At 72.2% G+C, this 55,752-nt stretch carries 52 protein-coding genes and 8 tRNA genes; 17 read left to right on the forward strand and 43 right to left on the reverse strand.

Annotation, left to right across the window (positions count from 1 at the left end):
- Positions 1–141 precede the first annotated feature (141 nt).
- The 6 genes from K7G60_RS04540 to K7G60_RS04565 all read right to left on the reverse strand — a co-directional run bounded on the left by K7G60_RS04540 (position 142) and on the right by K7G60_RS04565 (position 6,760).
- Positions 142–984, reverse strand: coding sequence for a shikimate dehydrogenase (locus tag K7G60_RS04540; protein ID WP_225799480.1), 843 nt, complete (start codon positions 982–984; stop codon positions 142–144).
- Complete coding sequence (gene mltG / locus K7G60_RS04545; RefSeq protein ID WP_225799481.1) at positions 965–2,725, reverse strand: endolytic transglycosylase MltG; 1,761 nt, start codon at positions 2,723–2,725, stop codon at positions 965–967. Before mltG ends, K7G60_RS04540 begins: the two co-directional genes overlap by 20 nt.
- A gap of 101 nt (positions 2,726–2,826) precedes the next feature.
- Positions 2,827–3,291, reverse strand: a complete 465-nt coding sequence (gene ruvX, locus K7G60_RS04550; protein ID WP_030693079.1) for a Holliday junction resolvase RuvX — start codon at positions 3,289–3,291, stop codon at positions 2,827–2,829.
- 2 nt (positions 3,292–3,293) lie between these two features.
- Positions 3,294–5,963: an alanine--tRNA ligase gene (gene alaS / locus K7G60_RS04555; RefSeq protein ID WP_225799482.1), complete on the reverse strand. Its 2,670-nt coding sequence runs from the start codon at positions 5,961–5,963 to the stop codon at positions 3,294–3,296.
- Complete coding sequence (locus K7G60_RS04560; protein ID WP_225799483.1) at positions 5,963–6,316, reverse strand: DUF6167 family protein; 354 nt, start codon at positions 6,314–6,316, stop codon at positions 5,963–5,965. Before K7G60_RS04560 ends, alaS begins: the two co-directional genes overlap by 1 nt.
- A gap of 6 nt (positions 6,317–6,322) precedes the next feature.
- Positions 6,323–6,760, reverse strand: coding sequence for a DUF948 domain-containing protein (locus K7G60_RS04565; RefSeq protein WP_225799484.1), 438 nt, complete (start codon positions 6,758–6,760; stop codon positions 6,323–6,325).
- Between the two features lie 157 nt (positions 6,761–6,917).
- Between K7G60_RS04565 and K7G60_RS04570 the strand changes: the two genes are divergently transcribed.
- Entirely contained in the window at positions 6,918–9,146 is a 2,229-nt protein-coding gene (locus tag K7G60_RS04570) for an AAA family ATPase (RefSeq protein ID WP_225799485.1), read from the forward strand.
- A 34-nt stretch (positions 9,147–9,180) separates the two neighbouring features.
- Here K7G60_RS04570 and rpsD read toward each other — a convergent pair whose 3' ends face one another.
- The 5 genes from rpsD to K7G60_RS04595 all read right to left on the reverse strand — a co-directional run bounded on the left by rpsD (position 9,181) and on the right by K7G60_RS04595 (position 14,283).
- Positions 9,181–9,795 carry a 30S ribosomal protein S4 gene (rpsD, locus tag K7G60_RS04575; RefSeq protein WP_225799486.1) on the reverse strand — a complete coding sequence of 205 codons (615 nt, stop codon included), beginning with the start codon at positions 9,793–9,795 and terminating at the stop codon, positions 9,181–9,183.
- Between the two features lie 348 nt (positions 9,796–10,143).
- On the reverse strand, positions 10,144–11,499 hold the full coding sequence (locus K7G60_RS04580) for a replication-associated recombination protein A (RefSeq protein ID WP_225799487.1): 1,356 nt from the start codon (positions 11,497–11,499) through the stop codon (positions 10,144–10,146).
- A 43-nt stretch (positions 11,500–11,542) separates the two neighbouring features.
- Positions 11,543–12,169, reverse strand: a complete 627-nt coding sequence (locus K7G60_RS04585; RefSeq protein ID WP_225799488.1) for a vitamin K epoxide reductase family protein — start codon at positions 12,167–12,169, stop codon at positions 11,543–11,545.
- A 133-nt stretch (positions 12,170–12,302) separates the two neighbouring features.
- Positions 12,303–13,565, reverse strand: coding sequence for a histidine--tRNA ligase (gene hisS, locus K7G60_RS04590; RefSeq protein WP_225799489.1), 1,263 nt, complete (start codon positions 13,563–13,565; stop codon positions 12,303–12,305).
- Between the two features lie 10 nt (positions 13,566–13,575).
- Positions 13,576–14,283 (reverse strand): MBL fold metallo-hydrolase, encoded by a 708-nt coding sequence (locus K7G60_RS04595; RefSeq protein WP_225799490.1) that lies wholly within the window; start codon positions 14,281–14,283, stop codon positions 13,576–13,578.
- Positions 14,284–14,436: 153 nt separating this feature from the next.
- On the opposite strand from K7G60_RS04595, the gene K7G60_RS04600 reads away from it, so the two are divergent.
- On the forward strand, positions 14,437–15,228 hold the full coding sequence (locus K7G60_RS04600) for a peptidylprolyl isomerase (RefSeq protein ID WP_225799491.1): 792 nt from the start codon (positions 14,437–14,439) through the stop codon (positions 15,226–15,228).
- 199 nt (positions 15,229–15,427) lie between these two features.
- Positions 15,428–16,657 carry a DUF349 domain-containing protein gene (locus K7G60_RS04605; protein WP_225799492.1) on the forward strand — a complete coding sequence of 410 codons (1,230 nt, stop codon included), beginning with the start codon at positions 15,428–15,430 and terminating at the stop codon, positions 16,655–16,657.
- Between the two features lie 74 nt (positions 16,658–16,731).
- On the opposite strand, the gene K7G60_RS04610 is transcribed toward K7G60_RS04605, so the two are convergent.
- The 16 genes from K7G60_RS04610 to pgsA all read right to left on the reverse strand — a co-directional run bounded on the left by K7G60_RS04610 (position 16,732) and on the right by pgsA (position 32,869).
- Positions 16,732–19,194, reverse strand: a complete 2,463-nt coding sequence (locus K7G60_RS04610; protein ID WP_225799493.1) for a bifunctional (p)ppGpp synthetase/guanosine-3',5'-bis(diphosphate) 3'-pyrophosphohydrolase — start codon at positions 19,192–19,194, stop codon at positions 16,732–16,734.
- Positions 19,195–19,453: 259 nt separating this feature from the next.
- Positions 19,454–20,005: an adenine phosphoribosyltransferase gene (locus K7G60_RS04615; RefSeq protein ID WP_225799494.1), complete on the reverse strand. Its 552-nt coding sequence runs from the start codon at positions 20,003–20,005 to the stop codon at positions 19,454–19,456.
- Entirely contained in the window at positions 20,002–21,072 is a 1,071-nt protein-coding gene (secF, locus tag K7G60_RS04620) for a protein translocase subunit SecF (protein WP_225799495.1), read from the reverse strand. Before secF ends, K7G60_RS04615 begins: the two co-directional genes overlap by 4 nt.
- Position 21,073: 1 nt before the next feature.
- Positions 21,074–22,837, reverse strand: a complete 1,764-nt coding sequence (gene secD, locus K7G60_RS04625) for a protein translocase subunit SecD (RefSeq protein WP_225799496.1) — start codon at positions 22,835–22,837, stop codon at positions 21,074–21,076.
- 144 nt (positions 22,838–22,981) lie between these two features.
- Positions 22,982–23,449, reverse strand: coding sequence for a preprotein translocase subunit YajC (yajC, locus tag K7G60_RS04630; RefSeq protein ID WP_225799497.1), 468 nt, complete (start codon positions 23,447–23,449; stop codon positions 22,982–22,984).
- Between the two features lie 165 nt (positions 23,450–23,614).
- The gene (ruvB, locus tag K7G60_RS04635) at positions 23,615–24,706 is read right to left on the reverse strand and encodes a Holliday junction branch migration DNA helicase RuvB (RefSeq protein ID WP_225799498.1); all 1,092 of its coding nucleotides are present in this window, start codon (positions 24,704–24,706) and stop codon (positions 23,615–23,617) included.
- A 27-nt stretch (positions 24,707–24,733) separates the two neighbouring features.
- Complete coding sequence (gene ruvA / locus K7G60_RS04640; protein WP_225799499.1) at positions 24,734–25,366, reverse strand: Holliday junction branch migration protein RuvA; 633 nt, start codon at positions 25,364–25,366, stop codon at positions 24,734–24,736.
- The gene (gene ruvC / locus K7G60_RS04645; RefSeq protein WP_225799500.1) at positions 25,363–25,926 is read right to left on the reverse strand and encodes a crossover junction endodeoxyribonuclease RuvC; all 564 of its coding nucleotides are present in this window, start codon (positions 25,924–25,926) and stop codon (positions 25,363–25,365) included. The genes ruvA and ruvC overlap by 4 nt, the downstream gene beginning before the upstream one ends.
- A gap of 109 nt (positions 25,927–26,035) precedes the next feature.
- The gene (locus tag K7G60_RS04650) at positions 26,036–26,788 is read right to left on the reverse strand and encodes a YebC/PmpR family DNA-binding transcriptional regulator (RefSeq protein WP_225799501.1); all 753 of its coding nucleotides are present in this window, start codon (positions 26,786–26,788) and stop codon (positions 26,036–26,038) included.
- A gap of 63 nt (positions 26,789–26,851) precedes the next feature.
- Positions 26,852–27,439 carry a pyridoxal 5'-phosphate synthase glutaminase subunit PdxT gene (gene pdxT / locus K7G60_RS04655; protein WP_225799502.1) on the reverse strand — a complete coding sequence of 196 codons (588 nt, stop codon included), beginning with the start codon at positions 27,437–27,439 and terminating at the stop codon, positions 26,852–26,854.
- Between the two features lie 6 nt (positions 27,440–27,445).
- Positions 27,446–28,360 carry a pyridoxal 5'-phosphate synthase lyase subunit PdxS gene (gene pdxS, locus K7G60_RS04660; protein WP_225799503.1) on the reverse strand — a complete coding sequence of 305 codons (915 nt, stop codon included), beginning with the start codon at positions 28,358–28,360 and terminating at the stop codon, positions 27,446–27,448.
- Between the two features lie 114 nt (positions 28,361–28,474).
- Positions 28,475–29,017: a hypothetical protein gene (locus K7G60_RS04665; RefSeq protein WP_225799504.1), complete on the reverse strand. Its 543-nt coding sequence runs from the start codon at positions 29,015–29,017 to the stop codon at positions 28,475–28,477.
- A gap of 11 nt (positions 29,018–29,028) precedes the next feature.
- The gene (locus tag K7G60_RS04670; RefSeq protein ID WP_225799505.1) at positions 29,029–29,664 is read right to left on the reverse strand and encodes an MBL fold metallo-hydrolase; all 636 of its coding nucleotides are present in this window, start codon (positions 29,662–29,664) and stop codon (positions 29,029–29,031) included.
- A 480-nt stretch (positions 29,665–30,144) separates the two neighbouring features.
- The gene (locus tag K7G60_RS04675; RefSeq protein ID WP_225799506.1) at positions 30,145–31,299 is read right to left on the reverse strand and encodes a glycosyltransferase family 4 protein; all 1,155 of its coding nucleotides are present in this window, start codon (positions 31,297–31,299) and stop codon (positions 30,145–30,147) included.
- Positions 31,296–32,201 carry a phosphatidylinositol mannoside acyltransferase gene (locus K7G60_RS04680; RefSeq protein ID WP_263985531.1) on the reverse strand — a complete coding sequence of 302 codons (906 nt, stop codon included), beginning with the start codon at positions 32,199–32,201 and terminating at the stop codon, positions 31,296–31,298. Before K7G60_RS04680 ends, K7G60_RS04675 begins: the two co-directional genes overlap by 4 nt.
- 5 nt (positions 32,202–32,206) lie before the next feature.
- Entirely contained in the window at positions 32,207–32,869 is a 663-nt protein-coding gene (pgsA, locus tag K7G60_RS04685; protein ID WP_225799508.1) for a phosphatidylinositol phosphate synthase, read from the reverse strand.
- Between the two features lie 280 nt (positions 32,870–33,149).
- On the opposite strand from pgsA, the gene K7G60_RS04690 reads away from it, so the two are divergent.
- Together K7G60_RS04690 and K7G60_RS04695 are read left to right on the forward strand one after the other, a co-directional pair.
- A complete protein-coding gene (locus K7G60_RS04690; protein ID WP_225799509.1) occupies positions 33,150–35,366 on the forward strand; it encodes an elongation factor G-like protein EF-G2 in 2,217 nt (738 codons plus the stop codon).
- A 176-nt stretch (positions 35,367–35,542) separates the two neighbouring features.
- The gene (locus tag K7G60_RS04695) at positions 35,543–37,198 is read left to right on the forward strand and encodes a hypothetical protein (RefSeq protein ID WP_225799510.1); all 1,656 of its coding nucleotides are present in this window, start codon (positions 35,543–35,545) and stop codon (positions 37,196–37,198) included.
- Positions 37,199–37,225: 27 nt separating this feature from the next.
- Here the strand turns inward: K7G60_RS04695 and K7G60_RS04700 are convergent, their stop codons facing one another.
- Entirely contained in the window at positions 37,226–37,789 is a 564-nt protein-coding gene (locus tag K7G60_RS04700; protein ID WP_225799511.1) for an HIT domain-containing protein, read from the reverse strand.
- Positions 37,790–37,854: 65 nt separating this feature from the next.
- On the opposite strand from K7G60_RS04700, the gene K7G60_RS04705 reads away from it, so the two are divergent.
- A complete protein-coding gene (locus tag K7G60_RS04705) occupies positions 37,855–38,511 on the forward strand; it encodes a potassium channel family protein (protein WP_225799512.1) in 657 nt (218 codons plus the stop codon).
- A gap of 67 nt (positions 38,512–38,578) precedes the next feature.
- Here K7G60_RS04705 and thrS read toward each other — a convergent pair whose 3' ends face one another.
- The 3 genes from thrS to K7G60_RS04720 form a co-directional block, all read right to left on the reverse strand.
- Positions 38,579–40,555, reverse strand: coding sequence for a threonine--tRNA ligase (gene thrS, locus K7G60_RS04710; protein ID WP_225799513.1), 1,977 nt, complete (start codon positions 40,553–40,555; stop codon positions 38,579–38,581).
- Positions 40,556–40,702: 147 nt separating this feature from the next.
- A complete protein-coding gene (locus K7G60_RS04715; protein ID WP_225799514.1) occupies positions 40,703–42,016 on the reverse strand; it encodes a hypothetical protein in 1,314 nt (437 codons plus the stop codon).
- Positions 42,016–42,582 (reverse strand): DUF4365 domain-containing protein, encoded by a 567-nt coding sequence (locus tag K7G60_RS04720; protein ID WP_225799515.1) that lies wholly within the window; start codon positions 42,580–42,582, stop codon positions 42,016–42,018. Before K7G60_RS04720 ends, K7G60_RS04715 begins: the two co-directional genes overlap by 1 nt.
- Positions 42,583–42,703: 121 nt before the next feature.
- Between K7G60_RS04720 and K7G60_RS04725 the strand changes: the two genes are divergently transcribed.
- A complete protein-coding gene (locus K7G60_RS04725; protein ID WP_225799516.1) occupies positions 42,704–43,432 on the forward strand; it encodes a 3'-5' exonuclease in 729 nt (242 codons plus the stop codon).
- A 55-nt stretch (positions 43,433–43,487) separates the two neighbouring features.
- On the opposite strand, the gene K7G60_RS04730 is transcribed toward K7G60_RS04725, so the two are convergent.
- A tRNA-Val gene (locus tag K7G60_RS04730) sits at positions 43,488–43,559 on the reverse strand.
- A gap of 39 nt (positions 43,560–43,598) precedes the next feature.
- Positions 43,599–44,045, reverse strand: a complete 447-nt coding sequence (locus tag K7G60_RS04735; protein ID WP_225799517.1) for an SRPBCC family protein — start codon at positions 44,043–44,045, stop codon at positions 43,599–43,601.
- 83 nt (positions 44,046–44,128) lie between these two features.
- On the opposite strand from K7G60_RS04735, the gene K7G60_RS04740 reads away from it, so the two are divergent.
- Entirely contained in the window at positions 44,129–46,864 is a 2,736-nt protein-coding gene (locus K7G60_RS04740; protein ID WP_225799518.1) for an SCO7613 C-terminal domain-containing membrane protein, read from the forward strand.
- Positions 46,865–46,912: 48 nt separating this feature from the next.
- Here K7G60_RS04740 and K7G60_RS04745 read toward each other — a convergent pair.
- Both K7G60_RS04745 and K7G60_RS04750 read right to left on the reverse strand, forming a co-directional pair.
- Positions 46,913–46,987 (reverse strand) — tRNA-Val (locus tag K7G60_RS04745).
- A gap of 54 nt (positions 46,988–47,041) precedes the next feature.
- Positions 47,042–47,464 (reverse strand): TIGR02611 family protein, encoded by a 423-nt coding sequence (locus K7G60_RS04750; RefSeq protein ID WP_225799519.1) that lies wholly within the window; start codon positions 47,462–47,464, stop codon positions 47,042–47,044.
- 190 nt (positions 47,465–47,654) lie between these two features.
- On the opposite strand from K7G60_RS04750, the gene K7G60_RS04755 reads away from it, so the two are divergent.
- Positions 47,655–48,068: an SsgA family sporulation/cell division regulator gene (locus K7G60_RS04755; protein ID WP_015032345.1), complete on the forward strand. Its 414-nt coding sequence runs from the start codon at positions 47,655–47,657 to the stop codon at positions 48,066–48,068.
- A 191-nt stretch (positions 48,069–48,259) separates the two neighbouring features.
- Positions 48,260–48,817, forward strand: a complete 558-nt coding sequence (locus K7G60_RS04760; protein ID WP_225799520.1) for a CGNR zinc finger domain-containing protein — start codon at positions 48,260–48,262, stop codon at positions 48,815–48,817.
- Positions 48,818–48,834: 17 nt separating this feature from the next.
- On the opposite strand, the gene K7G60_RS04765 is transcribed toward K7G60_RS04760, so the two are convergent.
- On the reverse strand, positions 48,835–48,999 hold the full coding sequence (locus K7G60_RS04765) for a hypothetical protein (RefSeq protein ID WP_225799521.1): 165 nt from the start codon (positions 48,997–48,999) through the stop codon (positions 48,835–48,837).
- A gap of 122 nt (positions 49,000–49,121) precedes the next feature.
- Complete coding sequence (locus K7G60_RS04770; protein ID WP_225799522.1) at positions 49,122–49,535, reverse strand: hypothetical protein; 414 nt, start codon at positions 49,533–49,535, stop codon at positions 49,122–49,124.
- A gap of 149 nt (positions 49,536–49,684) precedes the next feature.
- On the opposite strand from K7G60_RS04770, the gene K7G60_RS04775 reads away from it, so the two are divergent.
- Entirely contained in the window at positions 49,685–50,200 is a 516-nt protein-coding gene (locus tag K7G60_RS04775) for a DsbA family protein (RefSeq protein ID WP_225799523.1), read from the forward strand.
- 6 nt (positions 50,201–50,206) lie between these two features.
- On the opposite strand, the gene K7G60_RS04780 is transcribed toward K7G60_RS04775, so the two are convergent.
- From K7G60_RS04780 to K7G60_RS04790, 3 genes are read right to left on the reverse strand one after another with little or no spacing between them, the layout of a single operon-like run.
- Positions 50,207–51,046 carry a GNAT family N-acetyltransferase gene (locus K7G60_RS04780; protein ID WP_225799627.1) on the reverse strand — a complete coding sequence of 280 codons (840 nt, stop codon included), beginning with the start codon at positions 51,044–51,046 and terminating at the stop codon, positions 50,207–50,209.
- Between the two features lie 42 nt (positions 51,047–51,088).
- The gene (locus K7G60_RS04785) at positions 51,089–51,919 is read right to left on the reverse strand and encodes an aminotransferase class IV (protein ID WP_225799524.1); all 831 of its coding nucleotides are present in this window, start codon (positions 51,917–51,919) and stop codon (positions 51,089–51,091) included.
- Positions 51,916–52,983, reverse strand: a complete 1,068-nt coding sequence (locus K7G60_RS04790; RefSeq protein ID WP_225799525.1) for a chorismate-binding protein — start codon at positions 52,981–52,983, stop codon at positions 51,916–51,918. The genes K7G60_RS04785 and K7G60_RS04790 overlap by 4 nt, the downstream gene beginning before the upstream one ends.
- 256 nt (positions 52,984–53,239) lie before the next feature.
- Here K7G60_RS04790 and K7G60_RS04795 point away from each other — a divergent pair.
- The 6 genes from K7G60_RS04795 to K7G60_RS04820 all read left to right on the forward strand — a co-directional run bounded on the left by K7G60_RS04795 (position 53,240) and on the right by K7G60_RS04820 (position 53,809).
- Positions 53,240–53,312 (forward strand) — tRNA-Gly (locus K7G60_RS04795).
- A gap of 39 nt (positions 53,313–53,351) precedes the next feature.
- Positions 53,352–53,425 (forward strand) — tRNA-Cys (locus tag K7G60_RS04800).
- A 1-nt stretch (position 53,426) separates the two neighbouring features.
- A tRNA-Val gene (locus tag K7G60_RS04805) sits at positions 53,427–53,498 on the forward strand.
- Positions 53,499–53,532: 34 nt separating this feature from the next.
- A tRNA-Val gene (locus tag K7G60_RS04810) sits at positions 53,533–53,607 on the forward strand.
- A gap of 27 nt (positions 53,608–53,634) precedes the next feature.
- A tRNA-Val gene (locus K7G60_RS04815) sits at positions 53,635–53,706 on the forward strand.
- A gap of 28 nt (positions 53,707–53,734) precedes the next feature.
- A tRNA-Val gene (locus K7G60_RS04820) sits at positions 53,735–53,809 on the forward strand.
- A gap of 50 nt (positions 53,810–53,859) precedes the next feature.
- Here the strand turns inward: K7G60_RS04820 and K7G60_RS04825 are convergent.
- The 3 genes from K7G60_RS04825 to K7G60_RS04835 all read right to left on the reverse strand — a co-directional run bounded on the left by K7G60_RS04825 (position 53,860) and on the right by K7G60_RS04835 (position 55,562).
- Entirely contained in the window at positions 53,860–54,141 is a 282-nt protein-coding gene (locus K7G60_RS04825) for a zf-TFIIB domain-containing protein (protein ID WP_225799526.1), read from the reverse strand.
- A 67-nt stretch (positions 54,142–54,208) separates the two neighbouring features.
- Positions 54,209–55,204, reverse strand: coding sequence for an aminoglycoside phosphotransferase family protein (locus tag K7G60_RS04830; RefSeq protein WP_225799527.1), 996 nt, complete (start codon positions 55,202–55,204; stop codon positions 54,209–54,211).
- A gap of 193 nt (positions 55,205–55,397) precedes the next feature.
- Positions 55,398–55,562, reverse strand: coding sequence for a hypothetical protein (locus K7G60_RS04835; protein WP_225799528.1), 165 nt, complete (start codon positions 55,560–55,562; stop codon positions 55,398–55,400).
- Positions 55,563–55,752 lie beyond the last annotated feature (190 nt).

Genomic DNA, 55,752 nt, shown 5'->3' on the forward strand with positions numbered 1-55,752 from the left:
ATGCTCCTCATGCTCGCGCCTGGCACTGCGACGGCACGACCGGGTGCGCGGCCCTGGCCCGCCACCCCGATCCTCCCACGTCCGGGGGGCGAACCCGCCCTCCGGTCCAGCTATCGGACGCGGTGTGATCAGATTCGGGGCCTAGCGAGCCGCCAGCGCCTGCTCCCCCGCCGCGCGCATGGCCGCGAGCGGCGCCTTGGGGACGCCCGTCATCTGTTCGACCTGGAGGACGGCCTGGTGGACCAGGAGGTCGAGACCGCCGACGACCTTGCCGCCGCGCTCGGACCAGGCGGCGGCGAGCGCCGTCGGCCAGGGGTCGTACAGAACGTCGAAGAGCGTGCCGACCTTGTCCGGGAGGGCGGTCGCGAGGGCGTTCGTGGTGCCGGCGGGGGTGGTCGCGATGACCAGCGGCGCCTCGAAGGCCTCCGCCGCCCGCTCCCAGTCGGCGGTGCGGACGTCCACGCCGAGCCGCTCGCCCCAGCCGCGCATCTCCTCGGCGCGCGCCTCGCTCCGTACGTACGCGGTGACGGGCCCCCCGCAGATCCGGGCGAGGGCGGCGAGCGCGGAGGAGGCGGTGGCGCCGGCGCCGAGGACGGCCGCCGACTCCACCTTCTCGACGCCCCGCTCGCTCAGCGCGGCGATCATGCCGGGGATGTCGGTGTTGTCGCCGACCCGGCGCCCGTCCTCCTGGAAGACGACGGTGTTGACGGCCTCCACGGAGGCGGCCGTGTCGCTGACCTCGTCGAGCAGCGGGATGATCGCCCGCTTGAGCGGCATGGTCAGCGAGAGCCCGGCCCAGGTCTCGTCCAGCTCCGCCACGAATCCGGGCAGCGCCGCCTCGTCGACCTCGAAGCGGTCGTACGACCGGTCGTCGAGCCCGAGCGCGGCGTACGCGGCCCGGTGCAGGACCGGGGAGAGGGAGTGGGCGATCGGCGAACCGAGGACGGCCGCGCGGCGGCGCGTCTCACTGGCCCGTGTTGGCATTGAACTTTTCCTTCAACCTGTTGTGCTCGGCCAGGGTCTTCGCGAACTCGGTCTTGTTCATGCCGTCGGTGGCGACGAAGTAGAGCCAGCCGTCGTTCGTCGGATTGAGCATGGCGGCGAGCGCCTCGTTGCCCGGGTTTCCGATCGGTCCCGGCGGCAGACCCTTGTGCTTGTACGTGTTGTACGGGTCCGTGTTGGTGTTCGCCTCTTCCTCGGAGATCTTGATCTCGCTCTGACCCTTCAGGTAGTTGAGGGTCGAGTCGAACTGGAGCAGCTGGACGGTCTCCATGTTGCCCGGCTTCAGGCGGTTGTAGACGACCTCGGCCATCTTGCGGAAGTCGTCGTGGGTCTTGCCCTCCGCCTGGACCAGGCTCGCGACCGTGAGGAGTTCCCAGGGTCCCTCGACTCCGAGCCCCTTCGCCTTCGCGTTCAGGTCCAGCTTGGTGTACTCCTGGTTCGCGCGGGACACCATCTTGCGCAGCGCGTCCTCGGGCTTGCTGCCCTTGGCGACCGGGTAGCTCGCCGGGAAGAGGAATCCTTCCAGCGGGTCCTTGAGGTCATCGTGGTTCTTGGCCCACTCGGGGAGGCCGAGGGAGTCCGCCTTCGCGAGCGCGATCTCCTTGGTGGTGCCGGGCTTGAGGTCGAGGCGCTCGTCCAGCTTCTCGTAGACCCAGGCGTTCCGCTTGCCCTCGGGGATGATCAGGTTGGCCTGGCTGGCCGGGTTCAGCATCAGCGCGACCGCGCTCTCGGCCGACATCTCCTTCTTCAGCGTGTAGACGCCCGCCTGGATCGAGAGGCCCTTGGGGTTCTTCTGCTGCGCCGAGACGAAGGCGTCGACGCTCTTGACGACGCCGGCCTTCTTGAGGATGTTGCCGATCTCGTAGCCGCCCGCGGCCTTCGGGATCTCGACCTGGACGTCGCCGCTGCCGCTTCCCGCGTAGTCGGGCGCCGCACCGAACTCGCCCTGCCAGAACTGGTAGCCGAAGTAGCCGACGCCGCCGACGCCGCCGACCAGGACGAGGGCGACGACCAGGCAGGCCACGCCGTTCTTGCCTTTGCGTTTCTTCGCTTTGCTCCGGCGTTCGCGGTCGCCGTCGCGGGAGCCCCGGCCGCGGCCCGGCTCCTCGTGGTGGTCGTCGTCCTCGTCGTCGCCACCGGTGAAGAAGGGGTGCTTCTCCTCCTCCGGCTCCGGGTGCGCCTCTTCCTCCGGCGCCCAGTCGACGACCGGCTCCGGCGGCTGCTGCCGGCGGCCGGGCGGCTGGGGCGGCGGGTAGGCCTCGGGCGTGTTGTAGAGGTCCGGGTTCTGGCCGCCGTACGGATCGGCCGGGGGCGCGCCGTAGGCCATCGCCGCCTGGCCGGTCTCCCAGTTGCCGTCGTACTGCTGTGCGGGGTTCCCGGGCGTGTCGTAACCGCTGCCCGGGAACCCCGTCTCGTACTGCTGCTGCGCCTGCTGGTACTGCTGCGGGTACTGAGGCTCGGCGTACTGCTGCGGGGCCTGCTGGTACTGCTGCCCCTGCTGCTGGTACTGCTGTCCCTGCTGCTGGTACGGATCGCCCCCGTAGCCCTGGTCGGCGTGACCGCCCTGACCGTACGGGTCCGCGTAGCCCTGGCCGCCGTGGCCGTACTGGCTCGCCTGCTGCGGGTGCGGGTACTGCTGCTGGCCCTCCCACCCCTGGTCCCCGTAGAGCGGGTCCCCAGGGTGCCACGGTTCGGAGCCTGGGCCCCGGCCATACTCAGTCATCGATCCCCAAACAGCCGCGAGGCTTCCGGACGATCCGCCTCTACGTAGTGCGGCAGCTGTTCGAACACCGCCGCATCGCGCGGAACGTTACCGTATCGCGATCAGATGACCACTTCGACGCCCTCACCGGGCGGATTACCTGATACCCGTTCGGACTCAAGAGCGTTCTGAAGGATGATCACAGCGGCGGCCTGGTCGATGACGGACCGCCCCTTCTTCGCCTTCACGCCCGAGGCCCGCAGACCCTGGGTCGCGGTGACGGTGGTCATCCGCTCGTCGACCAGCCGCACCGGCACCGGGGCGATGCCCTTGGCCATCTCCCGGGCGAAGGCGCGGACCTTGGTCGCGGCCGGGCCCTCCCGCCCGCTGAGCGAGCGGGGCAGGCCCACGACGACCTCGATCGGCTCGTACTCCTCGACGATCTGGCGGAGCCGCCGGTGGGCGGCCGGGACGTCACGTCCCGGCACGGTCTCCACCGGCGTCGCGAGGACCCCGTCGGGGTCGCACGAGGCGACCCCGATCCGGGCGTCCCCGACGTCGACCGCGAGACGGCGGCCGCGGCGCATCGTCACGCCGTCTCCACCACGAGGCGCTCGACGGCGGCGATGGCCTCGCCGACGGCCTCCGGGTTCTGGCCGCCGCCCTGGGCGACGTCCGGCTTGCCGCCGCCACCGCCACCGAGGGTCTTGGCGGCCGTGCGGACCAGCTCGCCGGCCTTGAGACCGCGCTCGCGGGCCGCCTCGTTGGTGGCGATGACCGTCAGCGGCTTGCCGCCCACCGTGGTGAACAGGGCCACGACCACCGGGCGGTCGGAGGGGATCCGGCCGCGCACGTCGAGGACGAGCTTGCGGAGGTCGTCGGCGCCGGTGCCGTCCGGGACCTGCCCGGTGACGAGGGCGACGCCGCGGATGTCGCGGGCGGAGTCGACGAGCCCGGCGGCGGCCTGGAGGACCTTCTCCGCACGGAACTTCTCGATCTCCTTCTCGGCGTCCTTCAGCTTGCCGAGCATGGTGGAGATCTTCTCCGGCAGCTCCTCCGGACGGCCCTTGACGAGCTCCTGGAGCTGGGCGACGACCGTGTGCTCCCTGGCGAGGAAGTTGTACGCGTCGACACCGACGAGGGCCTCGATGCGGCGCACGCCGGAGCCGATGGACGACTCGCCGAGCAGCTTCACCAGACCCAGCTGGGCGGTGTTGCCGACGTGCGTGCCGCCGCACAGCTCCTTGGAGAAGTCGCCGATGGTGACGACGCGCACCTGCTCGCCGTACTTCTCGCCGAACTCGGCGATGGCGCCCTGGCGCTTGGCCTCGTTGATCGGCATGACCTCGGCGTGGACGTCCAGCTCGCGCGCGAGGACCTCGTTGATCTTCTGCTCGACGTCGGTGAGGACGGCGCCGGGGACGGCGTTCGGCGAGCCGAAGTCGAAGCGGAAGCGGCCGGGCTGGTTCTCGGAACCGGCCTGGGCGGCCGTCGGGCCGAGCGCGTCGCGCAGGGCCTGGTGCGTCAGGTGCGTGGCGGAGTGGGCGCGGGCGATGGCCCGGCGGCGCTTGACGTCGATGGTGGCGTAGGCGGTGGCGCCCACGGTCACCTCGCCGACCTGCACGGAGCCCTTGTGGACCGAGACGCCCGGGACCGGCTGCTGGACGTCGCGGACCTCGATGACGGCGCCGCTGTGCAGCTTGATGCGGCCCTGGTCGGCGATCTGGCCGCCGCCCTCCGCGTAGAACGGGGTGCGGTCGAGGACGACCTCGACCTCGTCGCCCTCGGAGGCGGCCGGCGAGGGGACGCCGTTCACCAGGAGGCCGACGACCGTGGTCTCGCCCTCGGTGTTGGTGTAGCCCGTGAACTGGGTGGCGCCGTTGCTGTCGGCGATCTCCCGGTACGCGGTCATGTCGGCGTGGCCGGTCTTCTTGGCCTTGGCGTCGGCCTTGGCGCGGTCCCGCTGCTCCTTCATCAGGCGGCGGAAGCCGTCCTCGTCCACGGAGAGGCCCTGCTCGGCGGCCATCTCCAGGGTGAGGTCGATCGGGAAGCCCCAGGTGTCGTGGAGCAGGAAGGCCTTCTCGCCGGCGAGGACCGTGCCGCCGGCGGCCTTGGTCTCGGTGACGGCGGTGTCGAGGATGTTGGTGCCGCCCTTGAGGGCCTTCAGGAAGGCGGCCTCTTCGGCGAGGGCGACGGTCTCGATGCGCTTGCGGTCGGTGACCAGCTCCGGGTACTGCTCGCCCATCGTGTCGATCACGGTGTCGACGAGGTCCTGGACGACCGGGCCGGTGGCGCCGAGCAGGCGCATGTTGCGGACGGCGCGGCGCATGATGCGGCGCAGCACGTAGCCGCGGCCCTCGTTGCCGGGGGTGACGCCGTCGCCGATGAGCATCACGGAGGTGCGCATGTGGTCGGCGACCACACGGAGCGAGACGTCGCTGTCGTGGGCCTTGCCGTACTCGACGCCGGTGAGCTCGGTGGCCTTGTCGATGACGACCTTGAGGGTGTCCGTCTCGTACATGTTCTGGACGCCCTGGAGGATCATCGCCAGGCGCTCCAGGCCGAGGCCCGTGTCGATGTTCTTCGACGGCAGCTCGCCGAGGATCGGGAAGTCCTCCTTGCCGGAGCCCTCACCGCGCTCGTACTGCATGAAGACCAGGTTCCAGATCTCCACGTACCGCTCGTCGTTGACGGCCGGGCCGCCCTCGACGCCGAATTCGGGGCCGCGGTCGTAGTTGATCTCGGAGCACGGGCCGCAGGGGCCGGGGACGCCCATGGACCAGTAGTTGTCCTTCTTGCCGAGGCGCTGGATGCGCTCGGCCGGGACGCCGACGACGTCGCGCCAGATCTGCTCGGCCTCGTCGTCCTCCTGGTAGACGGTGATCCAGAGCTTCTCCGGCTCGAGCCCGTAGCCGCCGTGCTCCACCGGGGTGGTCAGCAGCTCCCAGGCGAGCTTGATGGCGCCTTCCTTGAAGTAGTCGCCGAAGGAGAAGTTGCCGCACATCTGGAAGAACGTGCCGTGTCGGGTGGTCTTGCCGACCTCCTCGATGTCCGGCGTGCGCACGCACTTCTGCACGCTGGAGGCGCGCGTGAAGGGCGGCTTGACCTCGCCCAGGAAGTAGGGCTTGAACGGCACCATGCCGGCGGGGACGAGCAGCAGAGTCGGGTCGTCCGCGATGAGCGACGCCGAAGGGACGACGGTGTGCCCGCGCTCCTCGAAGAAGCTCAGCCAGCGGCGGCGGATTTCAGCCGACTCCATCAGTGGTCCTCATTCCGGTTGTACGAACTCGTAGGCGTCTTGGAAAACGAATGGGTGGCCGGGTGCGCGACCGGGCCGAGCGCGGCCCTCCGGCGCGGCTCCGGGAGTTCCCGGCCCGGCTCGACGGGGGTGGCCAGGCCGAGGGCATCGTCCAGCTCGGCCTCGCGCTGGAGCATGCCCGCCCTCACGTCGAGGGCGAAGCCCTTGAGCCGGTGCCCGGTCTCGACGGCCTTGTTCGCCGCCTGGGCGGCGAGGCTCTCGGGGGTCAGCTGCTTCAGCTTCCGGTTGACCTTGGCGGTGGCCCACACGCCGGCGGCTGCGCCGGCCGTGAACCAGAACGTGCGGCGGAACATCGCGGCTCAGCCCTTCTGCTTCCGGCGTCGCGAGGACGGCACGGTACGGCCGACGATCACAGTACGGCGGTCGCCGGCCCGCGGCGCGTCCTGCGCCTCGCGGCCCCGGCCCAGCGCCTTGCGGACGCCGTAGCCGAAGGCGGCCACCTTGACGAGCGGGCCCCCGAAGGTGGAGGCGACGGTCGTGGACAGCGCGGAGGCGTTGGAGGTGACCTCCTGGACGTCCGATGCGATGGCGTCGACCCGGTCGAGCTGGGTCTGCGCCGAGCGCACGGTCGCGGACGCTTCGGCCAGCAGGGGAACGGCCTGTTCGGTCACGTCCGCCACCAGCCTGGTGGTCGCCCTGAGCGTCTGCGCCAGCCTCACCAGTGCCACGGCGAGGAAGGAGACGAGGATCGCCCAGAACACGGCCACCAGGATCCCGGCAACCTCTCCACCGGTCACTGTGCACCGCTCTCTGCTGTCGTTGGGCCTTGTGAAAGTCGTCCCCCGACCCTATCGCGCCCGGGCTGTCCCGCCGTACCGCATTACCGCCCGTGGGACGGGAGTTACGGGATCTCGATTGTACGGAGCGCGCGCGGGTGAGTACGCTCCGTGTCCCATGCGACGGAGCAATCTCCCGGCGGAGCTGAACCGGTTCGTCGGACGGGCCGCCGAGCAGGCCGCACTGACGGCGCTCCTGGAGACATCTCGCCTGGTCACGATCGTGGGCGTGGGCGGAGTCGGCAAGACGCGGCTGGCGCTGCGGGCTGCCGCGGGGGCGCAGAAACGCTACGGCGAAGGAGTCCGGCTCGCCGAGCTCGCACCCCTGCGCGACCCGGATCTGGTCGCGTACGCCCTGGTGGAGGCCCTCGGGCTGACCGACCACACGCCGAAGGCCCCGCGCGAGGTCCTCGTCGAGCACCTCGCGGAGCGGCGGACTCTGCTGGTGGTGGACGGTTTCGAGCACCTCGTGGAGAGCTGCGCGCCGCTGCTGCGGGACCTCCTCGCCCACGCGCCGGAGCTCACCGTGCTCGCGGCCGGCCGGCGGCCCCTGCGGGTGGCGGGCGAGGCGGTGTTCCCGCTGGCTCCGATGGGCGAGGCGGACGCGGTGGCGCTCCTCGCCGAGCGGGCGGCCGAGGCGGGCGCGCCGGTGACCGCGGATCTCCCCGCGACCCCGGGCGCGCCGGACTTCGCGGGGACCGGGCCGCGGACGGCTCCGGCGACCGGTCCGGAGGCCGTGCGGGAGCTGTGCCGGCGGCTCGACGGGATCCCGCTCGCCCTGGAACTGGCGGCCGGCCGTCTCCCCCTCCTCTCGGCCGAGCAGATGCTGCACCGCCTCGACGACCGTTTCCGGCTGCTGACGGACGGCGGGCGCGGGGTGCTCCCCCGCCATCAGACGCTGCGCACCGCGATCGGCTGGAGCCACGAGCTGTGCACCCCGGAGGAGCGGCTGCTCTGGGCGCGGCTCTCGGTCTTCGCCGGCCCCTTCGACCTGGAGGCGGTGGAGTACGTGTGCGGGAGCCGGGAGCTGCCGCCGGAGCGGGTCCTGGACCACCTCGGGGGCCTGCTCGCGCAGTCGCTGGTGGCGCGCGAGGACACGCCGGCGGGTCCGGCCTACCGGCTCCTGGACACGGTCGCGGCGTACGGGGCGGAGTGGCTGGCGGCGCTCGGCGACACGGAGCGGATGCGGCGGCGGCACCGCGACTGGTACATGGGCCTGGCCACCTGGTGCGAGCTGGAGTGGTTCAGCCCCCGCCAGGCGGAGGTGGCGGCCCGCACGGACGCGGCGCTGCCCAATCTGCGGGCGGCGCTCGACCTGTGCCTCGAACTCCCGGAGGACGCGCACCTCGCCCAGCACCTGGCGGGCACGCTGTGGTTCGCCTGGGTGGGCTGCGGGCGCCTGTCGGAGGGCCGGCACTGGCTGGAGCGGGCGCTCGCCCTCGAGTCGGGGCACGAGGAGGCCCGGCTCAAGGCGCTGTGGGTGCTCGGATACGTGACGGTCCTGCAGGGGGACGGTACGGCGGCGGTGGCGGCGCTCCACGAGTGCGGGGAGCGGGCCCGTTCCTCGCACAACGTGCTGGCGGAGGCGTACGCGACGCACCGGATGGGCTGCCTCGCGCTGCTCTCGGACGACCTGCCGCGGGCCGAGTCGCTGATCGGGCGGGCGCTCGACTCCTACCGGGAGATCGGCGAGCTGAACAGCAACGTGCTCATGGGACAGGTCGAGGTGGCGATGGCGCGGGCCTTCCGGGGCGACCTGGAGGGGGCTGTCGCGATCTGCCGGGAGGTCCGGGAGGTCTGCGAGGAGCGCGGAGAGCTCTGGACCCGGGCCTACGCCCTGTACGTCCTGGCCTTCTCGGCGTGGACCCGGGACGCGTACGGGGAGGCGCGGGAGCTGCTCACCGAGTGCGTCTCGGTCAATCACGCCTTCCGTGACCTGGTCGGTCTCGTCCTGGCGATCGAGCTGCTCGCGCTCGTGACGGTGAGCGAGGGCGATCCGGCGGAGGCCGCGGTCCTCCAGGGGGCGGCGGTGCCGGTGTGGGACACGGTGGGAATCCGCCTCTTCGGCTCGGAGGCGTTCGACGGGCCGAGGGCCTTGTGCGAGCAGCGGGCGGCGGAGGCCCTGGGCGCGGAGGCGTTCGACGCCGCGGTCCGGGCGGGCCGGGGCCTCTCGCTCGACGAGGTCGTGGAGCGCGCGCTCGCCCGGCACCGGGATCCGGCGGACGTCGGCGGCGCGGCGGAGGCGATGGCCCCACGGCCGTTCCGTACGGCCCGGTCGGCGGCGGTCCCGGGAACGCGGAAGCCCGCCGGCTCCCCCACCGGAAAGGGCGGGGAAGCGGCGGGCTGAACACCGCGGAGGTGGTACTGCTCCCGTGCTGAGATCAGCGGGCGTAGTACTCGACGACCAGCTGCTCGTCGCAGATGACCGGGATCTCCTTGCGGTTCGGGTCGCGGTCGAGGCGGAAGGCCAGGGCCTTCAGGTTGACCTGCAGGTAGCGCGGGGTCTCACCCTCGGCGGCGAAGCCACCCTCACGGGCCATCTCGAACAGCGGCTTGGTGCGGCTGCGCTCGCGGACCATGACGACGTCGTCCGGACGGACGCGGAAGGACGGCTTGTCGACCTTCTGGCCGTTGACCTGGATGTGGCCGTGGACGACCATCTGGCGGGCCTGGTAGATGGTGCGGGCGATGCCCGAACGCAGGACCAGGGCGTCGAGGCGACGCTCGAGCTCGACGACCAGCGCCTCGCCCGTCTTGCCCTCGGCCTTCTTGGCACGGTCGTAGGCGCGCGCCATCTGGCGCTCGCTGATGTCGTACTGGGCGCGCAGACGCTGCTTCTCGAGCAGACGGACCTTGTAGTCCGAGTTCTGCTTGCGGCCGCGGCCGTGCTCGCCCGGCGGGTAGGGGCGGGCCTCGAAGTACTTGACGGCCTTCGGGGTCAGCGCGATGCCGAGGGCACGCGACTTCTTGACCTTGGGACGGGACTGGTTCGCCATGAACCAACCTCTCTATCTGTACGAATACGGCTTCACCAGGGTTAGGGGAGGTCGCATCCGCAGCTCGGGAAACCCGTCTGGTCCGTACGGGACGGACGTGGCGGGCAGCCGCTCCCAGGTCTGGGCACATACGTGCAGCACGCGAACGACCCATCGCCGCTCCCGGGAATCCGGGTGGTGATGGGTGGCCCGCGACACCTTCGAAGGTGCGCGACGCTCCTGGAAACCCCGCCCGAGGGCCGGGTCTCCGGCTGACTGTCCCGTTCTGGTGGTGCCGACCGGAGCCGGACACGGGACGCAGCGATCCGCACCAGTGTACCGGCTCCGGAGGACGCGCTCGTACGGCCCTCAGCCGCCCTCGCCCTTCAGGCGCTCGCGCACCCGCTCCACCACGTCCGCGTACCTCGCCTCCGCGCCGTAGCGCGTGGGTTCGTAGTACCGGCGGCCGTGGATGGTGTCCGGGGCGTACTGCTGGGCCGCGATGCCGCCCGGCACGTCGTGCGGGTACACGTACCCCTGGGCGTGGCCGAGCTTGGCCGCGCCCTTGTAGTGGCCGTCGCGCAGGTGCGGCGGGACCGAGCCCGCGAGGCCGTTGCGGACGTCGGCGAGGGCGGCGCCGATCGCGGTCGTCGCCGCGTTCGACTTCGGGGCCAGCGCCAGGGCGATGGTGGCGTGGCTCAGGGTGAGGGCCGCCTCGGGGAAGCCGATCATCGCGACGGCCTGGGCGGCGGCGACGGCGATCGGCAGGGCGTTCGGGTCGGCGAGGCCGATGTCCTCGCTCGCGGAGATCATCAGCCGGCGGGCGATGAAGCGCGGGTCCTCCCCCGCCTCGATCATCCGCGCCAGGTAGTGCAGGGCCGCGTCCACGTCCGAGCCGCGGATCGACTTGATGAGCGCGCTCGCCACGTCGTAGTGCTGGTCGCCGTCCCGGTCGTACTTCACGGCCGCGCGGTCGACGGTCTCCTCCACGGTCTGGAGGGTGATCTCCGGCTCGCCCTTGGCGATCGCCGCGCCCGCCGCCGCCTCCAGGGCGGTCAGGGCGCGCCGGGCGTCGCCGCCGGCGACGCGCAGGAGGTGCGCCTCGGCGTCCTCCGGCAGGGTCACGGCCCCGCCGAGTCCCCGCTCGCCGGTGAGGGCCCGGGCCATCAGGCCCTTGAGGTCCTCGTCGGTCAGCGGCTCCAGGGTGAGGAGCAGGGAGCGGGAGAGGAGCGGGGAGATCACGGAGAAGTACGGGTTCTCCGTGGTGGCGGCGATCAGCGTCACCCAGCGGTTCTCCACGGCCGGCAGGAGCGAGTCCTGCTGGGCCTTGGAGAAGCGGTGGATCTCGTCGAGGAAGAGGACGGTCTCCTTGCCGAAGCCGCCGACCGCGCGCCGGGCGCCGTCGATGACGGCCCGGACCTCCTTGACGCCGGCGGTGATCGCGGACAGCTCCACGAAGCGCTTGTTCGTGGCCTTCGAGACGACGTACGCGAGGGTCGTCTTCCCGATTCCCGGCGGGCCCCAGAGGATCACCGAGGAGGCGCCGGCGGGACCGCCGTCCCCGTCGCCGACGAGCCGGCGCAGCGGCGACCCGGGCTTGAGCAGGTGCTGCTGGCCCACCACCTCGTCGAGGGTGCGGGGGCGCATCCGCACGGCCAGCGGGCTGCTGGCCGGGTCCTTCTCCTGGCGGTCTTCGGCTGCTGCGGTAAAGAGGTCGGGCTCCACAGTGATGAAGCCTAGGTCACCGCACCGACAGTCCGGATTCCCGTCAGCCGGTCCAGAAGTCCCACCAGCGGGTCAGGATCAGCATGCCGATGATCCCGATGTGCAGGACCGGCAGGATCCAGGTGAACTCGTCGAAGAAGGTCCTCAGGCCGCGGGGGGCGGGGATCACGCCGTGGCGCACGTTGTGCGAGGTCACGTACCAGAACATGACGATGGTGGCGACCCAGGCCAGGGAGCACCACAGGCAGAGCGAGCCGATCACGTACAGGGACTGGTACATCAGCCAGGTGCAGAACCCGACGCCGAAGAGCGTTCCGGCGTTGAGGCCGAGCCAGTACCAGCGGCGGTAGCGGGCTCCGGCGAGCAGGCCCACGCCGATCGCGATCACCATCGCGTACGTGACGAGGCCGAGCATCGGGTTCGGGAAGCCGAAGACCGAGGCCTGCTCGCTCTTCATGATGTTGCCGCAGGAGACGATCGGGTTGAGGCTGCACCCCGGAGTGAAGCCGGGGTCTTCCAGGAGCTTGAACTTGTCGATGGTGATGACCCAGGCGGCGAGCAGTCCGGCCGCTCCGGTGATCACGAGGAGCCAGGAGAAGGCCCGGCTCGCCCCGATCGTGCCGCCGCCGTCCCGGCCGGACCCGATCTCGTCCACCGCTGCCTTCGCCATGTCACCTTTTCCCTCGCTCGACCGGCCTTGTGGGCACGGTCATTCTGCAACACGGACCTGCCGTCCGGCCGTTCGCGCGGGATAAGGAAGGGCCCGGACCGCGGTGTGGTCCGGGCCCTTCCCGTACGACGCATCAGGCCAGCTTGGCCCGGACCGCCTCCACGAGACCGTCCACGGCGACGGCCTGCTGCTCGCCGGACTCCATGTCCTTGAGCTGCACGACGCCCTCGGCGAGGTCGCGCTCGCCGGCCACCACGGCGAGGCGGGCGCCCGAGCGGTTGGCGTCCTTCATGGCGCCCTTGAGGCCCTTGCCGCCGAAGGAGAAGTCGGCGGCGACGCCGGCCCTGCGGAGCTCGGTGACCTTGCCGAAGAGGAGCTTGCGGGCCTCCTCGCCGAGGGCGACGGCGAAGACGCTGGTGGCCGCGGGGATGTCGAGCTCGACGCCCTCCGCCTCCAGGGCGAGGACCGTGCGGTCCACGCCGAGCGCCCAGCCCACCGACGGCAGCGCGGGTCCGCCGATCATCTCGGAGAGGCCGTCGTAGCGGCCGCCGCCGCCGACCGCGGACTGCGAGCCGAGGCCGTCGTGCACGAACTCGAAGGTGGTCCGGGTGTAGTAGTCCAGGCCGCGCACCAGCTTCGGGTCGTCCTCGAAGACGACGCCCGCCGCGGTGATCAGGGTGCGCACCTCCTCGTGGTACGCCTTGCACGCGTCGCAGAGGTAGTCGCGCAGGAGCGGCGCGTCGACCAGCTGCTTCTGGACGTCGGCCCGCTTGTCGTCGAGGACGCGCAGCGGGTTGATCTCGGCGCGGCGCAGGGTCTCCTCGTCGAGGTCGAGACCGCGCAGGAAGGTCTGCAGGGCCTCGCGGTAGACGGGGCGGCACTCCTTGTCGCCGAGCGAGTTCAGCAGGATGCGGAAGTCGCGCAGGCCGAGGGCGCGGTACGCCTCGTCGGCCAGGATGATCAGCTCGGCGTCGAGCGCCGGGTCCTCGGCGCCGATCGCCTCGGCGCCGACCTGGGAGAAGTGCCTGTAGCGGCCCTTCTGCGGGCGCTCGTAGCGGTAGTACGAGCCGGAGTACCAGAGCTTCACGGGGAGGTTGCCCTGCTTGTGCAGGTTCGCCTCCAGGGCGGCGCGCAGCACGGAGGCGGTTCCCTCGGGACGCAGGGCGAGCTTGTCGCCGCCCTTGGTCTCGAAGGCGTACATCTCCTTCGTGACGATGTCGGTGGACTCGCCGACACCGCGGGCGAACAGGTTGACATCCTCGAAGCCGGGGGTCTCGACGTAGCCGTAGCCGGACTTCCGCAGCGGGGCGGCGATCGCGTCACGGACCGCCAGGTACTTCGCGGAGAACGGCGGAATCAGGTCGTACGTGCCCTTGGGGGCCTTGAAGGTGCTCACGAAAATCTCGTCACATTCCTCGTCGGGGAGCGTCCGTGCTCCCGAGGCCGGCGGCCACGTCCCGCAGATAGGGGTTCGTGGCGCGCTCCTGGCCGATGGTCGTCTGGGGACCGTGTCCCGACAGGACCACGGTCGAGTTGTCGAGCGGCAGGCACACGCGGGCCAGCGACGCGAGCATCTCGTCCATGTCACCGCCGGGAAGGTCGGTGCGTCCGATGGAGCCGGCGAACAGCAGATCCCCGGAGAAGAACACGGAGGGGATCTCCGTGGTCTCGGGCATCCGGAAGGTCACCGACCCCTTGGTATGGCCGGGCGCGTGGGCGACGGAGAACTCCAGACCGGCGAGCTTCAGCTGAGCACCGTCGGTGAGCTCGCGCACGTCGTCGGGCTCTCCCACGGTCAGCTCGCCCATGAGGGGCATCCCGATGGAGCGGCCGAGGGCCTTCTCCGGGTCGCTCATCATGTAGCGGTCGGACGGGTGGATCCACGCGGGGACGTCATGGGCGCCGCACACCGGGACGACGGAGGCGACGTGGTCGATGTGTCCATGGGTGAGGACGACGGCGACGGGCTTGAGCCGATGCTTCTTCAGCGTCTCCTCGACCCCCTGCGCGGCCTGGTGGCCGGGGTCGATGATCACGCACTCCTCGCCTGCGGCGGGGGCGACCAGGTAGCAGTTGGTCCCCCAGGCCCCGGCGGGGAACCCGGCAATCAGCACGTTCGTCCTTAGGGTCGTCCGGCACGAGGCGCGGAAATCACGGAATGCGGCAGATCAGAGCCTACCGGCGGTGCCGCTTCCACAGCCAACCCGTATACGGTACGGGCACATCCGGCCAGGACAGGAACAGACGAGCGACAAGGAGCGGACCCGGTGGTCACCAGCGATCAGCGGCGGCGGCAGCTTGCCAGGGAGAAGTACGCGCGGCAGCAGCAGCGGCGGGAGGAGAACCGGCGCAAGGCGAAGCGCCGCAACACCGTCATCGCGGCCGCCCTCGCGGTGGTGCTGGCCGCGGGCGGCGCCGTGTACGCCTCCGTGGCACTGACGGACGGCTCCTCGAAGGGCTCGGACAACACGGCGAGCGACGCGCCCACCCCGGCGCCCTCGGAGAGCGGGTCGAAGAGCTCGGAGCCGGAGCTGACCGTCGACCGGAAGGCCACGTACGCCATGGCCCTCAAGACGAACGAGGGCGACGTCACGATCACCATGGACGCGGCGAAGACCCCGCACACGGTGAACTCCTTCAAGCACCTCGCCGACAAGAAGTACTTCGACGGGACCAAGTGCCACCGCCTCACGACCGAGGGCATCTACGTGCTCCAGTGCGGCGACCCCAAGGGCGACGGCACCGGCGGCCCCGGCTACACGATCCCCGACGAGAACCTGGGCGCCCTCGGCAAGGCGGGCGCGGACGGCACGGTGACCTTCCCGGCCGGCACCGTCGCCATGGCCAACACCGGACAGCCGGGCTCCGGCGGCTCGCAGTTCTTCCTCGTCTACAAGGACACCAAGCTGCCGCCGACCTACACCCCCTTCGGGAAGATCGACGCGGCCGGCCTCAAGGCGGTCCAGGACGTGGCGAAGGCGGGCGTCGAGGGCGGCGCGACGGACGGCGCTCCGAAGAAGCCCGTCACCATCGAGAAGGCGACCGTCGCGAAGAAGTGAGCCCGCTCGTCCGCACGCGGGCGCGACCGTCGAATCTCGGTCGCGCTGAGTGCGGACAGCCGGGCCGCCGTTCGCCTAGATTGGCGTTGTGCAGCGTGGGCCGTCGGCCGCGCTGTGGAAGGCGGGCGAGGCCCGCCGGGAAACTGTGGACGATGCCCGGGGGTACGACCCCGTGACGGCATCATGGTGAGGAGGCGCTGTGAGCAGCGACCCGTGGGGCCGCGTCGACGAGACGGGCACCGTGTACGTGCGGACGGCCGAGGGCGAGAAGGTCGTCGGATCGTGGCAGGCCGGCACCCCTGAGGAGGCCCTGGCCTACTTCGAGCGCAAGTACGAGGGCTTGGTTGTCGAGATCGGCCTCCTCGAGAAGCGGGTGAAGACCACCGACCTCTCGGCGAAGGACGCCACCGCGGCGATCGAGCACATCCGCCAGCAGGTCGACGAGCACCACGCCGTCGGCGACCTGGCCGCGCTCTCGGCCCGTCTCGACAAGCTGGTCGAGACGGTCGACTCGCGCCGCGAGGAGCGCAAGGCCCAGAAGGCCAAGCAGACCGACGAGGCGCGTGCGGCCAAGGAGAAGCTCGTCGCCGAGGCCGAGGAGCTGGCCCAGAGCGAGCAGTGGCGCTCCGCGGGAGAGCGGCTGCGGGCGCTCGTGGACACCTGGAAGGGCCTTCCCCGGCTCGACCGCAAGTCCGACGACGAGCTGTGGCACCGCTTCTCGCACGCCCGCTCGGCGTTCTCGAAGCGCCGCAAGGCCCACTTCGCGTCGCTGGACGCCCAGCGCGAGGACGCCCGCAAGGCGAAGGAGCGTCTGGTCGCCGAGGCGGAGTCGCTGTCGAACTCCACGGACTGGGGCAACACGGCGGCCCGCTACCGCGAGCTGATGGCGGAGTGGAAGGCGGCCGGCCGCGCCCAGCGCGAGCACGAGGACGACCTGTGGAACCGCTTCCGCGGCGCCCAGGACGTCTTCTTCGCGGCGCGCGGCGAGGTCTTCGCCGAGCGGGACGCGGAGCAGACCGAGAACCTCAAGCTGAAGGAGGAGCTCGCGACCGAGGCCGAGAAGCTGGTGCCGGTGACGGACCTGAAGGCGGCGCGCGCGGCCTTCCGTTCCCTCAACGAGCGCTGGGAGGCCATCGGCCACGTCCCGCGTGACGCCCGTCCCAAGGTCGAGGGCCGGATGCACACGGTGGAGCGGGCGATCCAGGAGGCCGAGGAGGCCGAGTGGCGCCGGACGAACCCGGAGGCGCGCGCGCGTGCCGCGGGTCTGACCGGTCAGCTCCAGGACGCGGTCGAGAAGCTGCGCAAGCAGATCGACGCGGCCCGTGCCGCCGGCAACGACGCCAAGGCCGACAAGCTGGCTCGTGAGCTGGAGGGCCGTCAGGCCCTGCTCGACCAGGCGCTGAAGGGCCTGGAGGAGTTCGGCGGCTGATGCCCTGACCCCTGCTGTACGAGGAAGGCCCCCGGCTGCGTGCCGGGGGCCTTCCTCGTACGTGCCGTGTGCCGCTACGGACGCCGGGCGCTGGTCACGCGGTAGACGTCGTAGACGCCCTCGACGCCCCGCACGGCCTTCAGGACGTGGCCCAGGTGCTTGGGGTCGCCCATCTCGAAGGTGAAGCGGGAGGTGGCCACCCGGTCGCGGGAGGTCTGGACGGCCGCCGAGAGGATGTTGACGTGCTGGTCCGAGAGGACGCGGGTGACGTCCGAGAGGAGCCGGGAGCGGTCCAGCGCCTCGACCTGGATGGCGACGAGGAAGACCGAGGACTGCGTCGGGGCCCATTCGACCTCCAGGATCCGCTCCGGCTCCCGGGAGAGCGAATCCACGTTGACGCAGTCGCTGCGGTGAACCGATACGCCGCTGCCCCGGGTGACGAAACCGATGATCGGGTCGCCGGGCACGGGCGTGCAGCAGCGGGCCAGCTTCACCCAGACGTCCTCGACGCCCTTGACGACGACACCGGGGTCGGCGTTGGAGCGGCGCTTGGAGCGGCCGCGGGTGGGCGGCGCGGCCTCTTCGATGTCCTCGGTGGCGGCCTCCTCGCCGCCGAGCGCCTGGACCAGCTTCTGCACGATGGACTGGGCGGTGACGTGGCCCTCGCCGATCGCCGCGTACAGCGAGGAGATGTCGCTGTAGCGCAGCTCGTGGGCGAGGGTGACGAGGGAGTCGCCGGTCAGGATCCGCTGGATCGGCAGGTTCTGCTTGCGCATCGCCCGCGCGATGGCGTCCTTGCCCTGCTCGATCGCCTCGTCGCGGCGCTCCTTGGAGAACCAGGCGCGGATCTTGTTCCGGGCGCGCGGGGACTTGACGAAGCCCAGCCAGTCGCGGGAGGGTCCGGCGCCGGCGGCCTTGGAGGTGAAGACCTCGACCAGGTCGCCGTTGTCGAGGGTCGATTCGAGCGGGACGAGCCGCCCGTTGACCCGCGCCCCTATGGTGCGGTGGCCGACCTCGGTGTGGACCGCGTACGAGAAGTCGACGGGGGTCGCGCCGGCGGGCAGCGCGATGACGTCGCCCTTCGGCGTGAAGACGAAGACCTCGTTGCGGGAGAGGTCGAAGCGCAGGGACTCCAGGAACTCGCTCGGGTCCTCGGTCTCCTTCTGCCAGTCGAGGAGCTGGCGCAGCCACGCCATGTCGTTGAGGTGGTCGTCCTTGCCGGCCTTCTTCGGCACGTCGGCGCGGACCTTGGAGGCGCCGGCGACGGCCTCCTGCTTGTACTTCCAGTGCGCGGCGATGCCGTACTCGGCGCGGCGGTGCATGTCGAAGGTCCGGATCTGGAGCTCGACGGGCTTGCCGTTGGGTCCGATGACCGTCGTGTGCAGCGACTGGTACATGTTGAACTTCGGCATCGCGATGTAGTCCTTGAACCGGCCGGGGACCGGGTTCCATCGCGCGTGGACGGTGCCGAGGGCCGCGTAGCAGTCGCGGACGGTGTCCACGAGGACGCGGATGCCGACCAGGTCGTAGATCTCCGCGAAGTCACGGCCGCGGACGATCATCTTCTGGTAGACGCTGTAGTAGTGCTTGGGGCGGCCGGTGACGGTGGCCTTGATCCGGGCGGCCCGCAGGTCGGCCTGGACCTCGTCGGTCACTATGGCGAGGTACTCGTCCCGCTTGGGGGCGCGCTCGGCGACGAGGCGGACGATCTCGTCGTACATCTTGGGGTAGAGGATCGCGAAGGCGAGGTCCTCCAGCTCCCACTTGATGGTGTTCATGCCCAGGCGGTGGGCCAGGGGCGCGTAGATCTCGAGGGTCTCGCGGGCCTTCTTCTCCTGCTTCTCCCGCTTGAGGTAGCGCATGGTGCGCATGTTGTGCAGGCGGTCGGCGAGCTTGATGACCAGGACGCGCGGGTCCTTGGCCATGGCGACGACCATCTTGCGGACGGTCTCGGCCTGGGCGGCCTCGCCGAACCTGACCTTGTCGAGCTTGGTGACGCCGTCGACGAGGAGCGTGACCTGGTCACCGAAGTCGCGGCGCAGGTCCTCCAGGCCGTACTCGGTGTCCTCGACGGTGTCGTGGAGCAGCCCGGCCATCAGGGTCGCCGGGTCCATGCCGAGCTCGGCGAGGATGGTGGTGACGGCGAGCGGGTGCGTGATGTACGGGTCGCCGCTCTTACGCTTCTGGCCGCGGTGCCAGCGCTCGGCGACCTGGTAAGCCCGCTCGATCTGCCGGAGCGTCGCCGTCTCGATCTTGGGGTCGTTGGAGCGGACGATCCGCAGCAGCGGTTCGAGGACCGGGTTGTACGGGGAGGAGCGCTGGACGCCGAGCCGGGCGAGGCGGGCGCGGACCCGGTTGGACGAGCCGCCGGAGCGGGCGGGCGCGGGCCTCTCGGGGGCGGGGGGCACGGGGGCGGGCGCGGCAGGCGCGGGCCTGGTCTCCGCCGGCTTGTTCTGGGGCGTGCCGGTCCCCGGCGCGGCCTTCTCGGCCTTCGGGTCGGGCTGCGCGGCGGAGAGTGACTGGGCCTCGTCTGGCAAGAAGCGCTCCTCAGGGGGTCCCCCCGGACGGGGTCTGGGGGAGGTTCCGGGTCCCCCGGTCAGGCCCGGAAAGACCATGGTATCGAGCCAGGACTGCCCGTGCTCACGCGCCCGGGTTTCGGACCGCTCCCGAACGGGCAGTGCCGCGGGCGCCGGGGGGCTCCGGAGGACACGGAGGCGATCCGGGCGTCACCCCGGAGAACGCGGAGGGGCGCTCCGGGGATTCCCCGGAGCGCCCCGATCGGGGTGGACCCCGATGTCAGACCGTGATCAGCGCCGTGAGCGGCGCGCCGTTCAGGGCCGGCTCCAGCCGGGCGCGGCCCGGGAGGAAGCCGAGTTCCATGAGGACGGCGACGCCCGCGACCTCGGCGCCCGCGCGGCGGATCAGCTCGATGGAGGCCTCGGCCGTGCCACCGGTGGCGAGGACGTCGTCGATGACCATGACGCGGTCGCCCGCGACCAGGTCCTCGGCGTGCACCTCGATCTCGGCGGTGCCGTACTCCAGCTCGTACGCCTGGCTGAGCGTGGCACCGGGGAGCTTGCCGGCCTTGCGGACCGGGATGAAGCCCAGGCCCGCGCGGACGGCCACCGGAGCGGCCAGGATGAAGCCGCGGGCCTCCAGGCCGACGATCTTCGTCGCGCCGTGCGCGGAGCACAGTCCGGCGAGGGCGTCGGTGAGCGCCGTGAACGCGTCCGGGTCCGCGAGCAGCGGCGTGATGTCCTTGAACAGCACGCCCGGCTTCGGGTAGTCGGGGACGTCACGGATGCGGCTGAGCAGGAGTCCGCTGACGTCCTGGGCCTCTGCGGTCATCCTCGGTGCTCCCGGGTGCCGCGGCGGCCCGCCCGGGGACCGACGACGGCGGCCTCGGCGGACGGGTCGTCCGCCGCGTCCAGCGGCTCGCCCTTGGCGGCGGCGGAGGCTCGCTTGACCAGGATGCGCTTCCGGAGCGCCTTGATCGACGGCTCGCGCTCCTTGAGGTCGGCCACGAGCGGGGTGGCGATGAAGATCGAGGAGTACGCACCGGCGGCGAGACCCACGAACAGCGACAGCGAGATGTCGTTGAGCATGCCGGCGCCGAGGACGCCGCCACCGATGAAGAGCAGGCCGGCGACCGGCAGCAGCGCGACGACGGTGGTGTTGATCGAACGGACCAGGGTGCCGTTGATCGAGCGGTTGGCCAGCTCGCTGTAGGTGTAGCGGGTCTGCTTGGTGATGTCCTTCGTCTGCTCCTTGAGGGAGTCGAAGACGACGACGGTGTCGTACAGGGAGTAACCGAGGATCGTCAGCAGACCGATGACCGTGCCGACGGTGACCTCGAAGCCGACCAGCGAGTAGATGCCCACCGTGATCGTGAGGTCGTGGATGAGGGCGACGAGTGCCGCGAGGGCCATCCGCCACTCGAAGGCGATGGCCAGGTAGATCACCACGAGGATCATGAAGACCCCCAGGCCGGTCCAGGCCTTGTTGGCGATCTGCTCACCCCAGCTGGGGCCCACGAGCTCGGCCGCGATCTTGTCCTCGGGGACGTTCAGGTCCTTGGCGAGCTCCTCGCGGACCTGGTCGGACTTCGCGGTGTCGAGACCGCCGACCTGGATGCGGAGCGAGCCGCTGCCGAGCTCCTGGACGATCGCGTCGTGGCCGGAGGCCTCTTCCGCGTACTCCTGGGCCTGGCTGACGGAGACGTCCGTCTTCGGGGTGGTGAAGACGGCACCGCCCTGGAACTCGATGCCCATGTTGAGGCCGCGGACGGCCAGGGCGACGATGGCGGTGATGGTGATCAGGATGGACAGGCCATACCAGATCTTGCGGTTTCCGATGAAGTCGTAACCGACCTCACCGCGGTGGAGCCGGGCGCCGAGATCGCCGAGCTTCGACATCTCACGCCTCCTTCGCGTCGACGGGGGCGTGGGCACGGCGGGTGCGGCGCAGCGGCGGCTTGGCGCCGAGCCGCTTCGGGTCCAGACCGGACCAGGCGTGTCCGTTGCCGAAGAACTTGGTCCGGGCGAGCAGCGTCATGACCGGCTTGGTGAAGAGGAACACTACGACGATGTCGAGCAGGGTGGTCAGGCCGAGCGTGAACGCGAAGCCCTGGACCTTGCCGACGGTGACGATGAACAGCACGGCCGCGGCCAGGAACGACACGAAGTCGGAGACCAGGATCGTGCGGCGGGCGCGCGGCCAGGCGCGCTCGACGGCCGGGCGGAGCGTGCGGCCCTCGCGGAGCTCGTCGCGGATGCGCTCGAAGTACACGATGAACGAGTCCGCCGTGATGCCGATGGCGACGATGGCGCCGCAGACGGCCGGCAGGTTCAGCGCGAAGCCGATGGCCGGGCCGAGCAGGGCCATGATCACGTAGGTGAGGAGCGCGGAGACGCCGAGGCTGAGGATGGCGATCAGCGACAGGCCGCGGTAGTAGGCGACCAGGTAGATGACGACCAGGCCGAGACCGATGGCGCCCGCGACGAGACCGGCCTGCAGCTGGTCACCGCCGAGCGCGGCGGTGACGGTGTCGACGCTCTGGGTCTGGAAGGTGAGGGGCAGGGCGCCGTAGGACAGGATGTTGCCGAGGTCCTGGGCGGTCTGCTGGTTGAAGCTGCCGGAGATCTCCGCGCTGGCGCTGAGCGTCTGGCGCACGGAGGGCGCCGAGACGACGTCGCCGTCCAGGACGATCGCGAAGCGGTTCTGCGGGTCGGCCTGCTGGGAGAGCTTGCTGGTGATCGACTGGAACTTCTTGGAGCCGCTGTCCGTGAAGTCCATGGTGACGATCCACATGCCACGCTGCTGGTCGAAGACGCCCTTGGCGTCGTCGACGTCCTTGCCGTCGACCTCGGCCGGGCCGAGGAGGTACTTCGACCAGACGCCCGGGGCGTCCTCGCCGCAGGCCACGGTGGGCTCGGTCGGCTTGACGCCCTGGCCGGCGGCGGCGCGGGCCTTGGGGTCGAGGCAGTTCAGGGCGGTGAACTTCTGCTCCAGCGCCGCGGTGGCGGGGTCGGGCTTCGGGGTCGCCTGCGGGGTCCCGGTGGCCTTCGGCTTCGCGGAGGACGAGGAGCTCGCGGTGGGCGTCGGGCTCGGGGCCTTGAGGGCCTCGGTGAGCGCGCGGCCCTGCGTGGAGGCGGTGGCCGTCGGGGTGGCCGACTTCTCGGTCGCGGTGGCGCCGGAAGCGGAGGACTTCGGCTTCGGCGTGGCCGAGGGGGAACCCGAGGACGTCGCGCTCGGCGCCGGCTGGGGCGCGCCGCTCGTCACGGCGAGAACGGGCCGGAAGTAGAGCTGGGCGGTGGTGCCGACCTGCTCGCGGGCCTGCTTCTCGTTCGTCCCGCGAGGGATGTTGACGATGATGTTCTCGGCGCCCTGCGTCTGGACCTCGGCCTCGGAGACACCCAGACCGTTGACGCGGCGCTCGATGATGCCGACCGCCGTGTTCATGTTGGTCTCGTTGACCGCCGACTCCTGGCCGGGCTCGGCCTTCGCCTTGAGCGTGATCGACGTACCGCCGGCGAGGTCGATGCCGAGGCGCGGGGTGGTGTGCCCCGACCAGAACATTCCGCCGGTGAGCGCGACCATGGCGATCAGGATGATTGCCAGGGCGCGGCCCGGACGGCTCTGTCCCCCCGCCGGCCTTCGGCCCTTCTTCGGTGCTGCCACCTGTCGTATCTCCCTGTCCAACCGCCTCACGCCGGGTATGCGTGAGACGGCCACGAAGTGTGTGTGGGGACCTGCCCCCGCAGACGTGGAACCGTTCCGGGGACCGTGCACGCCGGTGGGCGTGCGCGCGGTCCCCGGCCGCGACTACTTCGCGTCGGTCTCGCCGTCGGCCTTGCCGTCCTTCTGACCCTCGGCACCGGTCTCCGCCGCGTCCGACTTCTTCGTCAGGTCGGCCTTCGGCGCGTCCTCGACGGTCCGGGTGTCCTCGGCGGCCTCGGTCAGCGAGGAGGCGTCGTCCGGGACGACGGTGTCGGTGTCCGACTCCTCGTCGTCGCCGTGGACGATGCGGTTGTACTCGGAGTCCTCGAGGACCGCGCCGATCGCGTTCTTGGCGTAGACGGCGTGCACGCCGGGCGCGACCTCGAGGAGGACGGTCTCGTCGCCGATCTCCTTGACGGTGGCGTACATCCCCCCGATCGTCCGTACGCCGGTGCCGGGCTGCATCTCGTCGCGCATCTGCGCCGCCGCCTGCTGCTTCTTCTTGGCAGAGCGGGTCATCAGGAACATGGCCCCGATGAGGACGATGAAGGGGAGGAGAGTCACGATGCTCACGGGACGGGTTTCCTTCGCACGGTCGCGGAGAAACCGCGGCCTGATCTTCGGGGGTGGGTGCGCCGACCAGAAAGGGCGGCATCGGCGGAGTCTAGGCGAGTCCGCATCGATGGAACAACGTCCAGCATCGCACCGTGGTTCCGGTCCGGGCGAGTGTCCGCACCGTCACGCCCCGAAGAGCCCCTGTTGTCCCGTTCCCGCGCCGCTCCCCGCGCCGCCCGGGCCCGCTGCCTGCGGCGGAACGAGTCCGAGGTGCGTCCACGCCGCCGGTGTGGCGACCCGGCCGCGGGGCGTACGGGCCAGTAGCCCCTCCCGTACGAGGAAGGGTTCGGCGACCTCCTCGACGGTCTCGCGCTCCTCCCCCACGGCGACCGCGAGGGTGGACAGACCGACCGGTCCGCCGCCGAAGAGCTTGAGCAGGGCCTCCAGGACCGCGCGGTCGAGCCGGTCGAGACCGCGGCTGTCCACCTCGTACACGCTGAGGGCCGCCTCGGAGATCTCCCGGGTGATCACTCCATCGGCCCTGACCTGGGCGTAGTCGCGGACCCGGCGCAGCAGGCGGTTGGCGATGCGGGGCGTGCCGCGGGAGCGGCCGGCGATCTCGGCGGCGCCGTCGGGGTCGATCTCGACGTCGAGGAGTCCGGCGGAGCGGTGGATCACGCGCTGGAGCTCGGCCGGGTCGTAGAACTCCATGTGTGCGGTGAAGCCGAAGCGGTCGCGCAGCGGGGGCGGCAGGAGTCCGGCCCGGGTGGTGGCGCCGACCAGGGTGAAGGGCGGGAGTTCGAGCGGGATGGCGGTGGCCCCGGGGCCCTTGCCGACGATGACGTCGACGCGGAAGTCCTCCATCGCCATGTAGAGCATCTCCTCGGCGGGCCGGGACATGCGGTGGATCTCGTCGAGGAAGAGGATCTCTCCCTCCTGGAGGGAGGAGAGGATCGCGGCGAGGTCGCCGGCGTGCTGGATGGCGGGGCCGGAGGTGATGCGGATCGGCGCGTTCATCTCGGCGGCGATGATCATCGAGAGGGTGGTCTTGCCGAGGCCGGGGGCGCCGGAGAGCAGCACGTGGTCGGCGGTGGCACCGCGCTGGCGGGCGGCCTTGAGGACCAGGTCGAGCTGCTGGCGGACCTTCTCCTGGCCGACGAACTCGCTGAGGTCCTTGGGGCGCAGGGCCGCCTCGACGGCCTGGTCGTCGCCCTCCGCGGAGGCGCCGACGAGGCGCGCGTCCGGCTCGGCGGTGCTGTCGTCGTCCCAGTTCACGGTGATGGTCTTCCTTCGTACGGGAGGTCAGCGGGCCCGGTTGAGGGTCTGCAGGGCGGCGCGGAGCAGCTGCGGTACGGGGGCGGTGCCGGTCTCGGCGATGGCGGCCTCGGCCTGCGGGGCGACGGCGCTGACGGCCTCCTCGGCCTCGCGGCTCGCGTAGCCGAGGCCGATCAGGGCGGCGGACAGCTGCTCGGTCCACGGCGCGGGGCCGGAGGCGGCCGCGCGCTGGGCGCCGACCAGGCCGCTGCTGCCCAGGGGGGCGCCGAGCTTGTCCTTCAGTTCGAGGAGGAGCTTCTGGGCGCCCTTCTTGCCGATGCCGGGGACGGCGGTGAGGGCCTTCTCGTCGCCGGTGGAGACGGCGAGGCGCAGCGCGTCGGGGCTGTGCACCCCGAGCATGGCCTGGGCGAGGCGGGGGCCGACGCCGCTGGCGGTCTGGAGGAGCTCGAAGACCTGCCGCTCGTCGTCGTCGGCGAAGCCGTACAGGGTGAGGGAGTCCTCGCGGACGACGAGGGAGGTGGCGAGCCTGACGTGCTCACCGAGGCGCAGGCCGGCGATGGTGTTCGGGGTGCACTGGACGGCCATGCCCACTCCCCCGACCTCGACGACGGCGGTCGTGGGGGCGAGGGCGGCGACGGGGCCGCTCACGAAGGCGATCATCGGGTTCGGCCTTTCACTGCGGAGGTGTGCCGGGCGGCGGCCTGCTGGAGACGGTTCTGGGCGACGGCCTGCTGCAGGCGGTTCTGGGCGGGGGCCCGCCAGATGTGGCAGATGGCGAGGGCGAGGGCGTCGGCGGCGTCGGCCGGCTTGGGCGGGGCGGAGAGCCGGAGCAGTCGGGTCACCATGGCCCCGACCTGGGCCTTGTCGGCGCGGCCGCTGCCGGTGACGGCGGCCTTGACCTCGCTGGGGGTGTGCAGGGCGACGGGGATGCCGCGCCGGGAGGCGCAGAGCATGGCGACCGCGCTGGCCTGGGCCGTGCCCATCACCGTGCGCACGTTGTGCTGGCTGAACACCCGCTCCACGGCGACCAGTTCGGGCGAGAAGCGGTCGAGCCACTCCTCTATGCCGCGCTCGATGCCGACCAGGCGCATGCCGATGTCGTCGTCCGCCGCGGTGCGCACGACGCCGACGCCGAGCATGGTCAGGGGCCGGCCGGCGACGCCCTCGACGACGCCGACGCCACAACGGGTGAGCCCGGGGTCCACTCCGAGTACGCGCATGTCGCCCCCTTCCTGATCGCAAGTCTGTTTGTGCAGGCTATCGGCCGCCACTGACAACGCAGCGGGCCGACGGGTGTGTCCCGTCGGCCCGCTGCTGAGAAGACCGCGATCAGGCGTCGACCTTCGCCATGACCTCGTCGCTGACGTCGAAGTTGGCGAAGACGTTCTGCACGTCGTCGCTGTCCTCGAGGGCGTCGATCAGCTTGAACATCTTGCGCGCGCCCTCCTCGTCGAGCTCGACCTGCATGCTCGGGACGAAGCTGGACTCGGCCGAGTCGTAGTCGATGCCGGCCTCCTGGAGGGCGGTACGGACCGCGACCAGGTCGGTGGCCTCGCTGATGACCTCGAAGTTCTCGCCGAGGTCGTTGACCTCCTCGGCGCCGGCCTCGAGCACCGCGCCCAGGACGTCGTCCTCGGACAGCTCGCCCTTGGGGAGCACGACGACGCCCTTGCGGTTGAACAGGTACGAGACCGAACCCGGGTCGGCCATGGAGCCGCCGTTGCGGGTCATGGCGACGCGCACGTCGGAGGCGGCGCGGTTGCGGTTGTCGGTGAGGCACTCGATGAGCACCGCGACGCCGTTCGGGCCGTAGCCCTCGTACATGATCGTCTGGTAGTCGACGCCACCGGCCTCGAGGCCGCCGCCGCGCTTGACCGCGGAGTCGATGTTCTTGTTCGGGACCGAGCTCTTCTTCGCCTTCTGGATGGCGTCGTAGAGCGTCGGGTTGCCGTCCGGGTCGGCGCCGCCGGTGCGGGCCGCGACCTCGATGTTCTTGATCAGCTTCGCGAAGAGCTTGCCGCGCTTGGCGTCGATCACGGCCTTCTTGTGCTTCGTCGTAGCCCATTTAGAGTGGCCGGACATCTGCCTGTCTCCTTCGCGTAACCAACTTCTTGAACGAACCCCAGAGATCCTACCGGGATCGTGTCACCGTTCGGCGCGCACCATGTCCACGAAGAGCTCGTGGATGCGGTGGTCTCCGGTGAGTTCGGGGTGGAAGGAGGTCGCGAGGGCCCGGCCCTGACGGACCGCGACGATGTGGCCCTCGTGCTCGGCGAGCACCTCGACCTGGGCGCCGACCGACTCCACCCACGGGGCGCGGATGAAGACGCCCTCGACGGGGGAGTCGATGCCCGCCACGGTCACACCGGCCTCGAAGGACTCGTTCTGCCGGCCGAAGGCGTTGCGGCGGACGATCATGTCGATGCCGCCGAAGGTCTCCTGGCCCGAGCGCGGGTCGAGGATCTTGTCGGCGAGCATGATCAGGCCGGCGCAGGTGCCGTACACGGGCATGCCGCCCGCGATCCGCTCGCGCAGCGGCTCCATCAGGCCGAAGAGGGCGGCCAGCTTGGAGATGGTGGTGGACTCGCCACCGGGGATGACCAGGCCGTCGACCTCGGCGAGCTCCTCGGGGCGCCGGACCGGCCTGGCCACGGCGTCCGCCGCGGCCAGGGCGATCAGGTGCTCCCGTACGTCGCCCTGGAGGGCCAGGACACCGATTACGGGCGTGCTCATGGGTGCTTACCAGCCCCGGTTCGCGTAGCGCTCGGACTCGGGGAGGGTGTCGCAGTTGATGCCGACCATGGCCTCGCCCAGGTTGCGGGAGGCGTCCGCGATGACCTTCGGGTCGTCGTAGAAGGTGGTGGCCTTCACGATGGCGGCGGCGCGCTTGGCCGGGTCGCCCGACTTGAAGATGCCGGAGCCGACGAAGACGCCCTCGGCGCCGAGCTGGCGCATGAGCGCGGCGTCGGCGGGGGTGGCGACACCACCGGCGGAGAACAGCACGACCGGGAGCTTGCCGAGCTCGGCGACCTCCTTGACGAGCTCGTACGGGGCGCGCAGCTCCTTGGCGGCGGCGAACAGCTCGTTGTTGTCGAAGCCGCGCAGCTTGGCGATCTCGTTCTTGATCTGGCGCAGGTGGCGGACGGCCTCGACGACGTTGCCGGTGCCGGCCTCGCCCTTGGAGCGGATCATGGCCGCGCCCTCGGCGATGCGGCGCAGGGCCTCGCCCAGGTTGGTGGCGCCACAGACGAAGGGGGTGGTGAAGGCCCACTTGTCGGAGTGGTTGACCTCGTCGGCCGGGGTCAGGACCTCGGACTCGTCGATGTAGTCGACGCCGAGGGACTGCAGGACCTGGGCCTCGACGAAGTGGCCGATGCGGGACTTGGCCATGACCGGGATGGAGACCGCGCCGATGATCTCTTCGATCATGTTCGGGTCGGACATGCGGGCGACGCCGCCGTCCTTGCGGATGTCCGCGGGGACCCGCTCCAGGGCCATGACGGCCACGGCGCCGGCGTCCTCGGCGATCTTCGCCTGCTCGGCGTTGACCACGTCCATGATCACGCCGCCCTTGAGCTGCTCGGCCATGCCGCGCTTGACGCGCGCGGTGCCGGTCTCGGGGGACTGGAAGTTGGTGGAAGGCGTGGTGGACACGGATACCTCACTCGTGACAACAGGGGTTGACGACAAGACGAGGAAACAGGCCACCCGCGGTCCGCATCAAGGGCCAATGTGGACCCGGTGGATCGTTTTCCCAGGTTACGGACGTCAGGCCGGACGATCGGCAAGGGCCGCGGGCGGCTCATCGTCCATTTCGAAGGCCAGCGGGAAGGGGGCGTGGCCCGCGAGCCGGAACCAGCGGACCTTGCGGTGGCGGCGCAGGGCGCGGGCGGCCCGGACGGCGTCGTTGTGGAAGCGGCGGGCCATCGGCACCCGGCGGACGGCCGCGGCCAGCTCCCCCGCGGCCTCCTCGCCGCCGGGCGCCTCCCGTACGAGCTCCACCTGCTCGGGCTCGCCGAAGACGGCCCGCAGCGCCTGGCTCAGCTCGCTCTCGGCGACCTCCCGGTGGTCCTCCTCCGCCTGCCGGGCCGCGTGCGCGGCCTCGTACAGCACGATCGAGGCGGCCGGGTCGAGGACGCCGGAGGTCGCGAGTTCCTGGGTGACCGAGGCCCGGCGCAGGAGCTGCGCATCCAGGGCGGCGCGTGCGGCGTCGATGCGCGAGTGCAGCCGGTCGAGCCGTCCGGCGGTCCAGCTCAGATAGACGCCGATGAGGATCAGCGCGACGACGGTCCAGATCAGGGTTTCGGTCACGGGCGCACAGGCTACCGGGGCGGTGGCAGCACGCCTTCCCAAAGGTCGTGGTCATGGGCGAACAGGACACGCGCGGGACGGCCGTCGGCGAGCTCGCCGAGCCGGTCGAGCCAGGGGAGGTGCGGGCTCCCGAACTCGTGGGCGAAGTCGTACGCCTGGCCGGCGAGGACCGTGATCCGGTCGCCGTGGTCGAGGACGAGCGACTGGTGGCCCTCGGTGTGGCCGGGCGTGGGCACGATCAGCACGCCCGGCGCGATCTCGTGCTCGCCGTCGAGCTCCTCGTACCGGACGCCGGGCAGGAGCGAGTCGATGGTGTACCCGCCGGCCCGGGCGACGGCGAGCTCGGTGCGCTGGACGAGGACGGGCGTGGCGGGGAAGAGCTGGTTGCCGCCGATGTGGTCGAAGTGCAGGTGGCAGTTGACGACGAGGTCGACGTCGTCCGGGCCGACGGGCAGGGGGTGCCGGACGGGGCGGTAGTGCGCGTCGGTCTCCGGGGACCCCGTCCCCATGCCGGTGTCGAACAGCAGCCTCACGCCCGCGTGCCGCACGAGATAACCGAGGACGGGTTCCACGCGGGGGTGGGGGCCTTGCCATTCGTGGGCGGGGCGGGTGAAGTGACCGAGGTCGAGTCGGCTGATCGTCTCCATGGGGCGACCTTGCCCGCGCCTGCGGCGGGCAATCGCCCGGCTGCTCCGGCTCGCTGCGGGCGGTCGCTCCGCGGGGCGGCGCGCATCCCGTGGTGGGCAGCCGTTCCGCCGGCGCGGCGCCCACCCCGTTGTGGGCGGTCGTTCCGCCGGGGCAAGGGGGTCCCCCCTGCTCGAGCGGAGCCGAGAGCTCGGGGGAGGGTGGGCACACGGAACGGCGCCCCTTGCCGGCGCCCGAGGCTCCTGGGCCTGGACCCGCACCCCGTGCACAGCTCACTTGTGGTGCGGGTCCAGGCGCGGAACGCGGAGGCGCCGCGAAGGGCGCCGTCCCGTGTGCCCACCCGTCCCGCCCAGCGGGACGACTGCCCCGCCCAGCGGGACGACTGCCCACACGGCGGGTGGCGGAAGCCCGGCCCCCACGGGGCGCCGGCCCGGCGGGCGCGGGCCCGCGTGGCAGGGGGCCGGGCCGGCCCAGTGGGTGGCCTACAAGCGCAGGCGGGCGCGCAGGCCGGACGCGCGTTCGTCCGTGTCCACCGCCGCCGCCCCGTCCGTCACCGTCTCGTACACGGCGAGGATGTCCGCCCCCACCGTCGACCAGTCGAAGCGGCGCACGTGCGCCGAACCCCGGGCGCTGAGCCCGGCGCGCCGGTCCCCGTCCCCGAGGAGCCCGATCGCCGCGTCCGCGAGCGCGTCGGCGTCCTCGTTGGCGAAGAGTTCGCCCGCCGCTCCCTGGTCGAGGACCTGCGCGAAGGCGTCCAGGTCGGAGGCGAGGACGGGCGCGCCGGCGGACAGCGCCTCGACGAGGATGATGCCGAAGCTCTCGCCGCCGGTGTTGGGCGCCACGTACACGTCGACGCTGCGCAGCAGCCGCGCCTTGTCCTCGTCGCTGACCATGCCGAGGAACTCGACCCGCGACCGCATCTCGCGCGGCAGGGAGGCCACGGCCTCCTCCTCGTCGCCGCGCCCGGCCACGAGCAGCCGGGTGCCGGGGCGTTCCGCGAGGATCTTCGGGAGGGCCTTCATGAGGACCGGCAGGCCCTTGCGCGGCTCGTCGATCCGCCCGATGAAACCGAGCGTGCCGCCCTGCCACTCCTTCTTCGGTTCGGCGCGGGCGAAGAAGTCGACGTCGACGCCGTTGGGGATGACGACCGCGTCGCCGCCGAGGTGCTCGACGAGCGTGCGCCGGGCGTACTCGCTGACCGCGATGCGGGCGCTGATCTTCTCCAGCGCGGGCTGGAGGATCGGATACGCGGCGATCATCGCCCGCGAGCGCGGGTTCGAGGTGTGGAAGGTGGCGACGATCGGCCCCTGCGCCGCCCAGCAGGTGAGCAGCCCGAGCGACGGCGAGGTCGGCTCGTGGATGTGGACGACGTCGAAGGTGCCGTCGTGCAGCCAGCGGCGGACCCGTGCGGCGGAGAGGAAGCCGAAGCTGAGCCGGGCCACCGAGCCGTTGTAGGACACGGGCACGGCGCGGCCCGCGGAGACCACGTACGGCGGCAGCGGGGTGTCGTCGTCGGCGGGGGCGAGGACGGAGACCTCGTGGCCGAGCCGGATGAGGTGCTCGGCGAGGTCGCGGATGTGGAACTGGACGCCGCCGGGCACGTCCCAGGAGTACGGACAGACGATCCCGATCTTCACGCGCCCGGTCCCTCCCGCTCGTCCAGGTCCGAGAGCCACAGTCGTTGCAGCATGTGCCAGTCCTCCGGGTGGTCCGCGATGCCGGCGGCGAACGCGTCGGCGAGCGCCTGTGTCATGACGGACGTCTTCTCGGCCCGCGTACCTGACTCGGGTACGTCGACGGGCGGGTGGATCCGCCCCTTCATGACCGGCGTGTCGTCGTACCAGAGCGTCACGGGCAGCAGCAGCGCGCCCGTCTGCTGGGCGAGGATCGCCGGGCCGGCCGGCATCCGGGCCGTGTCCCCGAAGAACGTGACCTCGGTGCCGGAGGCCGACAGGTCGCGGTCGGCGACCAGGCAGACCAGGCCGCCGGCCCGCAGCCGGCGCGCGAGCGTGCCGAAGGCGGAGCCGCCGGTGTGCGGCAGGACCTCCATGCCGAGGGACTCGCGGTAGGCGACGAACCGGTCGTACAGCGACTCGGGCTTGAGCCGCTCCGCGACCGTCGTGAACGGCACGCCGAGCGAGCGGGTCACCCAGACGCCCGCGAGGTCCCAGTTGGCCAGGTGCGGCAGGGCGAGGACGACGCCGCGCCCGGAGGCCAGGCCCTCCTCCAGGTGGTGGCGGCCCTTGATGTCGATGGACCGCTCGACCCGTTCCCTGGACCAGGTCGGCAGCCGGAAGGACTCCATCCAGTACCGCATGTACGAGCGCATGCCGGCCCGTGACAGTTCGGCGAGCCGCTGGGGCGTGGCGTCCGGCACCACGCGCGCGAGGTTGGACTCCAGGCGCAGGACGCTCTTGCCGCGCCGCTTCCACGCAAGGTCGGCGATCCGCCGGCCGAGGCCCGTCGCCACCGGCTCCGGCAGCTTCTTCACGGTCGCCCACCCGGCGCCGTACAGCCCGTCGCTCAGCCGCTCTTTCAGGGTGCTCACGAGGCCGCCCCGCCGCCCCCGGCCGCGGCGGCGTCCGCCTCGGCCGATTCCCGGCGCACGGTCACCACGCGCTGGCCCAGGGTGACGGCGCTGCCGACGGCCACGATCCACAGGGCGATCGGGAGCAGGACCTCGACGCCGGGCACGCCGAACTCGTGGAGTCCGGCGAGGCCCGCGGCGACCAGCGAGATCACCAGGCGTTCGGCGCGCTCGACGAGGCCGTTCACGGCGACGGGCAGGCCGATCGATTCTCCCCGGGCCTTGGTGTACGAGACGACCTGGCCGCTCGCGAGGCAGAAGATCGCCACGGCGCACAGGATGTCGTCGTCGCCCTTGCCCGCGTACCAGAGCGCGAAGCCGCCGAAGATCGCGCCGTCGGCGACCCGGTCGAGCGTCGAGTCGAGGAAGGCTCCCCATCGGCTGGAGATCCCCGCCTGCCGGGCCATGTTGCCGTCGACGAGGTCGGAGAAGACGAACAGGGTGATGACGATCGTGCCCCAGAAGAATTCTCCGCGGGGGAAGAAGACCAGCGCACCGGCCACCACCCCCGCCGTGCCGATGAGCGTGACCGCGTCGGGGCTGACGCCCCGCCGGAGCAGAAACGCGGCGAACGGTGTGAGGACACGCGTGAAAAAGGCACGCGCGTACTTGTTCAGCATGGCCTTCCCGAGGTTCGGTGGGCCGCGCGGCCCCTACGACCACCGGCTCGCCCATCGTAGCCACGCCCGTCCCGGCGCACCGGCGGGCACCCGCCCCGTCGCGTCGACGCCCCGCCGACGTCCCTCCGGCGGGCCCCGGCGTGTACGACGTATGGACGCTTCCCGACGTCGGTGCAAAGCTCGAAGGACCACCGCGGGCACCGCAGGAGCCGTACCGCGACACACCACTCCCCCGCGCCCGCGTCCCGCCGCATCGTGCGAGCAGTCGGGAGGAAACATCATGGGTGACAAGGCGAAGACGCCCGCCGGAGCCGCCGGCAGGGCTCCTACGGCCGACCGGCCCTCGGCCGTGCGGAACGTGGTGCTGGTCGGCCACAGCGGATCGGGCAAGACGACCCTCGTCGAGGCCCTGGCACAGACCGCCGGAGCGGTCAACCGGGCCGGACGGGTCGAGGACGGCGCCACCGTCTCGGACTACGACGAGATCGAGCACCGCCAGCAGCGGTCCGTACAGCTCTCCCTCGTCCCGGTCGGCTGGGACGGATACAAGATCAATCTCCTCGACACCCCCGGGTACGCCGACTTCGTCGGGGAGCTGAGGGCCGGTCTGCGCGCGGCGGACGCGGCCCTCTTCGTCGTCTCGGCGGCCCAGGAGGCCGACGCCGTCGCCGCCTCCACCCGCATGATCTGGGAGGAGTGCGCCGCCGTCGGGATGCCCCGCGCCATCGTCGTCACCCACCTCGACACGGCGCGCACCGATTTCACCGAGCTCACCGCCGTCTGCGCCGAGCTCTTCGGCCGGGACGACCCCGACGCCGTCCTCCCCCTCTACCTGCCGGTGCGCGGCGCCGAGGGCGCCGACGGGCACGCGCCCGTCACCGGCCTGGTCGGCCTGCTCTCGGAGCGGATCTTCGACTACTCCTCCGGGGAGCGCCGGGAGAACCCGCCCGACGAGGCGCAGCGGGAGCTCATCGCGGAGGCCCGCGCCCGGCTCATCGAGGGGATCATCGCCGAGAGCGAGGACGAGACCCTCATGGACCGCTACCTGGGCGGCGAGGAGATCGACGTGAAGACCCTCGTCGACGACCTGGAGAAGGCCGTCGCCCGGGGCACCTTCCACCCGGTGCTCGCGGCCGCCCCCGCCGCCGACGGCGGGTCGCAGGGCCTCGGCACCCTGGAGCTCCTGGAGCTGATCACCGGCGGCTTCCCCTCCCCCCTGGAGCACGAGGCGCCCGTCGTCACCACCCCCGACGGCCGCTCCCGGCCCCCGCTCGCCTGTGACCCCGAGGGGCCGCTGGTCGCCGAGGTCGTCAAGACGGCCGCCGACCCCTACGTGGGCCGGATCTCCCTGGTCCGGGTCTTCTCCGGCACCCTGCGTCCCGACGAGACCGTGCACGTCTCCGGGCACGGCCTCGTCGACCCGGCCCACGACGGGCACGAGCTCCACGAGGCGGACGAGCGGGTCGGCGGACTCACCTCCCCCTTCGGCAGGCAGCAGCGCCCGCTCGCGGAGTGCATCGCCGGAGACCTGGCCTGTGTCGCCCGGCTCGGCCACGCCGAGACCGGCGACACCGTCTCCGCCAAGGACGATCCGCTCCTGATGGAGCCGTGGACCATGCCGGAGCCGCTGCTGCCGATGGCCGTCCAGGCCCACGGCAAGGCCGACGAGGACCGGCTCTCGCAGGGTCTCGCCCGGCTCGTCGCCGAGGACCCGGCCCTGCGGCTCGAACAGAACCAGGACACCCGGCAGGTGGTGCTGTGGTGCCTGGGCGAGGCCCATCAGGACGTCGCCCTGGAGCGCCTGCGCGGCCGGTACGGCGTGCAGGTCGACGCCGTGCCGTACAAGGTGGCGCTGCGCGAGACCTTCGGGAGCGCCGCGTCGGGCCGGGGCCGGCACGTCAAGCAGTCCGGCGGCCACGGCCAGTACGCCATCTGCGAGATCGACGTGGAGCCGCTGCCGCCGGGCAGTGGCATCGAGTTCGTCGACAAGGTGGTCGGCGGGGCCGTCCCGCGCCAGTTCGTCCCCTCCGTCGAGAAGGGGGTGCGGGCGCAGGCGGCGCGCGGGCTCGCCACCGGCCACCCGCTGGTCGACATCCGGGTCACCCTGCGGGACGGCAAGGCCCACTCGGTGGACTCCTCCGACGCCGCCTTCCAGACCGCCGGGGCGCTCGCGCTGCGCGAGGCGGCCGCCGACGTGCCCGTCCACCTCCTCGAACCGGTCGCCCAGGTCGACGTCCTCGTCCCCGACGAGTACGTCGGCCCGGTCATGAGCGACCTGTCGGGGCGGCGCGGCCGGGTGGTCGGCACCGATCAGGCCGGTCCCGGGCGGACCGTGGTCAGGGCCGAGGTGCCGGAGATGGAGATCGGGCGGTACGCGATCGACCTGCGCTCGATCTCGCACGGCACCGGCCGGTTCGACCGCACGTACGCCCGGCACGAGCCGATGCCGCCGCACCTGGCGACGAAGATCCGCGAACAGGCCGAAAAGGGCTCCTAGTTGACGGAGCACCAGGGGTGGACGTCCGCCCGGCGGCTGCCGGGCGGACGTCATTCGGCCGACGACGTCCACAGGCCGTGACGCATCCGGCCGTACCCGGTTACGCTGTGGTGCCCAGCTCAGAAGGTGTGCGGGGCGCGGCAGTTGGGAACAGCCCGCACAGGTACTCGCGCGCGATGGGGGCGGCAGTGGCGATCGACGGTTTCGGACCGGGGGCTCAGATCCCCCTCCAGAGCTCGGGAGGCGGCACGGGCGCGACGAACGCGCTCGCGTCCGCCGCGTACCGGGACAGCCCCCTCAAGACCATCCAGGAAGCCGACAACGAGCTCTACAAGACCACGGTCAAGGAAGGGAAGTGGGGGCTCTTCAGCCCCGACCTCGGCGAGGCCTTCTCCCGCGCGGTCCAGGTCCGGATGCTCGGCGGCGCCCGCAAGGCCCTGATCCAGTCCTTCGGGGCCGAGCCGCAGCCGGTGGTCGAGCACTGCCTCGCCGCCACCCACCTGCGCAGGCAGCGCGACATCAAGCTGACCCTGGTCACCTTCTTCTGCGGCGTCCTCTTCCTGCCCGGACTGCTGCTCTGGCTCGGCGTCATCCAGCTCCGCCGCCTCGTCGCCGGCTCCGAGAGCCAGCGGAACAGCGCCGTCGGCACGGCCCTCCTCTGGGCCGCCGGGATCTTCGCGGCGCTCGTCCTGATCAAGCTGCCCTGGGACGGAATCCTGGCGAACTACCTGCGCGCGATGGTCGTCGCCCCGGTCGTCGGCTGGTACCTCGCGAGCCGGATCTGTCTGAACGCCGCGGTCGACCTGCGCGAGCGCTGGTCCGGTCTGCTCGGCGGCGGCGGGATCGGCCCGCACGTCCCCAAGTCCGTCCCCCACGACCCGGGCGAGAAGTCGGCGGAGGCACTGCGGGTCAACCTGGAGAAGCTCTCCGCGGAGCAGCAGTCCAACATCGTCTTCTACGCCGGCACCAAGGGGATCCTCGGTCTGGGCACCCGCTGGGGCAGCTGGACGCTCGCCGAGGAGCTGGTCCCCCAGCCCGGCCGGGAGCTCCACGCCTTCCGCGCCTGGGACGTCATCCGCCGGATCCACGACGAGCTGACGCTGCTGGAGCGCGGCTCCCTGAAGACCGGCTTCCCCAAGCCGACCGTCAAGCACTGGATCGTCTCCCCGGTCGGCGAGGGCGCCGACGAGGTCACCCGCCCCGAGAACGACAACATCGTCCACTACCAGGTCAAGCCGCACGAGATACAGCGCATCTGCAACGACCAGCAGTTCGGCGCGGGCAACCGGCACTACCTGGGCGTCCAGTTCACGCTCTGGGACGGGAATCTCGTCCTCACCATGATGGTCACCGTCACCTCGCTCCACCACACGCTCCGGATCGAGGTCACCGGCCACGCGCTCGGGCCCGTCCACGGCCTCTTCACCACGAAGCCGAAGGCGAAGACGAAGGAGGTCGCCAAGACCGTCCGCTTCTGGGAGACGAAGGAGATCCAGCAGCCGCTGCTCACGACCAACGACATCGTGCGGCTCGCGGTGCGCGCCCCGCTCACCTGGTACCCGCCGGTCCTGGACTTCCTCGGCGGCAAGATGGTCCTGCCCGAGCCGTTCGGTCTGCGGCACGTCTGGGCCGGGCCGCTCTGGAAGAACCGCTTCATGGCCGACGACGCCATCCGCATGGCCACGCCCGTGCTCCGGGCCGTCCACTCCGCCACGCTCAAGGTGCTCGACGAGCACAACGTGGACACGGAGCGCTTCACCGCCCGCTCGCTGATCCTCAGCGGCGGCGTCCAGGACCCGGGCCCGAAGAAGGCCGACGTCTACGACGCCTGACCCGGGTCCTCCGCGGCGCCCGGCGGATCAGAGGGTGGCCGGCCAGGCGTCGGCCAGCATCTTCCGGGTGTCGGCGAGCAGCTGGGGCAGCACCTTGGTGTGTCCGACGACCGGCATGAAGTTCGTGTCCCCGCCCCAGCGCGGCACCACGTGCTGGTGCAGGTGCGCGGCGATGCCGGCGCCGGCGACGGCGCCCTGGTTCATGCCGATGTTGAAGCCGTGCGCACCGGAGGCCGCCCGCAGCGCGACCATCGCGCGCTTGGTGAAGGCGGCGAGCTCGACCGTCTCCGCCTCGTCGAGGTCGGTGTAGTCGGCGACGTGGCGGTACGGGACGACCATCAGGTGTCCGCCGTTGTACGGGTAGAGGTTGAGCACCGCGTACACGCCCTGGCCGCGCGCGATCACCAGACCGTCCTCGTCCGACTTCGACGGAATCACGCAGAACGGGCAACCGTCCTCGGCCCCCGGCCCGGTCGGCTTGTTCTCGCCCTGGATGTACGCCATCCGGTGAGGCGTCCACAGGCGCTGGAACGCGTCCTGCGTCCCCACTCCGATCTGCTGCTCCGGCTCAGTCGTCATGCTGAGCAGCATATTGCGTCGCCCGTTCGGAACGTGTCGTCGGGGCGGAAGATCCGTGCAGCGGCCATGCTGATCCGATGAGAGACAGGCCGCCCATTCCTCCGGAGCAGGAGCGCTGGGACCGTCGAATGGAGATCCCGCTGACGGTGACCTCCCTCGTCTTCCTCGGCAGCTACGCGATGCGGATCCTCGGCCGCGACCTGCCTGCCGGCTGGCACGACTTCTGCCTCGCCCTCCTGTTCTCCTCCTGGGCCGTGTTCGTCGCCGACTACGCGGTGCGCCTCAAGCTCAGCGGTCTCGGCCCGCTGCGCTTCGTGCGCCACCACTTCCTGGACACGGTGGTGCTGATCCTGCCGCTGCTGCGGCCGCTGCGGGTGGTGACCGCGTACGACCGGGCCCAGCGCCGGCACCAGGAGCCCCGGCTCACCCTCTACGCCCGCGTCATGGCGTACGCGGGGCTCTCCGCGACGCTGCTCGGTTTCGCCGGCGCGCTCACCGTCTACGACGTCGAGTACGGCGCCCCGGGCGCGTCCATCATCACTTTCGGCGACGCGGTGTGGTGGGCCTGCGCGACGCTGGCGACCGTGGGCTACGGGGACGTGGTGCCCGTGACGCCGGTGGGCCGGCTGGTCGCGGTGGGCATGATGGCCTGCGGCCTGGCCCTGCTCGGCGCGGTGACAGGCTCGTTCTCGTCCTGGCTGATCCAGGTCTTCCGCCGGGAGGGCGAGGACTGACAGGACCGACGTACGGGGAGGCCCCCGGGGTGATCCCCGGGGGCCTCCTGATCGCGAGACGCGTACGTCAGACCTGGACGCGGTCCTCGACGACCTTGGCGAGCTTGGCGATCGCCTCGTCGACGGGGATGCCGTTCTCCTGCGAGCCGTCGCGGTAGCGGAAGGAGACGGCGCCGGCGGCCATGTCCTCGTCACCCGCGATGATCATGAAGGGGACCTTCTGCTTCTGGGCGTTCCGGATCTTCTTCTGCATCCGGTCCGAGGAGGAGTCGACCTCCACCCGCAGGCCCTTCTTCTTCGCCTTGGCGGCGAACTCGTGCAGGTAGTCGACGTGCGCGTCGCCGATCGGGATGCCGGTCGCCTGCACCGGGGCCAGCCACGGCGGCATGGCGCCCGCGTAGTGCTCCAGGAGCACGGCGAAGAAGCGCTCGATCGAGCCGAACAGCGCGCGGTGGATCATGACCGGGCGCTGCTTGGTGCCGTCCGGCGCGGTGTACTCCAGGTCGAAGCGCTCCGGCAGGTTGAAGTCGAGCTGCACGGTCGACATCTGCCAGGTGCGGCCGATGGCGTCGCGCGCCTGCACGGAGATCTTCGGGCCGTAGAAGGCGGCGCCGCCCGGGTCGGGGGTCAGCGGGAGGCCCTGCTTCTCGGCGACCTGCTGGAGGACCGCGGTGGCCTCCTCCCACACCTCGTCGGAGCCGACGAACTTCTCCGGGTCCTTGGTCGACAGCTCCAGGTAGAAGTCGGTCAGACCGTAGTCGCGGAGCAGGTTCAGGACGAAGGTGAGGGTCTTGTCCAGCTCCTCCGCCATCTGCTCGCGGGTGCAGTAGATGTGCGCGTCGTCCTGGGTGAAGCCACGGGCCCGGGTGAGGCCGTGGACGACGCCGGACTTCTCGTACCGGTACACGGTGCCGAACTCGAACAGGCGCAGCGGCAGCTCACGGTAGGAGCGCCCGCGCGCGTCGAAGATCAGGTTGTGCATCGGGCAGTTCATGGGCTTGAGGTAGTAGTCCACGCCCTCGTCGAGCTGCATGGGGGGGTACATGCCCTCGGCGTACCAGTCCAGGTGGCCGGACTTCTCGAACAGCTTGCCCTTGGTGGCGTGCGGCGAGTAGACGAACTCGTAGCCCTCCTCCTCGTGGCGCTTGCGCGAGTAGTCCTCCATGACCCGGCGGATGATGCCGCCCTTGGGGTGGAAGACCGCGAGGCCGGAGCCGATCTCGTCCGGGATGGAGAAGAGGTCGAGCTCGTTGCCCAGCTTGCGGTGGTCGCGCTTCTCGGCCTCGGCCAGGAAGTCGAGGTGCGCCTTCAGCTCGTCCTTCGACGGCCAGGCGGTGCCGTAGATGCGCTGGAGCATCGGGTTCTTCTCGCTGCCGCGCCAGTAGGCGGCCGCGTTGCGCATCAGCTTGAACGCCGGGATGTTCCGGGTGGTCGGCAGGTGCGGACCGCGGCAGAGGTCCTTCCAGCACAGCTCGCCGGTCTTGGCGTCGAGGTTGTCGTAGATGGTCAGCTCGCCGCCGCCCACCTCGACGTTCGCGCCGTCCTCGGTCGACGCGGAGCCCTTGAGGCCGATGAGCTCCAGCTTGTACGGCTCGTCCGCCAGCTCCTCGCGGGCGGCCTCGTCGGTCACCACGCGGCGGGCGAAGCGCTGGCCTCGCTTCTGGATCTCCTGCATCTTCTTCTCGATGACCTTGAGGTCCTCGGGGGTGAAGGGCTTCTCGACGTCGAAGTCGTAGTAGAAGCCGTCCCGGACCGGCGGGCCGATGCCCAGCTTGGCCTCGGGGAAGAGCTCCTGCACGGCCTGGGCCATGACGTGCGCGGTCGAGTGGCGCAGGATGTCGAGACCGTCCGGGGAGGAGATCTCGACGCCCTCGACGACATCGCCGTCGGCGAGCTCGTACGACAGGTCCTTCAGCTCGCCGCCCACGCGGGCGGCGATGACGGTGCGGTCGTCGGCGAACAGGGCGCCGGCGGTGGTGCCCGCGCTCACCGCCCTCTCCTCTGCTTCCGAGGCGGACTGGACGGTCACACGGACATCAGACACGGGTGCTCCATACATAAGGGCGCAGGCAGACACGAGGTGCCGGCGCCGGCGACGCGCGGCAGAGACGAGGTGCCGCGTCGTCACCGATCTTACCGAGCGGTTCGGGCCGCCCGCGAAAGGGTTTCCCGGGTCCGTCCCCCTCGCCGCTCAGTCCTCCTCCGGCCCGCAGGTCTCCTCGAAGAAGTCGAGGTGCTCGTGCAGGCCCTTCAGCAGCCGGTCCCGCTCCGTCTCGTCGACCTGGACCGGGACGACCCCGGTGGCGTCGGTGAGGCGACGGAAGCCGCCACGGCTCTCCAGCCGGCCCGCGACCCGGATCGGGAGGCCGGCGAGGTGGGCGTGGCCGGCCGTGCGGTACGCCTCCTCGTCGAGGGCGACCCGGACGTGCGGCACCTCCGCGCCGCCGAGCACCCGCAGCCGCACGATCCCCTCGCCGCGCGGCCCGGAGCGGCGCATGCGGACGACGGCGCCGGTGAGCCGGACCGGCACGGACGGCTCGTCGGTCAGGTAGCGGGCGCTCGCCTCCCGCAGGGCGGGCAGGTCGCCGGGCGAGAACTCGACCGGTTCGGGCCGGGCCGCGCACCCCTCGGGCGCGCCGGCGGCCGGCGCCCACTCCAGGGCGACGCGGGCGCCTTCGGTGCCCCGGACGAGGGCGATGAGCGCCTCGGTGAGCTCGCGGCTGACGCCCGCCTCGACGGCGGCGTCGAAGGCCTCCGTGCCGCCGGTGGCCCGCTGGTAGTCGGTGGCCTCGCGGGCCGCGTGGAGCGCGTGGTAGAGCCGGACGGCGATCGGGCGGCCCGGTTCGACCGGCAGGAAGGCGGTGAGGCCGCGGCCGCCGGGTGCCGCGCCGACGACGACGGTCTCCAGGGAGGCCCGGGCGGCCCGCCGGTGGCGGGCTCCGTGGTAGCCGGCCCGGCCGCGCACGGCCAGGGCGCCGGCGAGGAGGAGCTGGCGGGCGGCGGACCTGAGCTGCTCCTGCACGGTCCAGGGGACGGTGCCGGCCGGGCCCGGGGGCACGTCGCGCCACCAGCGGATCTCGTCGCTGGGCACGGAGAGGCCGGTGAGGACCTCGCGGGCGGAGGGCGCGGCGCTGCGGGCGAGGGCGGTGAGCGCCTCGCCGAGCAGGTCCTCGCAGTCCGGGAAGGCGCGGCTCTCCGGGACGAGGAGGCTGGTGCCGGTGCCGCTGCCGGGCGGGGTCCAGCGGCTGTAGCGGCCCACGGCGCCGCCGCGCCGCCGCCAGCCGTGCCGGGCGAGCAGCGCGCCGAGGACCCTCGGGTCGACCCTGCCCGGGTCGGGCGCGCCCTGGGTGTCGGCCCAGGGCCCGACGGGCGGGGCGGGGACGCCGGTCCAGGGTCCGGGGGTCGCGCCGGGTGCCGGATGGGGCCGGCAGGGCGGGGGGACGGGGCCGCGCCCGGCCCCGTCCCCCTCGTCCCCGAACCCTGGCTCGTCGATCGGTCGGTGCATCAAGGTCTCCCTCCCACCCCGACCCGGGTCATGATCTCGCAGAGCGCCCGGTCGTCGAAGATCCGCGTCGTCGGGATGCGCACGGTGGTCCGGCGCCGTCCCGTGACCGGGTGCCCGGCCAGGTTGATCCAGTAGCAGCAGTGCCGCAGGTCGAGCCGGTCGTGGCTCGCCCTCAGCCAGTCCTCCTGTGACCTCGGGACGAGCATCACGACGAGGATCTTGTGCACGGACACCGGTGTCCGGGCGAGTTTCACCAGGTGGTCGTTGTCGAGGGTGAACGAGAACGCGCCGCCCGGCGGGCGCGGCGGTATCTGGTAGGTGCACTTGAGCTGCACCTTGATGGTCACTTCGTCGTCGACGGTGTGCCCGGGAGCGCTGTGGCTCACGTGCCAGTCGATGCCGTTGTCCGGAAAGGGCTGGGACAGCGAGCAGCCGGCCGCGGCGGCGACGGCGTGCAGGTATCCCACCTGAAGGGTCTCCATGCAGGCGGTGGTGGCGAGTGAGCCGCGCGTCGGTGCCACCCGCTGGGGCGGCAGCCCTCCCGACTCGGGCTGGGCGAGCGCCATGTCGTCTTCCTTCCCCGTCCCTTGTGTTGTGACCGGTCCGCGTACGACGCAAACAGTCCGGGTATCACCGTTTCGGGGCAGGGGGTTGGCCATCTGCCGCACGTGTGCAGGGAGTTCGGGGATGTCGATGCACTGGTACGAAGGGCCCCTGGCCGCTTTCGACACGGAGACCACGGGAGTTGACGTCGAGGAGGACCGGATCGTCTCGGCCGCCCTCGTCGTCCAGGACACGGAGGGGGCGCGTCCGCGGGTGACGCGCTGGCTGGTCAACCCCGGCATACCGGTGCCGGAGGGGGCGACGGCCGTCCACGGCCTGACGGACGATCACCTCCAGCGGTACGGCCGGTGGCCCTCCCCGGTGATGGAGGAGCTGGCGCGCGCGCTGGCCGAGCAGTCGGCGGCGGGACGACCGCTGGTGGTGATGAACGCGCCGTTCGACCTGACGATCCTGGACCGCGAGCTGCGCCGGCACCGGGCGTCGACGCTGGGCGACTACATGGCGGGCAGCCCCCTGTGCGTGCTCGATCCGCGGGTCCTGGACAAGCACCTGGACCGCTACCGGAAGGGCCGCAGGACGCTGACGGACCTGTGCGCGCACTACGAGGTCGAGCTGGCGGGCGCGCACGACGCCGCGGCGGACGCGACGGCGGCGATGGACGTCGTACGGGCGGTGGCGCGGCGCTTCTCGTCCCGGCTGGAGCGGCTGACGCCGGCGGAGCTCCACACGCTCCAGGCGGTGTGGCACGCGGCGCAGGCGCGGGGGCTCCAGGCCTGGTTCGCCCGGCAGGGCACGCCGGAGACGGTGGATCCGGCGTGGCCGCTGCGGCCGGAGCTGCGCACGGCGGCGTGACGGGGCCGGGAACGCGGAAGGCCGGTCCGTCTTTCGACGGACCGGCCTCTCCCGGTGGGCGATACTGGGATCGAACCAGTGACCCCTTCGGTGTGAACGAAGTGCTCTCCCGCTGAGCTAATCGCCCGGGAACGGGTTGAACCATACAGGCCCGCGCGCCCTTCGTTCAAACCGCGCCGAGCAGGGCGGCGAGTCCGCGCCGTCCGCCGCGCATCATCAGGGCGTGGTTGGCGCGGAAGACCGGTCGCCCGGGGACGGCGAGGAGCCGCAGGAGCCGGGCGCGCACCTCCACCTCCTGCTCGTACAGGGCGCGGGTGCCGGCCCCGTCCGCCGTGAGGGTCCAGCGGGCCCATCCCTCCAGGTCCCCGCCGAGGCCGATCTCCAGGACGCCGGCGGCCGGGTCGTGGCGCAGGGCCCGGACGGTGACGAGGAGGTCGTACGGGAGGAGGGAGCGGAAGCGGGCGGTGCCGGTGGTGTCGTCGAGGGGGACGACCTCGCGGACCTGGGGCCACCAGCGGGGGTACTCCTCGGCGCGCCGGAGGACCGCGTAGACGGCGTCGGGCGGGGCGGCGAGCCGCCAGACGCAGCGGAAGCGGTACCGGTACCGGTCCATGCCCCCAGTGTGGACGTACTCAGGCGGGAATCTGAGTACCGGGACGCATTCCCGCCGGCTGTGGCCGGGGCCACACTCCGGGTATGGACAACTCCCTGCCGCCCGCGGACGAGCTGGTGCTCGTCGACCGCGAGCTGGCACAACTCGACGCGCGCCGGTCCCAGTTGCTGGCCCGCCGCGCCTGGCTGGTCCAGGCGCTGTACCCGCCGGTCGCGGCGGCCCCGCTCCACCCGCGGCCGCCGGTCGCGGACTCGACCCCCCGCAGCGCGCAGAACGTGCTGCTGACGCTCGGCGGCACACTGCTGACGATCGCGGCGGTCGCCTTCACCCTGGTGAGCTGGGGCTCGATGGGGATCGGCGCCCGCGCGACGGTGCTGGCCGTGGTGACCGGAGCGGCGCTCGCGGCCCCGGTGGCGCTGCTGCGCAGGGGCCTGGTGTCGACGGCCGAGTCGGTGGCGGCGCTGGGTCTCGCCCTGATGGTGCTCGACGCGTACGCGCTGCACCGGGTGGCGTTGCCGGAGACGGGCGGTCGGGGATACACGGCCGTGGCGTCGGCGGTCCTCGCGGGCGTGTGGACGGCGTACGGCTCGGCACTGTCCCGGCTGCGGATCCCGCTGCCGGCGGCCGTGGTCGCGGCGCAGCTGCCGCTGCCGCTGGGCGTGCTCGCGGCCGGGGGCGGGTCGACGGCCTTCGCGTGGGCGGCGCTCCTGACGGCGACGGCGGACGCGGCGGTCGTGCTGTGGACCCGGCCGGCGTCCGTCCGGATCACGGCGGGCACGGCCGCGACCGCCCTGGGCGGCTGGGCCCTGCTGACGGGCGGATGGCTCTCCCTCGTCTCCCCGGGGGGCGGTGCGCCGCTCCCCCCCGCGGGCGCGGCGGTCATCCTGTCCGCGGCCGGGCGCGCCCCCGCCTTCGCGGTGGCCGCCTCGGCGGTCGCGGGCCTGGCGGCCCTGGCGGCGGCCGGCGGCCTCCTGCGCTCGGTCCTCCCGACGGACTGGGCGGTACCGGGCTACGTCCTCTGCGCCCTGGCCCTGACCTCGGTGTGGCGCCTCGGCGACGCGCAGGCGGGCCGGACGACCCCGGCGGGCGCAGGGTCCGGTGCGGCCGGCGCGGGCTCCGGTCCGACGGCCCCGGCGGACGCGAAGTCCGGTCCGGCGGCGCCCGTCGACGGGGAGTCCGGCCCGGCCGCCTCGGCCGGTGCGGGCTCGGGTCCGGCGGTCCCCGCCGGTGGAGCGTCCGGCCCGGCCGGCGCGAGGTCCGGCCCGGCCGCCTCGGCCGGCGTCGGCCCGGGGCCCACGTCCCCGGTCGGCGCGGCGTCCGGCGCGGCCGGCTTCGGCGGGCGCCTGCCGCTCGGAATACGGCTCGGTCTGGCCGGCGCGGGTGCCGGCGTCGTGGCGCTCGGGGTCGCGTGGGCGCTGCCGCCGGCGGTGGCGGGGCTCCTCGGGCCGGTGGCCCGGACGACCGGGGTCTGGTCGGGCGAGCACACCGCGCGTGCCCTGACCTCCTACCCGGCGACGGCGCTCCTCGTCCTCGCGGCGGCCGCCGCCGCCCTCGCGGTCCTCCCCCGCCTCTGGGCCCGGTGCGGGACCCTCGCCCTCGCCTGGGCGCTCCTGACGGCCCTGCCGGTCTCCCTCGACCTGCCGTACGCGGCGACGCTCGTCCTCCAGCTGCTGACCTCGGCGGCCGCCCTGTGGGCCGCGGTCCGCCCGGGTCCGCTGACGCGCGGCCTGAGTGCGGCCGCCGCGCCGACCGGGCACCACGGATTCCCGGAAGCGGCCGCGCCCCTGCCTTCCGGGCCCGGCACCCCCTGGGCCGCCTGGGCGCCCTCCCCGGCCCGGCGGCCGGCCCCGGAGGCCGCGGCCGTCCTCGGGTGGACCGCGTACGTCGGCGGCCTCGCGTCGGCCGTGAGCGCGGTGGCGCTCGCCCTGGACGTGCGGGGCGCCACCTTCGCCGCGCTCGGCACGGTCCTCGCGCTCCTCACGGGGGTCGCGGTGCTCGGCGCGGACGCGCGCCGGGTGGTCTCCGCCGTCGGTGCGGTGCTCTCGGCGACGGGGCTCGTCCTCGCGGTGGCGGCCGTCGGCGGGTTCGAGGACCAGTGGACGGCGCTGGCGCTGCTGCTCGTCCCGGCGGCGACCGCCGCGCTCGGCTCCAGGGCGCCGCGCCCGGTGGCCCTGGCGGTCGAGGTCACGGGCGGGACCGTGGGGCTGCTCGCCCTCGGGATCGCCGCGTCCAGGCCCGCGTTCCTCGCGTCGGCGCTGGCCCTCGGCGGGGTGATCGCGGCGGCCACGGCCATGCGGCCGGAGCGGCGGCGGACCGCCTCGTGGGCGGCGGCGGTGCTGTTCCTGCTGGCCACGTGGGTGCGGCTCGCGGTCTGGGACGTGACGACCCCGGAGGCGTACGCGCTCCCGGTGTCGGTGCCCGCCCTGGTCGTCGGGTACCTGCGGCGGCGCCGGGATCCGGAGGCCTCGTCCTGGACGGCGTACGGCCCCGGCCTGGCGGTGACGCTGCTGCCGAGCCTGGCGGCGGCCTGGGTGGATCCGGAGTGGGCGCGCCCGCTGGCCCTGGGGGGCGCGGCGCTCGCGGTGACGCTCCTCGGCGCCCGTTTCCGGCTCCAGGCGCTCCTGGTGCTCGGCGGTGCGGTGCTCGCCCTGGACGGGCTGCACGAGTTGGCGCCGTACGTGGTGCAGGCGGTGGGCGCGCTGCCGCGCTGGCTGCCGCCGGCCCTGGCGGGGCTGCTGCTGCTCGCGGTGGGCGCCACCTACGAGCAGCGACTGCGGGACGCCCGGAGGCTGCGGGAGCGGCTGGGGCGGATGCGGTGAGACGCCGAAGGCCCGGAGACGAAACCGTCTCCGGGCCTTCGGGCCGGGTGGTGGGCGATACTGGGATCGAACCAGTGACCCCTTCGGTGTGAACGAAGTGCTCTCCCGCTGAGCTAATCGCCCCGGCGCACCGCAAACATTACCGCATGTCAGCGGTGCTTCCGAACCATCGGAAGGTCACTCGTCGATCTTCCACGGCATGACGAAGCCGAATTTCCAGAGGTAGACGCCCAGCAGGGCGGCGATGATCACCAGGCCGACGGTGGTGAGGATGATGTTCCGGCGGCGGACCTTGGGGTCGAGGGCGCGCTGGGCGGCCTCCGTGACCTTGCGCTTGGTCCAGCGGAGCACGAGCTGGGCCCAGACGAACTCGGTCGCCCAGATCGCCATGCCGCCGAAGATGACCAGCCAGCCGGGCCCGGGGAGCGGCAGCATCACCACTCCGGCGCCGACCACGGCGAGTCCCACGATGAAGACGCCGACCTGCCAGCTCAGATGCAGGCCTCGCCGCGACTTGATGAACTCCGGTGCGCGGGATCCCAGTTCGGCGTCCTCGCCGTCCGCGGACTCCCCGGTGCGCTCGTCACTCTCCGCATTCATGCCCTCCAACCTACCGGACGGGAAGCCCCCACCGGAATGGCGGTATTACCGCAGGTCACACACCCCCGTCCGAGGTACCTGAACGCTCACAAAACCGACAGAGGGGTTTACAACGGCACCGGAGGTGGCATGTCGATTTCGCCGACGTGCGAATCCCCGAGCGCACACTGAGCGAAAGGCCCTGGCGCTTATGAACACCACGGTCAGCTGCGAGCTGCACCTGCGCCTCGTTGTGTCGAGCGAGTCCTCACTGCCTGTACCCGCGGGCCTGCGGTATGACACGGCCGATCCGTATGCCGTGCACGCCACCTTCCACACCGGAGCCGAAGAGACGGTCGAGTGGGTCTTCGCCCGCGACCTTCTCGCCGAGGGGCTGCACCGGCCCACCGGCACGGGCGACGTCCGCGTCTGGCCGTCCCGCAGCCACGGTCAGGGAGTCGTCTGCATCGCGTTGAGCTCTCCCGAGGGAGAAGCCCTGCTCGAGGCCCCGGCGAGGGCCCTGGAGTCGTTCCTGAAAAGGACCGACGCCGCCGTGCCACCCGGCACCGAGCACCGTCACTTCGACCTCGATACGGAGCTCTCCCACATCCTGGCCGACAGCTGAGCCAGCCCGAGAGCCGCACGGCGCCGTCCGACTCGGGGAGACGGCGCCGCGCGGACAGTCACATAGGCACGAGATCCGGCGCTCCCACCGCGCAGCCGGCGCGGTGACGGGCGCCGGTGCCGTTTTCCGGGGCGCGCTAAAGTCAGCGCCATTCCGCGGGCGCCCGCCCGCGGCCGGCCAGGGAGCGAATCGTGCTGATCCCCCACGACACCCGGATCGCCCTCGACACCGTCGTCGATCTGATGAACACCGCGCCCCAGGGCGACCGCGCCGACGAGCTCGCGGGCGTCCCGGAGCTCCACGACTTCCTGCGCGCGCACAAGGTCAGCGGCGTGGGCGAGCTCGGCCCCGACGACCTGCGCGCCGTGCGCGAGGTGCGCGAGAAGTTCGCGGCGGTCTTCTCCGCCCCCGAGGCCCGGATCGCGGCCCCTCTGATCAACCAGCTGGTGGCGGGCGCGGGCACCACTCCCCAGCTCACCGACCACGACGGCTACGACTGGCACGTGCACTACTTCGCGCCGGGCGCCTCGGTGGCGGACCACCTCGCGGCCGACTGCGGCATGGCCCTGGCGTTCATCGTCGTGGCGGGCGAACAGGAGCGGCTGCGGCGCTGCGAGGCGCCGGACTGCGGCCGGGCCTTCGTGGACCTCTCCCGCAACCGCTCGCGCCGGTACTGCGACAGCCGCACCTGCGGCAACCGTCTGCACGTGGCCGCGTACCGGGCGCGCCGCAAGGAGGCCGCGGGCTGACCGCCCCGCCCCGGGGGTCAGAGCACGAAGAGGTCGTGCACCGCGGCCATCAGCAGCAGACAGCCGATCACCCCGAGGAAGATCATCAGCGGCGGCTGGGAGAGCGCGAACAGGCAGCCGCGCGGCTCGTCGGCGGGGGCGTCGGTGGCGGCGGGCACGGGCTCCCGCGAGGTATCCAGCATCTCGGGGGGATGATGGCGCACCGCGCGCCCGGCGAATCCCGCAACACGCCCCACCGCGGGGGCCGTTCACCCCTTCCCGTGGATCACGGAAAGGAGGCGGACACCGGAACCGCCAGAAGTGATCAGATTCCGTGCTTCTTCAGAATCGCCTCGATGTCGCTGAAGTCCTCACCGGCGGGCTGACCGGCCTGCGGCTTCGCCGTCACGGCGCGGGAGGGCGCCGACGCGGCCGGGACCACGCCTCTCGGCCCGGCTCCCCCGGCGGCCGCCTCGCGGCCGGCCCGGCGCCGCTCCACGGCCCGGGTGGACATGAAGAGCAGCCAGGCGACGCCGAGCATGCCGAAGCCGGCCCAGGCCACCGGGCTGAAGGCCGTGTCGGCGATCCAGTCGACCGCGCCCGTCATCACCAGACCGAGCGGCACCAGGGCGTAGGCCGCGATCCGGGCGGCGGACAGGAATCGCTTCCGGTACGCCGAAATCGCGGCGATGCCCAGGCCCGCCGCGGACACCGCGGAACAGATGGTCTCGGCGAGCATGCGGTCCTCCAGGTGCCGGGCGGTACGTCCCTTCCATCCTGCACCGCGGGGACGGCCCGGGGCCATGACCCGGCCCCGGTCTCAGGGAGATCTCCGGGTCGTCCCGGCCGGGTCCTCCTCCCCGGCTGCCGGTGCGAGAGACTGCTGCCATGAACGACTCCACCACCGCATCCGCCTCCCCCGTCGTCCTGGAGGCGTGGTTCGACCTGCAGTGCCCCGACTGCTTCCAGGCCCTCGACGACGTCCGCGCGCTCCGCGAGAAGTACGGCGACCGGCTCGACGTGCAGCTGCGCCACTTCCCGCTGGCCAAGCACAAGCACGCGTACGCCGCCGCCCAGGCCGCCGAGGAGGCCGTGGAGCAGGGCAAGGGCTGGCCGTACGCGGAGGCGCTGCTCGCCAGGACCGCCGAGCTCGGCGAGCGGGGCGAGCCGGTCCTCCTGGAGGTGGCGGCCGAGCTCGGCCTGGACGCCGAGGAGTTCGACACCGCGCTGATCGACGGCCGGCACCTGCTGACCGTGGACGCCGACGAGGCCGAGGGCAAGGCGATCAAGGTCACCGGCACCCCGACCTACGTGATCGACGGCGAGCGCCTGGACGGCGGCCGGAGCCAGGAGGGCCTGCGGGAGCGGATCGAGACGATCGCCGACCGCCTCCTGGGGCGGTAGGGCGCCTCAGAGCAGCGGCTTCGCGCTGTTGACGAGGGTCGTGCGGTAGCCGAGCGACTCGTAGAGCCGGATCGCCGGGGTGTTGCCCGCGAACACGTGCAGTTCGATGAGGCGCTCCCCGGCCTCCAGGGCGGCCTGCTCGGCGAGCAGCATCAGGGCCCTGCCGTACCCCTTCCCGCGCTCCCCCTCGACGACCTCGACCTCGAAGACGAAGGCCGTCCCCTTCCCGGGCTCGCGCTCCAGCCGGCCCACCCACAGATAGCCGACGACCTGCCCGTCGCGCAGGCCGAGGGCCACCGTGACGCCCGGGGTCGCGAGGCCCTGCGGGAGGAAGCGGCGGCTGCTGTCCTCGGCCTTGGCGAGCGCCTGTTCCTCCGGCACGCCCCGGTCGATCCAGCTCTGCGCGAAGGCGGCCCGGGACTTCGCCGACCACTCCTCGAACTCCGCCTCGGTCGCCGGGCGGTGCGCGAAGCCCTCCGGGAGCCGCGGCCGCTCGGCCGGCAGCTCCTTGGCCATGTTCCGGCTGCGCTCGGTGTACCCGAGCGAGCGGGCCGTCCGCAGCGCGGCCTCCGCCTCTGCGGGCACCGAGATCTGCACTTCGCCGCAGCCCCAGGAGCGCAGCACCTCCTCCGAGGCGAGCGCCGCCACCGTGCCCCGGCCGCGGCCCCGGTCGGGCTCGTCGACCAGAAGGCGCTCGATCCGGCCGGAGGCGGTGCCGAAGGCCGGATCGGTGGCGAGGTGGACGGAGCCGACCCGGCGGCTGTTCACGCAGATGTCGAAGGTGCGGGAACGGCCGCCGTCGGCGGACTGCTGAAGCGGCTCGGTCGGCCGCAGGGTGGTGGTCATCATGGGTGTTCTACCCACCCGGCCGCCGCCCGTCATCAGGATTTACGCGAGCCGCGGATCCCGGTTCCCGGCCGCCCGCTCGTCGAAGGTCCGCATCGCCTTGGCGGTGACGGGGCCGGGCGCCACCGCCAGTTCGCGGCCGTCGACCCGGTGCACGGCCTGGACGTCGCGCAGGGTCGAGGTCAGGAAGATCTCGTCGGCGCTCTCCAGCACCTCGAGCGGCAGGTCGGTCTCCTCGGCGCCGGTCCACTCCACGGCGAGGGCCCGGGTGATGCCCGCGAGGCAGCCGGAGGAGACGGGCGGGGTGAGGATCCTGCCGTCGACCACGACGAAGACGTTGGAGCCGGTGCCCTCGCAGAGCTGCCCCACGGTGTTGGCGAAGAGCGCCTCGGAGGCCCCCTGCTCGCGCGCCCTGGCGAGGGCGACGACGTTCTCGGCGTACGAGGTGGTCTTGAGGCCGGTGAGGGCTCCACGCTCGTTGCGCGTCCAGGGCACGGTGATCACGGCGGTGGAGTCGGGGCGGCGGCCGGTCTCGCCGAGGGCGACGACCAGGCTCGTCCCGGCGTCGCCGCGCTCCGAGCCGAGCGGCGAGAGCCCGCCGGTGTACGTGATGCGGAGCCGGCCGAGCTCCATCGGGTTGGCCTCCAGGACGGCCGCGCAGGCGCGGCGGACCTCGTCGAGGTCCGGGTCGGGCAGACCGAGGCCGCGGGCGGAGCGGGTGAGCCGCTCGAGGTGGAGCGTGAGAGCAAACGTTTCTCCTCGCTCCGCCTTGACCGTCTCGAAGATGCCGTCGCCGACGGTCAGTCCATGGTCCAGCACGGAGACCCGGGCGGTCTCCGCGTCGTGCAGCCCGCCGTTGACCCAGAGTTTCATCGAGAAGTGGCCTTTCCGCTCGCCTCGCAGGCGTCTGACTCGTAGGCGCCCGACGCTATCGCGACGAGCCGGTCCGCCTTCAGCTCGGTCTCCTCCCACTCGCGCTCCGGGTCGGAGCCCCAGGTGATCCCCGCGCCCGTGCCGAAGCGGAGCACGCCCTCGGGGCGGTCGATCCAGAAGGTGCGTATGCCCACGGCCAGCTCGGCGGTGTCCGCGTCGGCGTCGACCCAGCCGATGCCCCCGCAGTACGGCCCCCTGGGCGCGGTCTCCAGCGCCTCGATGATCCGCAGCGCGCTGGACTTGGGCGCGCCGGTGACGGAGCCGGGCGGGAAGGTGGCGGCGAGCAGCTCGGGCCAGCCGGCGTCCTCGCGCAGCAGTCCGGTGACGGTGGAGACGAGGTGGACGAGGCCGGGGTGCTCCTCGACGGCGCAGAGCTCGGGGACCGCGACGGTGCCGGTCTCGCTGACGCGGCCCAGGTCGTTGCGGACCAGGTCGACGATCATCACGTTCTCCGCGTGGTCCTTGGGCAGGAGGTCGGCGGCGGTGCGGCCGGTCCCCTTGATGGGGCCCGAGGAGATCAGGGCCCCTTCCCTGCGCAGGTACAGCTCGGGGGAGGCGGTGGCGATCTCCACCCCGTGGGCGGGCAGCCGGATCGTTCCGGCGTAGGGGGCGGGGTTGCCCCGGGCCAGGAGCGCGGTGAGGGAGTCGACGTCCGCGCCGGCCGGGTCCGGCAGCGGCGCGGTCAGCACCCGGCAGAGGTTCGCCTGGTAGACCTCGCCGCGCGCGATGTGCTCGCGCACGCGCCGTACGCCCGCGGTGTACGCGGCGCGGTCGAGCGAGGACGTCCAGTCACCGGCGGCGGGTCCGCGCCAGGCGCCCGGGGCGGGCGTGGGGACCGGGTCGGGCCGGACGTCCCCGAAGCGCGCGCAGGTGAGGCGCCCTTCGAAGTCCGCGCAGACGGCCCAGAAGCCTGCGGAGTCCAGCGCCTCGGGATCGTGGGTGACGTCCCGGAGGTCGGTCGCGACGAGGCCGCCGAAGCGGGCCAGAGGAGCGAGGTCGTGCACGCATCGAGTCTAGGTCGGGCGGCGGAGGAGCACCGGGGTCGTGCACGGAGGGGCACGGGAGGCGCACGGAGCGGGGGCTCCCTGCCACCCCGGGAACACGGCGGGTGAACGCCGCGCGAACCCTCCGGGAGGCCCGGCCGGGCACGGGGAAGGGCGCGCAGGTCAGCACGCTGCGGAAACGCGTTTTTGTACTGGCCCAGGAATCCGCTAGAGTTCAACACGTCGCCGGGACGCGCAAGCGGAACGGAAACGACAAGCGGACGTGGCTCAGTTGGTAGAGCATCACCTTGCCAAGGTGAGGGTCGCGAGTTCGAATCTCGTCGTCCGCTCGATGTGGGGGATCTTCCCGAACCCCTGTATTCACTCCTGGTGGAGTGGCCGAGAGGCGAGGCAACGGCCTGCAAAGCCGTCTACACGGGTTCAAATCCCGTCTCCACCTCCAAGGACGATTAGCTCAGCGGGAGAGCGCTTCCCTGACACGGAAGAGGTCACTGGTTCAATCCCAGTATCGTCCACTGGACCCCCGGGTCCTGGATCCTCGGATCCCCCGCGCGATTAGCTCAGCGGGAGAGCGCTTCCCTGACACGGAAGAGGTCACTGGTTCAATCCCAGTATCGCGCACCACAGTTCACGCACCCCTCGGGTGCGCCCGCGCGATTAGCTCAGCGGGAGAGCGCTTCCCTGACACGGAAGAGGTCACTGGTTCAATCCCAGTATCGCGCACACAGTACAAGCACCCCCGGGTGTACCCGCGCGATTAGCTCAGCGGGAGAGCGCTTCCCTGACACGGAAGAGGTCACTGGTTCAATCCCAGTATCGCGCACCAGCAGGAAGCCCCCGGCCGCAGCTCGCGGCCGGGGGCTTCTTCGTGCCCGGTCAGGAGGAGAAGAGCATCCGCCCGAAGCCGCCCCTGCGGTAGTGGCCGCCGTGGTGCCCACCGTGGTGCGGGGCGCCCCAGGCGGGCGCGGCGGGGGCGGGCTGCGCCGGGTAGGCCGGCGGGGCGGGCGGGGCCTGCTGGACCCACTGGGACTCCAGGCGGGTCAGGGCCTCCAGCTCGCCGTAGTCCAGGAAAATGCCCCGGCAACCGCTGCACTGCTCGATCTGGACGCCGTTGCGGTTGTACGTGTGCATGGCCGCATGGCACTTGGGACACTGCATGCTCGGCTCAACTCCCTGACATCGCCGTTCGAATGGTGGCTTCACCTTACGTGGACGCCGAAAGGGCCTACCCGGTTCGATGTCCGGCGATGCGGGCACAGGTGTCGATCATCACTTCCTCGACCTCGTCGAGCGGCCGGCGCTCGGCCGTGGACTTGGCCAGGGCCAGCGCGGCGGTCTGGACCGTCAGCGCCCGCGCGGGCACGTCGAGCCGGTCCCAGGGCTCCGCGTCCACGGCGGGACCGCCCGCCTCCTGGTACGCGCCGAGGAAACGCGTCCAGACGTCGGGCGGCAGGAGGCCGGCGGCGAACCAGGCGGCGGGCCGGGCCAGGTCCCAGGCGGGGTCTCCCAGGCCGAGGTCGTCGATGTCGATGAGCCGCCAGGGCGCGTCGATGCCGGAGCGTGCGGCGGTGCCGTCCGTCCGGCGGGTGTCGCGGACCAGCTGGCCGAGGTGGAAGTCGCCGTGGCACAGGAGCCGGGGCGCCGTCGCGGGACCGTCGGGCACCGTCCGCCAGGCCTCCAGGACCGTGGCCGCCGCCGGATGGTCCGGAGCCGTGCGGCGCATCCGCTCCACGGCGAGGGCCGCCTTCTCCGGGGCCCGCATGTCCGGGAGGCGGCCGGCCCCGCCGGGCGGGGGCGGAGTGCGGTGCAGCAGGGCGAGGAGGCGCGCCGCCTCCTCCCACGGGGCGGCGTCGGGGTCCTCCGGGGCGACGGGCGGACCGTACGGCCAGAGCGTGACCGGGCGGCCCTCCAGCGCCCCGGGGCCCTGCCGCGGCAGCGGGAGGGGCTGCAGGAAGACGCCGCCGACGTCCCGGTGCGCGGCCAGCGCGAGCCGTACGCGATGGGCCTCGGGGTCGGTGCCGGGCGCGTGCGCCTTGGCGACGAGCCCCCCGTGCCGCACGACGGTCCCGTCGTCCCGGTCCGCCAGCACGCCGACGAGCCCGCCCGCGCAGCGGCAGGGCTCGCCGGACGGATGGGCGGCGGTGTGCGCGAAGGCGGCCAGGCGGTGCAGCGGGCCCTGGCCGTCGGACGGCGTGCGGGGTGTCGGGAGTGCTGGGTCCACCCCGGGAGCGTACGGGGAGAAGTGCTCGCCCCGGCGTGCCTCCGCCGGCTCGACGGCTCTTCCGGGAACGCGCGAGGGCCGGTCAGCTCCCCAGCTGACCGGCCCCACGCTGCCGTCCGCCGCACCCCCGTCCCCACGGGGTTGATGGCCGGATGTCCCGACCCGGGCCGCTCTCCCGGGTCCGGGGCGCCGCTCAGCGCCCCAGCATCACGCCCACGGACGACGCCTGTGTGACCACCGCTTCCCAGCCGCCGAAGACGACCACGAGCAGGGCCGCGAGAGGGAGGACCATGGCGGTGGCCACCAGGGGGTGGCGGCGGCTGGAGGGCCGGGTGGTCCGCGATGCCGTGTACGCCATGGTTCCTCTCCTGTCGTGTCTGGCGCGGCGGGTGCGTGACCTCGGGGGACGAGTGCTGCACCCGCCGCATGACCTCAACACTAGGGAGCGGGAGGCCCCGGGACGTCATGCCCGCGTACCGACTTCCGGGCCTCCCGGAGGATGAGGCCCGCCCCTGCGACGTACTCCCCTGGGTGGAGACGGCGGTCCG

It is taken from the genome of Streptomyces sp. NK15101, from assembly GCF_020400725.1.
Classification (GTDB): Bacteria; Actinomycetota; Actinomycetes; order Streptomycetales; family Streptomycetaceae; genus Streptomyces.

Coding starts and splice junctions, on each gene's coding strand:
- K7G60_RS04540 (WP_225799480.1), bottom strand. CDS start 984: ATGCCAACACGGGCCAGTGAGACGCGCCGCCGCGCGGCCGTCCTCGGT.
- mltG (WP_225799481.1), bottom strand. CDS start 2,725: ATGACTGAGTATGGCCGGGGCCCAGGCTCCGAACCGTGGCACCCTGGG.
- ruvX (WP_030693079.1), bottom strand. CDS start 3,291: ATGCGCCGCGGCCGCCGTCTCGCGGTCGACGTCGGGGACGCCCGGATC.
- alaS (WP_225799482.1), bottom strand. CDS start 5,963: ATGGAGTCGGCTGAAATCCGCCGCCGCTGGCTGAGCTTCTTCGAGGAG.
- K7G60_RS04560 (WP_225799483.1), bottom strand. CDS start 6,316: ATGTTCCGCCGCACGTTCTGGTTCACGGCCGGCGCAGCCGCCGGCGTG.
- K7G60_RS04570 (WP_225799485.1), top strand. CDS start 6,918: ATGCGACGGAGCAATCTCCCGGCGGAGCTGAACCGGTTCGTCGGACGG.
- rpsD (WP_225799486.1), bottom strand. CDS start 9,795: ATGGCGAACCAGTCCCGTCCCAAGGTCAAGAAGTCGCGTGCCCTCGGC.
- K7G60_RS04585 (WP_225799488.1), bottom strand. CDS start 12,169: ATGGCGAAGGCAGCGGTGGACGAGATCGGGTCCGGCCGGGACGGCGGC.
- K7G60_RS04615 (WP_225799494.1), bottom strand. CDS start 20,005: ATGACCGCAGAGGCCCAGGACGTCAGCGGACTCCTGCTCAGCCGCATC.
- secF (WP_225799495.1), bottom strand. CDS start 21,072: ATGTCGAAGCTCGGCGATCTCGGCGCCCGGCTCCACCGCGGTGAGGTC.
- ruvA (WP_225799499.1), bottom strand. CDS start 25,366: ATGATCGCCTTCGTGAGCGGCCCCGTCGCCGCCCTCGCCCCCACGACC.
- ruvC (WP_225799500.1), bottom strand. CDS start 25,926: ATGCGCGTACTCGGAGTGGACCCCGGGCTCACCCGTTGTGGCGTCGGC.
- K7G60_RS04650 (WP_225799501.1), bottom strand. CDS start 26,788: ATGTCCGGCCACTCTAAATGGGCTACGACGAAGCACAAGAAGGCCGTG.
- pdxT (WP_225799502.1), bottom strand. CDS start 27,439: ATGAGCACGCCCGTAATCGGTGTCCTGGCCCTCCAGGGCGACGTACGG.
- K7G60_RS04670 (WP_225799505.1), bottom strand. CDS start 29,664: ATGGAGACGATCAGCCGACTCGACCTCGGTCACTTCACCCGCCCCGCC.
- pgsA (WP_225799508.1), bottom strand. CDS start 32,869: ATGCTGAACAAGTACGCGCGTGCCTTTTTCACGCGTGTCCTCACACCG.
- K7G60_RS04690 (WP_225799509.1), top strand. CDS start 33,150: ATGGGTGACAAGGCGAAGACGCCCGCCGGAGCCGCCGGCAGGGCTCCT.
- K7G60_RS04695 (WP_225799510.1), top strand. CDS start 35,543: ATGGGGGCGGCAGTGGCGATCGACGGTTTCGGACCGGGGGCTCAGATC.
- K7G60_RS04700 (WP_225799511.1), bottom strand. CDS start 37,789: ATGCTGCTCAGCATGACGACTGAGCCGGAGCAGCAGATCGGAGTGGGG.
- K7G60_RS04705 (WP_225799512.1), top strand. CDS start 37,855: ATGAGAGACAGGCCGCCCATTCCTCCGGAGCAGGAGCGCTGGGACCGT.
- K7G60_RS04715 (WP_225799514.1), bottom strand. CDS start 42,016: ATGCACCGACCGATCGACGAGCCAGGGTTCGGGGACGAGGGGGACGGG.
- K7G60_RS04720 (WP_225799515.1), bottom strand. CDS start 42,582: ATGGCGCTCGCCCAGCCCGAGTCGGGAGGGCTGCCGCCCCAGCGGGTG.
- K7G60_RS04725 (WP_225799516.1), top strand. CDS start 42,704: ATGTCGATGCACTGGTACGAAGGGCCCCTGGCCGCTTTCGACACGGAG.
- K7G60_RS04735 (WP_225799517.1), bottom strand. CDS start 44,045: ATGGACCGGTACCGGTACCGCTTCCGCTGCGTCTGGCGGCTCGCCGCC.
- K7G60_RS04740 (WP_225799518.1), top strand. CDS start 44,129: ATGGACAACTCCCTGCCGCCCGCGGACGAGCTGGTGCTCGTCGACCGC.
- K7G60_RS04750 (WP_225799519.1), bottom strand. CDS start 47,464: ATGAATGCGGAGAGTGACGAGCGCACCGGGGAGTCCGCGGACGGCGAG.
- K7G60_RS04755 (WP_015032345.1), top strand. CDS start 47,655: ATGAACACCACGGTCAGCTGCGAGCTGCACCTGCGCCTCGTTGTGTCG.
- K7G60_RS04765 (WP_225799521.1), bottom strand. CDS start 48,999: ATGCTGGATACCTCGCGGGAGCCCGTGCCCGCCGCCACCGACGCCCCC.
- K7G60_RS04770 (WP_225799522.1), bottom strand. CDS start 49,535: ATGCTCGCCGAGACCATCTGTTCCGCGGTGTCCGCGGCGGGCCTGGGC.
- K7G60_RS04775 (WP_225799523.1), top strand. CDS start 49,685: ATGAACGACTCCACCACCGCATCCGCCTCCCCCGTCGTCCTGGAGGCG.
- K7G60_RS04780 (WP_225799627.1), bottom strand. CDS start 51,046: ATGACCACCACCCTGCGGCCGACCGAGCCGCTTCAGCAGTCCGCCGAC.
- K7G60_RS04785 (WP_225799524.1), bottom strand. CDS start 51,919: ATGAAACTCTGGGTCAACGGCGGGCTGCACGACGCGGAGACCGCCCGG.
- K7G60_RS04825 (WP_225799526.1), bottom strand. CDS start 54,141: ATGCAGTGTCCCAAGTGCCATGCGGCCATGCACACGTACAACCGCAAC.
- K7G60_RS04835 (WP_225799528.1), bottom strand. CDS start 55,562: ATGGCGTACACGGCATCGCGGACCACCCGGCCCTCCAGCCGCCGCCAC.